This window comes from Thalassovita mediterranea (assembly GCA_019448215.1).
GTDB lineage: Bacteria > Pseudomonadota > Alphaproteobacteria > Caulobacterales > Hyphomonadaceae > Henriciella.
Genome location: CP080408.1, coordinates 397583 through 454331, shown reverse-complemented (window position 1 = coordinate 454331; position 56749 = coordinate 397583). Strand labels below are relative to the sequence as shown.

The window sequence follows — 56749 nt, the reverse complement described above, 5'->3', positions numbered from 1 at the left end:
TCGAGATAATGTTGAACAGGGCCTGCCTGAAGCCGTGAAAGATATGGTCGAAGACGGGCGGGTCGACGACGGCTTCATGCCAGCCAACGATAACTACCGAAAACCCGACCGCGAGCCAGAAATATAGCTTTGGCTGCGGGTCAGACGCGAAGGGGCGCCAGCGTCCATGCAGGATCAGCAGGGTGAGCAGGCTGAAGGGCAGGCCTGCGACGAACATGAAGAAGGTCGCCGCATAGGCCGCAGGTGTGTCGCTAAAATAGCCGAATGACGCGTCATGGGTTGAGTAGCCACCCGCCGACATCGTTGTCATCGCGTGAGCGATGGCGTCGAAGGCGCTCATGCCGCAGGCCGCATAGACGATCGCGCAGATGGCAGAAATAAGTAGGTAGACGATGCCAGTCTGCGCCGTGATCTCGGTAATGCGCGGCAGGAATTTGCCAGACATGTCTGAGCTCTCGATCTGGAAGAGCTGCATGCCGCCAACGCGCAGCATGGGCAGGATCACGATCGCGGTCACGATGATGCCGATACCGCCAATCCATTGCAGGATCGCGCGCCAGAGCAGGATACCGCGCGGCGTGGAGTCGAGGCCGGTCATGACGGTCGCGCCTGTTGTCGTCAGGCCCGATACGGCTTCGAACATGGAGTCGGTAAAGCTCATCCCGTAGCTGATGAAGGGGATGGTCGCGATCAGGGGCAGGGCGATCCAGATCACGACGGTCAGCAGGAACGCTTCGCGTGCGCCGGTCGATGGGGGCGCACCGCCCGACAGGACAGCGAGGCCCGCGCCGATCAGGATGCTGACGGCAGACGAGACCAGGAAGATCGGCCACTGGTCGGAATTGTCAGCAATATCAAGCAGGGCCGACGGGATCATCGCAGCGCCCAGCAGGGCAACCATGATGCCGATGGCAAATATGACGGCTCGAATCTGCATGCCTGACAGCCTCTAACACCGAACCGGGCCAGAGGTCGTCAAATTCTTCAGGCCATAATCGCGAAGTTGGGCAGCACCGGCCTTCCACCGAAAAACACACGCGGCGTTAAAAAAATGCATGGGGTTTCGCGCAAATTATTAACCCTTTGTAAATCAGTCACTTATTGCCCCCGAGGGGTGTCTTACTGCTCGTGAGCGCCGGGCCGTTCCGTTATATTCGGCTTATGTTCTTGTTCTGGTCGCTTGTGAAATAAGCGAATCACCATGCCTGCCCATTGGTGCCCTAGCTGACCCATGCTATCCCAAATCTGATCACAACTATCCCACCGAATGTGGGGCTGGGCTGAAGGGAAAGTGGCTGGTGTTCATTTCCACCTATGAAACTGCGCTTGATGCAAAGGGACGGGTCTCCGTCCCTGCATCCTTCCGCGCAGCTCTGGGTGGCGGTTCCCGCCTCTTTGTCTGGCCCGCGATGGATGGGTCGGGCTGCCTCGAAGGCGGCGGCGATGAGTTGATGGCCGTCTATCGCCAGACGCTCGCGCGCATGGCCCCGACGGATCCGCACCGCCGCGCTTTCATGCATGCAATCTTCACCAAGTCCGCTGACCTGAAGATGGACGATACCGGTCGCATCACGCTGCCCGCGCACCTGCTCGAGGCGGCTGGCATCGAGAAGAAGCTTGTCTTCGCGGGCGCCTTTGACCGGTTTCACATCTGGGAACCATCGCGCTTCCACGCCTTCGATGCGAAGATGGCGCAGGCCGCGCTCGACAATCAGAGCGCGCTTGATGAGCCATTCCAGAAAGCGATGGCTTCGGGCAATCTGCCAGGCATCGGTGCCACCGGGACGGGGGACGTCTGATGGGGCATGTGCCGGTTCTTCTAGATGAAGTCGTAGAAGGTCTCGCACCTGAAGACGGCGACGTCATCGTCGATGGCACGCTGGGCGGCGGCGGCTATACTCGCGCCATCCTCAAGGCGGCTAACTGCCAGGTGGTCGGGATCGACCGGGACGAGACCGCGATCGACCGCGCGAATGGGGCGAGCGACTATGATGGGCGGCTCACGCCTCTGCTGGGGTGCTTCGGTGACATGGCGACGCTACTGCCTGCTGCAGGCTATGACGCCGTCGACGGAATTACGCTCGACCTTGGCGTGTCGTCCTTTCAGCTGGATGAGGCCGATCGCGGCTTCTCCTTCATGCGCGATGGGCCGCTCGATATGCGTATGGGCGGCGATGGCCCGTCAGCTGCGGACGTGGTCAATACGATGCCTGAAAAGGCGCTTGCCGACATCATTTTCCGGCTCGGAGAAGAAAAGCAGTCCCGCCGCATCGCAAAGTCGATTTCCGCGCGCCGTCTTAAGGCTCCGTTCACCACAACACTCGATCTTGCCGGCCACATAGAAGATGCAATGGGCGGGCGCCGGGGCGCGCGGACGCATCCAGCAACCAGGTCATTCCAGGCGATCAGGATGTTCGTCAATGATGAACTGGGTGAGCTTGCAAGAGCTCTGGATGCCTGCGAGGCACTGATGAGGCCAGGAGGCCGGCTAGCCATTGTGACTTTCCACTCGTTGGAGGACAGGATGGTCAAGCAGTTCCTGAAGGAGAGGGCTGGCCAGACGGGCGGTGGCTCTCGCTACCTGCCCGCGCCAGAGGCTGGCCGCGCGCCAAGTTTTGATCTCGTAAAGAGAAAGGCAATCGAGCCGGGCGAGGCAGAAACGCAAGCCAATCCACGCGCCCGGTCTGCCAAGCTGCGTCTTGCGGTGCGCACGGATGCGCCAGCCTGGGGCGAGCCGGTCGATACCGGTCTCAATCTTCCGCGCCTTGATAGCGTGGAGGTCTCCTCATGAGCCGCCGCGCATTCATGGTCGGTCTTGGTGTCATCGCGCTCCTGATCTTCAGCCTTTACCGGGCGAAATATGGCGCTGCAGACAGCGCTGAGCGCATCGCTGGCATCGAAGCAGAGATCGAGCGCGCCATTGATGAGCGCCAGATCCTGCTGGGGGAGCTCAGCACCCTGTCGCGTGAAGACTGGGTTGAAGATTATGCCCGCAACGAGCTTGGCATGGTCACGCCGCGCGCCGAACAGTTCGTTCGCGCAGAGGACCTGCCGCACATCTTTGACGCCGTTGATGACGCCCGCGACATAAGCGTTGCTGAAGGTGGGTCGCAGGGGGTGCGTCATGACTGATCGCCTCGCTTCCAGTGAAGTCGAGGGCTCCGCCCTTCGCGCGCGCCTTGTGTCGCTTGCGCTATGCGTCGGCTTTCTGGCCGTGACGATGAAAGCCGGGTTCGTCGCGCTCGCCGGGCCGTCCGGGCAGGAGGGTGTCTCGACCGCGTTCGAAGAACCTGCACGCCGCGCCGACATCGTGGACCGCAATGGCGTGCTGCTGGCGACCTCTGTGAACGTCTATTCCCTGTTTGCAGACCCCCGCGCCATCTGGGAGCCGGAAGTCGTTGCTGCAGGTCTGGTCAGCGTCTTCCCGGAGCTGGACGTCGATACGCTGACGCGCCGCCTTTCCGATAATGAGCGTGCTTTCGTCTGGATAAAGCGGGGCCTCACGCCCCGCCAGCATAAGGCCGTGTTCGACCTCAACCTGGAAGGCTTGGGCTTTCGCGAGGAAAGCCGCCGCGTCTATCCGCGCAGGACCCTCGCGGGCCATGTGCTCGGCTATGCCGGTACGGACGGGCAGGGGCTCGCGGGTGTCGAATATGCGCTGGATGCAGAGCTCGCAGATGGCGGTGAGCCGCTTCGCCTGACCATCGATTCCAGCGTTCAGCACATGCTGGAGTCCGAGCTTTCCACTGCAGCCACCGAATATGAAATCGAAGGCGGCGCAGGCGTCGTGCTAAATGCGCGCAATGGCGAAGTGCTAGGCCTCGCAAGCTGGCCGCCCATCGACCCGAACCGCGCGCACACGCTGGCCAGCGATGACCCGGCCCGCGCCAACCGGGCCGTCAACTCCGTGTTCGAGCTTGGCTCCGTGTTCAAGCCGATCACCGTCGCAGCGGGTATCGACACGGGCGCCATCCGGCCGTCAGACACCTTCGATGTTGAAGAGCCGATCGTAATCGCCGGGCGCCGGATCGGCGATACGCACCGTATCCCGGGTCCCATTTCTCCAGCAAAGATTGTCTCCGAAAGCTCCAATATCGGCACGGTCAAGGTCGCCCTGATGCTCGGTGCACGCCGCCAGCAGGATATCCTGGAAAACCTCGGCCTTTTCGAGCGCTCACCGATTGAGCTTGCCGGAAGCGCTGATCCGATCCTGCCATCGCGCTTTGACGATATCCATGCGGCCACCGTCAGCTATGGCCATGGCATCGCAGTCTCTCCGATTGCGTTTGCGGGCGCGTTCTCGATGTTCGCAAATAGCGGGGAAGTCATTGAGCCGACCATCCTCGCGAACCGGAACACAGAGCGCGAAGTGCGCCGTGTCGTCTCTGCGCCGACAGCATCGCTAATCACGCACATGCTCCGCGAAGCGGTCGTGGACGGTACGGGCGGGCAGGCCGAAGTCGCGGGTTATCGCGTGGCGGGCAAGACTGGCACGGCGGAAAAGCCCGTCGCTGGCGGCTATGCCAACAATGCGAACATCGCCTCCTTTGCGGCGGTATTTCCCGCTGACAGTCCTGAATATGTCGTATTGATCGTGCTTGACTCCCCCAAGGCGGATGTCGGGCGCGGACGTACGGCAGCCTGGAATGCTGCACCGACGGCAGGGCGGGTCATCAACCGGATCGCCCCATCGCTTGGCGTAGAGCCCAGCTTCGATGATTACGGTCCGTATGAAAGCCCGCTCGTTCGCTCCGTCGCAGAGAGAAGGAGTACGCTGTGAATCTCGCCGCCCTGTTTCCCGGAAAGAACCTGCCCGCGACCGTAGAGGTCAGCGGGCTGACGGCTGATAGCCGCAAGGTTGCGCCGGGCTTTGTCTTCGCCGCCCTGAAAGGCGTCGCCGCGGACGGCCGCCAGTTTATCCCGCAGGCGCTCGAGAAGGGCGCCGTTGCCATCATCGGCCATGACCTGCCGGATGTCGGAAACGCCGTCGCCATTGAGGTTGATGAGCCGCGTCTCGCGCTGGCGACCGCTTCGGCGGCTTTCTATGCGCGTCAGCCCCAGCACGTTGTTGCTGTCACCGGTACGAATGGCAAAAGCTCCACCGTCGATTTCCTGCGCCAGATCTGGGAGAGCGCCGGGATCACAGCCGCCTCGATGGGGACGCTCGGTGCAATCGGCCCCAACGGGCATATCGATCTTGGGCACACCACGCCTGACCCGGTGGCGATCCATGAGACACTGGCAAAGCTCGCCGATGAAGGCGTGACGCATTGCGCGATGGAGGCGTCCTCCCACGGTCTCGTCCAGTACAGGCTGGATGCCGTCAAACTCGCGGCAGGTGCGTTCACGAATTTGACCCAGGATCATCTCGACTACCATGCGGACATGGATGAGTACCGCGCCGCAAAGATGCGGCTCTTCTCCGATCTGCTGCCAGCAGGCGCGCCTGCCGTCATTAATGCAGACAGCCCGGAGCGCGGCGCCTTCGAAGCAGGCGCGAAGGCGCGCGGCCTGAAGTCGCTTTCTGTTGGCTGGCGCGGTGATGATCTCAAGATTGCCGAGCTGATGCCAAAGGCGACGGGCCAGACGCTATTCCTGAAATGGCATGGCGAGGAAACCGAAGTCGAGCTCCCGCTGATTGGTGAGTTCCAGGCGCTCAACGCCCTGACGGCGGCTGGGCTCGCCCTGTCGCTGGGCGCGAGCCTTGCGGATGTGAAGAAGGGTCTTTCCGGTCTGAAGCCCGTGAAAGGCCGTCTCGAATTTGTCGGCGAAACCTCTGACGGCGCTGGCGTCTTCGTCGATTATGCGCACACGCCCGATGGTCTTGATACGCTGATCCGCGCCGCGCGTCCTCACACGGCGGGGCGCCTGTTCGTGATCTTTGGCTGCGGCGGTGACCGCGACCGCAAAAAGCGCCCGATCATGGGTGAAGTGGCCGTGAAGCAGGCCGATGTCGTCATCGTTACCGACGACAATCCACGCTCTGAGGATGCCGCAGAAATTCGCAAGTCGGTGCTAGCCGGTGCCAAGGGCGCGCTGGAAATCGGGGATCGGGGTGAAGCGATCCAGCATGCGGTCGCGCAGCTTCAGGCAGGTGACACGCTTCTCATCGCGGGCAAGGGCCACGAAACCGGCCAGATCATTGGCGACAAGGTTCTTCCATTCTCTGATCAGGACACCGCGCTCGCGGCGCTGGAGGCGCGCAAATGATGGCACGCCCGCTCTGGACTTCTGAGGAAATTGCCGAGGCAACTGGCGGACGCCTAACTGGCGCCATTGAGGCGAATGGCGTGTCCATCGATACGCGCTCGCTCGAGAAGGGCGACCTCTTCATCGCGCTCAAGGATGTCCGCGACGGGCACGACTTCGTTCCTGCCGCTTTTGAGGCAGGGGCAAGTGCCGCACTTGTCAGCCGCGAGGTCGAAGGCGCGTCAGGACCGCTAATCGTCGTCGACGACGTCATGGCTGCACTGGAGGCGCTCGGCCTTTATGCGCGAGAGCGGGCAAAGGACGCGGTGCGGATCGCGGTAACCGGGTCTGTCGGCAAGACCAGCGTCAAGGAAATGATCGCACGCATCCACCGGGGCGCAGGCAAGGCGCACTGGTCGGTCAAGAGTTTCAACAATCACTGGGGCGTGCCGCTGACGCTGGCGCGCATGCCAGCCGATACTGAATACGCCGTCTTCGAAATCGGCATGTCTACACCGGGCGAGATTGCGCCGCGCTCCAAGATGGTCGCCCCGCATGTCAGCGTCATCACCAAGATCGCGCCAGCACACCTTGAGGGCCTTGGTTCGATCGAGGGCGTTGCGCGCGAAAAGTCCGATATTGCTGCAGGCCTCCTCGAGCCGGACGGCATCGTCGTGCTGCCAGCCGGCGACAAGCTGCTGCCCGTCCTCGTCGAGCGGGTGCGTGAGCTGAAACCGAATGCCGCGATAGCGCTGTTTGGTCGGGACGGCGCGAGCGCGGGCCTCGACTGGATCAGCAATCGTGACGGATGGTCGTGGGTCGAGTCCTATGGCAGCGCGGGCGGCATGAGCCACATCGCGCTCGACACGCTGACCTGCAAGCTGGATGTCGAAATCCATGCGGTTGGTGAACACTGGGCAGACAATGTCGCTTGCGCCTTGCTGGCCGTCGGCCTGAACAGCTCAATTGACCTCTACAAGGCCGCGCTGGACCTGTCCGGCTATGCGCCTCCTGCTGGCCGGGGTACGGCCGAACGGCTCAAACTCCCGGGCGGCGGCGAATTTGTCCTCGTGGATGATGCCTACAATGCCAACCCGGAATCCATGCGCGCGGCCCTCTCCAGCTTTGCCTCAAGAGAAGGCAGTCGGCACCTCGTTGCGCTGGGTGAAATGCTTGAAGTTGGCGAAACGTCACAAAAAGAGCACAGCGAACTATCTAAACCAGTGGTTGATAGCGGCGCCGTCGCCGCCTTCCTCGCGGGCCGGGGAATGGTGCCCCTGCAGGCGAGCATCGAATCACAGATAGAATCGCACTGGGCAGAGAAAGCTGACGGCCTCGACGGGGTGGTGAAAAACTCTCTGCGGGACGGTGATATCCTCTTGATTAAAGGCTCGAATGCCTCCGGGATGGGGAGGCTCGCAGACAGGTTGCGCCAGTGGAGCAAGACCGCGGACGAGCAGGTGATGGATAGCGGCTCTGATGGGGCTGCAGGGGGTCGCGATGCTGTATGAGCTGCTGGCCGCAGACGACGGGTTCTTTCGTCTTTTCAACTACACGACGTTCCGCACGGGCGGCGCGATCGTTACCGCTTTCCTGTTTTCGGTGCTTACCGGGGACTGGGTGATCAGCCAGCTGCGCCAGCGTCAGGGCAAGGGCCAGCCGATCCGCGATCTTTCGCTTCAGGCACAGCTCGAAAAGCGCGGCACGCCAACCATGGGCGGCTTCCTGATCTGGATCGGCCTTCTGGTCGCAACGCTTCTCTGGGCCGATCTCAGCAATCCATACATCTGGACCGTTCTCTTCGTGACGGTCGCCTTCGCCTTTCTTGGCTTCCTCGATGACTATGCGAAAGTCACCAAGCAGACCGATGCGGGCGTGTCCGCGCAGGTCCGCCTGATGGTGGAGTTCATCGTCGCAGCGCTCGCCGGTGCCTTCATCATGGGCCTGCACGGCGCCAATACACCACTCGGCCATGCCGAATGGGGCCCGCTCAACGGCCTCGCTGAGTTCATCGCGGCCCTCGCCCCGCCGACCTCGCTGGAGCCAAACGATCAGAGCTTCTCCGGCGGCGTTGCCGTCCCATTCGTGAATGACTACTTTATCCCGCTCGGCGGCTTCTTCATTATCTTCGCGATGGTGGTCATCGTCGGCTCTGCCAATGCGGTGAACTTCACTGACGGTCTGGATGGCCTCGCCATCGTGCCGGTGATCTTTGCGGGCGGTTCTTACGCCCTGATCGCCTATCTCACAGGCAACATCATCTTTGCCGATTATCTCGGCATCCAGTTCACGCCCGGCGCGGGTGAGATGAGCGTCCTGCTTGGCGCGATGATTGGCGCTGGCATGGGCTTTCTCTGGTTCAATGCCTTCCCGGCGACCGTCTTCATGGGCGACACCGGATCGCTTGGTCTTGGCGGCCTGATCGGCGTCGTCGCCGTTGCGGTGAAGCATGAGTTTGCGCTGGCCATCATTGGCGGTCTTTTCGTCATCGAAGCGCTGTCAGTGATGATCCAGGTCGGCTGGTTCAAGATCACCAAGCGCTTCACCGGGACCGGCAAGCGCGTCTTCCTGATGGCGCCGCTGCACCACCATTTCCAGAAAGAGAACTGGCCTGAGACCAAGGTCGTCGTCCGGTTCTGGATTCTTTCTATCCTGTTCGCCCTTGCGGGCCTTGCCACGCTGAAGCTGAGGTAGCCCGCACCCTTATGATCCCGATTACCGAATATGCTGGAAGAGATGTTGCGGTGTACGGCCTTGGCCGGACTGGCCTTGCGGCTGCGCGCGCTCTGAAAGCCGGTAAGGCAAAGGTTCACGCCTGGGATGACAATGAGGCATCGCGGGCCAAGGCTGAAGCTGAGGGCATCCCGGTTTCGGACCTCAACAAGCGCGACTGGCAGAACTTCGCGGCTCTCGTGCTCTCGCCCGGAATACCGCTGACACACCCGCAGCCACACCGTCTCGTGCGCCTGGCGCAGATGACCAATGTGCCGGTGGTTGGCGATATGGAGCTTTTCGCGCGGGCAGTTCAGTCACTACCAGAGCGTGGCCGCCCGAAGATCATCGGCATTACGGGCACAAACGGAAAGTCGACCACGACCGCTCTTATCGGCCACATCCTGAAAGAATGCGGCCTCGACGTTCATGTTGGCGGTAATATCGGTACCGGCGTCCTCGACCTGCCGGCGCTGTCGGCGAATGCCTACTATGTGCTTGAGCTCTCATCCTATCAGCTCGACCTGACCAAGAGCCTGCATTGCGACGTGTCGGTCCTCCTGAACATGTCACCAGACCATCTGGACCGGCATGGCGATATGAATGGCTATGTTGCCGCCAAGAAGCGTATCTTCCGCAATCAGGGGCGTGGCGACACGGCGGTCATAGGGATTGACGACCACTACACACAAGCCATCGCCATGGGCCTTGCTGGCAGCGGCGAAATGCGTCTCGCGCGCATCTCGTCAGAGTTCGCGCTGGGGCGCGGCGTCAGCGCAGTCGATGGCAAGCTCTTCGACAGCCTCGCCAACAATGCGGTCCGCGTTGGTGACCTCGGCGACTCCGCGACGCTTCCGGGTCGCCATAACTGGCAGAATGCGGCCGCCGCCTACGCCGCATGCCGCGCGCTTGGCCTCGACCCCGGCCGTATCTTCGGCGCCATCCTGACTTTCCCTGGCCTCGCGCACCGGATGGAACAGGTCGGAGAGATCGACGGCGTGCGCTTCGTCAACGATTCCAAGGCAACCAATGCGCAGGCTGCAGAGCAGGCGCTCCGCGCTTATCCGCGCGTTTACTGGATTGCTGGTGGTCAGCCCAAGGCGGGCGGTATTGAGCCGCTGATGCCGCTCATGAACCGTGTCGCCAAAGCCTATCTCGTCGGTGAAGCCGCTGATGAATTCGCGCGCACGCTGGACGGCAAGGCCGCCCATGAAAGCTGCGGCACGCTGGACAAGGCGGTCGCCCGCGCGCTCGAGGACGCAAAGGCGTCGGGCGAGGAAAACCCGATCGTGCTGCTCTCACCGGCCTGCGCCAGCTTCGACCAGTTCAAGGATTTCGAGGCGCGCGGACAGGCCTTTCGTGAGGCGGTTGAAACACTCGGCGGGGATGCCCTCCGCCCGGTCATGCGAGAATCGGCATGACGGTCTCGGTCGGCAGCACGGTGATCGTCCCGCGCTCCGAGCGTTCGATCATCACCGAATGGCGCCTCAGCGTTGACTGGCGCATCTTGGCGGCGTCCTTCACGCTGCTTGGTCTCGGCCTGATGCTGTCACTGGCGGCGGGGCCTCCTGCCGCAGAGCGCCTCGGCTATTCAGACCCATATCATTTCGTGAAACGCCACTGCGTCTTCGCGGCTGGTGCATCGGTGGTGCTGATCGCGGCGAGCATGATGACGCGTGTCTGGGTGCGCCGGATATCAGCGCTGATCTTCGCCGGCTCGCTCATCCTGCTCGCGGCAATCATGTTGATCGGCCATGAGGCGAAGGGGGCAGAGCGCTGGGTCAATATCGCAGGTTTCACGCTGCAGCCGTCAGAGTTCGTAAAGCCTGTCCTGATCGTGTTGATCGGCTGGCTCCTCGCGCAGAGGCGTCTCTATCCTGATGGGCCATGGGCGGTTGTCGCGCTTGTCTTCTATGTCGTCGTTCTTGGCCTTTTGCTGCTCCAGCCGGATGTCGGTCAGTCGGCGCTGATTACAGCGGCCTTCATCGCGACCTTCTTCGTGTCCGGCCTGCCCTGGCGGTGGGCGGCGGCCTTCTTTGCGGGCGGCGTGACGCTCAGCGGCGCGCTCTATGCGCTGCTGCCGCACGTGCGCTACCGGGTGAACAGCTTCATCAACCCGTCCGACTATGACACCTACCAGATCGACAAGGCGTCCGAAGCGATCTCCCGCGGCGGGCTTCTCGGCGCCGGACCGGGTGAAGGGACGGTCAAATCCAGCCTGCCGGATGCCCATACCGACTTCATCTATGCGGTGCTTGGTGAAGAGTTCGGCTATGTCGCCGCGCTGCTGGTGATCGGCCTCTATGGTTATATCTGCTGGCGTGGCCTTCGCGCAGCCTCGCGCCTGCACGACCCGTATCCGCGTGCGGCTGCGTCCGGCCTCTTCACCCTGTTCGCCTTGCAGGCGGCCATCAACATCGCGGTGAATGTCAGCCTCATCCCGCCAAAGGGAATGACGCTGCCTTTCATCTCCTATGGCGGCTCCTCCATGCTGGGCATTGCGCTGACGCTTGGCCTCGCGCTTGCCTTGATCCGCCGCCAGAGCCTTGGGACGAGAGGTCGACATGGCTGACAAACCTCTCGTCATTATCGCGGCCGGTGGCACAGGTGGACACATGTTCCCGGCTGCGGCCTTTGCGGAAGAGATGCGGGCGCGCGGCTGGCAGGTCGGCCTCATCAGCGACGCGCGCGGGCTCTCTTATGCTGGCAGCTTTCCAGCCGACTGGAAGGAAGAAGTCGCCGCCGCCAGCCCGAATATCCGCAAGCCCTGGACGCTGCCTTCGGCTGTCCTGAAAATCTGGCGCGGCATCGGCCGGGCCAATCGTCTGATGAAGTCCAGAAAGCCTGCGCTTGTCGCAGGTTTCGGGGGCTATCCTGCCTTTCCGGCCCTCAGCGCCGCGCGCCGGTGCAAGGTGCCCATCATCGTCCATGAGCAGAATGCGGTCCTTGGCCGGGTGAACCGGCAATTTGCATCGAAGGCTGAGTTTGTCGCTTCAGGCTTCCCACGTCTGGACAAGCTGCCCGCAGGCGTCCGCCATGAGCCGGTCGGGAACCCTGTCCGCGCGCCAATTGCGGCCATGCGCGACGCGCCATTCCCGCCAACCAGCGGCGACCTCAATGTCTTCATCACCGGTGGCAGCCAGGGCGCCCGTATCCTCGGCCAGATCATCCCGCTCGCGATAGCGTTTCACACGCCGGCGCCGCTTCGCGCGCGCCTCAACATCGTCCAGCAGGTGCGCGAAGAACAGCTCGATGAGGTTCGCGCCATCTATGAGGAGGTCGGCCTGCGCCATGAGCTGCGCCCCTTCTTCGCCGACATGCCGGACCGCCTTGCAGCCGCGCATCTGATCATTGCGCGCTCCGGCGCGGGCACGGTCAGCGAGATTTCGGCCGTCGGCCGCCCGTCCATCCTGATCCCGCTGAAGATCGCGATGGATGACCATCAGGCCGCAAACGCTGAGGCCCTCGTCGATGTCGACGCTGCCGATGTGCTGCTTGAGGACAACCTCTATCCGAACCTCCTCGGTGAACTCATCAAGGTGCGGCTGGAGAACGGCGAAGAGCTAAAGGCGCGCGCATCACGGGCGAAGGAAGCTGGCACGATCACTGCGGCGCAGGATCTCGCAGACCTCGCTATAGAGGCAGCTAACCGCTGATCTTCCTAAAACAGATTGCCCCTAAATTGCCGTGTCGCAGCCATCTCCGCATGCTCGCGCTTGCCTAGTCTGGCCTCCACACGTTACTGCGGAGGACCCCGTTTCCATGCCCTACGAAGTCAGAACATTCATGCCAAACAAACCTTCGCCCTTTGATCTCGGTCCGGCCCACCTTGTTGGCATAGGCGGCATCGGCATGTCGGGCATTGCCGAGATCATGATCAATCTCGGCTACAAGGTCCAAGGCTCCGACGTGAAGGACAGCGCCAATGTGGAGCGTCTGCGCGCCAAGGGCGCGACCGTCCATATCGGCCACAAGCCGCAGAACGTGATCGGGGCAGGGGCCGTCATCATTTCTTCGGCCATCAAGGCAGACAATCCTGAAGTCGTCGCCGCGCGTGAGTCAGCCATTCCCGTGGTGCGCCGCGCGGACATGCTGGCAGAGATCATCCGCCTGAAATGGACGGTTGCTGTCGCAGGCACGCACGGCAAGACCACGACGACCACGATGGTCGCCGCACTTCTCGATGGTGCAGGTATCGACCCGACCGTCATCAATGGCGGCATCATCAACGCCTATGGCTCTAACGCCAAAGCCGGCAATGGCGACTGGATCGTGCTGGAGGCTGATGAGAGCGACGGCACCTTCACAAAGCTGCGCCCAACCATCGCGATCGTGACCAATATGGATCCCGAACATATGGAGCATTACGGCTCCATGGAGGCGCTGCGGTCCGCTTTCGATACCTATGTGAAGAACATCCCGTTTTACGGGTTCGGCGTTCTCTGCACTGACCATCCGGAAGTCTCCGCCATGGTGGCGCGTGTGTCTGACCGACGCATCCTGACCTATGGGTTCAACCGTCAGGCAGATGTCCGTGCGACCAATCTTGAATCCGATCCGGGCGGCGTGACTTTCGATGTCGTCCTACGTGAGCGTCTCGGCATCGGCGTGTCTTCCATTGAAGGCGTTCGTCTGCCCATGGCGGGCGACCACAACGTTTCCAACGCCCTCGCCGCCATCACCGTCGCGCTGGAGCTTGGCGCAACGCCCGACCAGATCCGCACCAGCTTCAAGAATTTCGGCGGCGTGAAGCGTCGTTTCACCCCTGCAGGTGAATGGAACGGTGTCCGCATCATCGACGATTATGGCCATCACCCGGTGGAGATCGCAGCCGTCCTGAAGGCGGCCCGCGCCATGCAGGGCGACAACCGCGTCATCGCGGTCGCCCAGCCGCACCGCTATTCGCGCCTGCACGATCTCTTCGAGGATTTCTCCGGCTGTTTCCACGACGCCGACATCGCTTTCATTGCGCCCGTTTATGCGGCCGGTGAAGACCCGATCGACGGGGCGAGCCACACCGCACTCGTCGATGCGATCAACGCGAAAGGCCATGCCGACACGCGCGCCCTCACATCTCTCGATGATCTTCCGGCGACCATCCGCGAGACTGCCCGTCCCGGTGACCTGGTCGTCTGCCTTGGCGCTGGCGATATTACCACGCATGCCAATGCGCTCGCCGGGAAGCTTGCAGAATAGATGACAGACTGGCGCGACGACCTGCCCGAAGTTCGCGGCAAGCTGCTGCTGGATCAGCCGCTGGCGCCCTACACCTGGTTCCGCGTTGGCGGGCCTGCCGATGCGCTCTTCCTGCCAAAGGATGAGGATGACCTTGCAGACTTCCTGAGAGTGCTGCCGACCGATGTGCCCGTTCACTTCATGGGTGTCGCGTCGAATTCCATCATTCGCGATGGCGGCATTGAAGGCGTCACGATCCGGCTGATGGGCGGCTATTGGGGCAATGTCGAACCGGCTGGCTCACATTCCCTTTTCGCACGTGCTGGCGCGCTTGATCTCGCTGTCGCCAAGGCATCTGCAAAGAACGGCATTGCAGGGCTGACTTTCTTCTCTGGTATCCCCGGCTCCATTGGCGGCGCGGTTCGCACCAATGCTGGCTGTTATGGCCGGGAGCTGAAAGACGTCGCCAACCAGATCGAAGGCATCACGCGTTCTGGTGAGAAAGTCCGCTTCGAAGCCGAGATCGCCCAGTATGGTGATCCGAAGATCGAGTTTTCCTACCGCCACACCAACTTTCCTGACGACGTTATCGTGACCGGCATCCTGCTGACAGGTTCGGGCGACGGCGACCCGGAAGCGCTTCAGGCCGAGATCGAAGAGCATCAGGCCCGGCGCGCCGAGACCCAGCCGATCAAGGACAAGACGGGCGGTTCCACCTTCGCCAATCCGGACCCGCCCGGCACGCCAGACCAGCGCTCCAGCTGGAAGCTGATCGATGCGGCTGGTTGCAGGGGCCTGAAGGTCGGCGGCGCGCAGGTGTCAGAAAAGCACTGCAACTTCCTCATCAATACCGATGACGCCACCGCGGCAGACATCGAGGCGCTTGGGGAACTGGTGCGCGCCCGCGTGCTGGATGTGACCGGGGTGGACCTTCGCTGGGAAATCCGCCGCATCGGCCGCATCCAGGCGAAGGCCTAGAACGTCCCCCGCAGCGATACGGTCAGGATTGGCCCGGCGCTCCAGCTCCTGTCTTCACTGAAGAGAAGGCTGCCATCGCGCCGTGGCGTATAGACCTGCCGGGTGAACTGCTCATCGCCATCGGTCACGTTGAACCACTCGACCTTCCCGGTCATGCCGAAGATGTCTTTGTGCTCGACATAGAGGAAGGTGTAGATCGGCCGTAGCTCGAACAGCTGGCGCTCATCGAGCCGCACGAAGGGCGCATTGTCATAGCGCTCCCCGCCAAAGCCCAGCGCCCAGTCGGTCTTGGGAATGTCGTAGCGAAGCTCAAAGAACCCGCCCAGCATCAGGTCGTCATTGATGCGGCGCGTCTCGCCCGTTAGCGGATCGTCCAGTTCGGACTGGCGCACTTCAAGCTCATACTCGAGCTGGAGGCCTTCAACGCCGACAGGCGCGAACTTGAACGTGCCATTGGTCGCAATGCCGTAGCGCGTGGCCTGGTCCAGATTGCCGGGGCCTTCTGCATTTGGGCCAAAGGGGACGCGGTCCACAATGTCCTCGATGGCCTCGTAATAGAACTTCATCGTGTGCGCGCCGGCAGCGCCGAAGTCCCGATCGAATGAGACCTCGCCTTTCCAGCTCTGCTGCGGGACGATGTCCGGGTTGCCCTGATTGCCATTGCCGACATTCACGTTCACCGATGAGATGAAGTCGAAGAAGTTGAGCTGACCCACTTCGCGGGCGGCTCGCGCATTGATTGTCAGGCGCTCATTCACCGTCCATGCTGCCGAGACAAAGCCCTTGGGCCGCGTGAAGCTGCGTGTCTGCGCCGACCCACCTGACTGGCTGAGCTCGGAATACTCCATGCCGAATGAAGCCTGCACCGACAGATCCTCTGAGAGCTTGCGGCCATGGGTGATGGACGCATCGAGCCGCTTCTCCTCGACCCGCGAATTGGCATTGGTCAGCGGCACACGGACAAGCGTGCCCGTGGCATCAAGCGCCTGCAGGTCGGCCTCGGCTTCAAGGAAATTGAAAGCCGCTTCGCCGGCGATCTGCCAGTCCACGGTCTCGCTTGGCGCCCAGTTATACTCACTGCGCAGGATGCTCTCGCCTTCATCGACGGTCTGCTCGAAGATGGAGCGTTCGCTCAGCGTACCATCTGTCTCAGTCGTGCGGACACTTGAGATGAAGGGGCTGTGCTCAAATCGCCAGAGCCCGATCGTCTTCAGGCGGCCGGGGCCGAGATCGAACTCATAGTCGCCGCTGATTTCGCTATTCCACTCATCTTCGGAGTTTGCGAACTGGCGGATGCTCGGCTGGCCAGTGACCGGAAACCGGTTGGACGTCTCCTCAGCATCGATCTGGAAGATATTGTACTCAGCATTGAGATTACCGACCGACCCGTTCAGCGGTGTCCATTCCAGCGCGCCAGAAACGCCTGCGCTATTTCCGATATTGGTGACGCGTTCATCGCGCGTCTCGATCAGGTTGCGATTGGCGTCGCGGACAAATTCCGGCCCCGAAGCGCCGCCCCGTATCGGCTCACTTGTCAGGCCAAGCGTCCAGCCCAGCGTGTTCTGCTGCCCGGTCACTGATACGCTGCCGCCATGATAATAGGGCGGGAGATTGTCGCGAAACCGCGCCCGCCAGTCCCATGTGCCCGAGACACCGTTCACCTTGGCCGTAATGTTGGCGACCTGCCCGGACAGGCCCGGCACGTTGAGGGTCGCGCCATCGACGATCTCGATCTTTTCCACGTTCGTGGCGGGGATGCGGGCGAGGGCATCGCGAGGCGTCAGTGACTTGCTCGAAATGCGCCGACCATTGATCAGCACATTGCCATCGGCCTGACCGAGGCCGCGCTCTGACAAGTCGCCATTTCGGATGGAGAAGCCGGGGATCCGCGTCACCATGTCGAGCGCGGTGTTTGGCGAGTACTGCTCGAAATCGGGCAGTGTGTAGGTTCGCGCTGCCTGCGCTTGCGGGTCGCTTTCCTGTGTCTGGGCGTGGCCTGAAAAGCAGGCAAGCATCATCGTTCCCGCAAGCAGGTGGAGTTTAAGTTTCATGGGGGCGTTTCCGTTATCTCTACGCTTATTATTATCGAATGTCGCGTATCAGATATTGTTTTTCGATACAACTACATTTGTAGTCATATATGGCACGCCTCAGCGCAACTTACGCATTTGTAATATGCGGCCGGCCCTCGGCTCTACCCGGTTTCGTCTTCCATTTCTTCGTGAACCTGGCCCCAGGCGAGGATTGCAAACAGGCCGGCACCGCCGATGATGTTGCCAGCAAGGGCAGGCAGCAGGTTCACGCCGATGAGCTTCAGGACACCTTGTTCGCCAGACAGCGCGACGACGAAGAGTTCAGCCGACCCCACAACCACGTGAGCGAATTCCCCAAGCGCAATGAGATAGGTGAAAAATACGATCACCCAGAACTCGCTGCCTTCAGAGCTCGGCATCATCCAGACAAGCGCAGCAATCAGGAAGCCTGCAGGAAGGGCGCGCACGAAAGTCTCTCCTGCGCCCCATCCGGCAACATGCAGGCTGAGCTCAAGGCTTATTCCATATGTCTCCTGCGAGATGGCGCCTGAATATGTCCAGAAAACCGCGGCGACGAGTGTGCCAATCATGTTGGCAAGGAAGACCGTACTCCACAGCCGCGTCGTCCCGAGAATGGTACGCCTGCAGGGATCGGCGAGTGTGGGGAGCACGGCGGTGACCGTATTTTCGGTAAATAGCTGCAGCCTGCTCAGCATGACCAGCAGGAAGCCGGCTGCATAGCCGAAATTCTCCACCAGCGGGCGCCAATCGGTGTCCGGCAAATGCTGGCGCAGGAAGGCCTCCATGATCAGCGACATGGAAATGGCGAGGCCCGCCGCAATCCCTGACCACCATATCGAGCTTTGAGGACGCGACAGCTCCGCGCGCCCTTCCTGCCTGATTATCTCATAGACGATGCGCGACTTCAGCCGGGTCAGGGTGGCTGCCTGCTCGCGCTCTTCTTCTGTGATGTGGTCTTCTTCCGCGTGCTCTTGCGCGGGCGTGTTCTGTCCGGACATGAGGTCGAAACGCGCAGGAGGGTGCAATGTTCAGGTGCTCTGGATGCAGCAAGTTCAGCTGAATGGAAGGACTGCCTTAATTTCTCGGCTGCTACGTGTTTGAGTCGCAGGTCAGGCCAGCGAGCATGCGGGCCAATTTTCTCTCTGGAGGTCAAATCATGAAGCGCGTTGCAGTCGTCTATGGGGGCTGGTCCTCTGAGCGGGAAGTGTCCCTGTCATCGGGCGAGCAGATGCTGCGCGCCGCGCAGGCGGCCGGCTACGACGCTGTCGGCATCGACGCCAGCCGCGACCTTGCAAGCCAGATCGCTGCTGAAAAGCCGGACGTGATCCTGAATGGTCTGCACGGCCCCTGGGGTGAGGATGGCTGTGTGCAGGGCCTCTTTGAGATTCTCGCCATTCCCTACACCCATTCCGGCGTGACGGCGTCGGCCATCGCGATGGACAAGCGTAAATCCAAGGCTGTCTACAAGCAGGCAGGCCTCGACGTGGCAGAAGATGTGGCTGTCACGCGCGCAGAAGCGGCCCGCGCCCACCCGATTAAGCCGCCTTACGTCATCAAACCTGTGAATGAAGGCTCGAGCTTCGGCGTCGTCTTTGTCCGGGAGGAAAATAACGGGCCTTCGCAGCTGCTGCTGTCCGAAGAATGGGCCTATGGCGACAATCTCATGGCCGAGGAATACATCCCCGGCCGCGAGCTGACCGTGGCCGTTATCGGCGACCGGGCGCTCGCCGTCACAGAGATCACGACATTAAGAGAGTTTTACGATTTTGATGCAAAATACGCAGCTGGTGGATCGCGTCATGTGGTGCCTGCAGACATTCCGGAACCGGTAACGAAAAGGGCTCTGGAAGCAGCGCTGAAAGCGCATCAGGCTCTCGGTTGCCGGGGGGTGTCGCGATCAGACTTTCGATTTGACGAGAAGAAGGACCGGCTCGTGATCCTGGAAACCAATACCCAGCCAGGCATGACACCGACCTCGCTCGTTCCCGAGCAGGCCGCCTATACGGGCATGACCTTCGAGGCGCTCGTCGCCTGGATGATCGAGGATGCTTCATGCCGAAGGTGAAAGGTCAGCCAAAGCAGGGCCAGCGCGCCCGGCCGCAGACGCGCAAACGTGCGCCTGCGCCGGTGCCTGTCGAACCTGCGCGTGCAGACCTTACCTCCGTCCTGACGGGTTTCGTCATGGTGGTCGCCCTCATCGTCGCGGGCGCGGCCCTGCTGGGCGGATCGATGTCAAAGGTTGGCGATGGTGTCGGCAATGCTTTCGATAGCGCAGCGACCGGCCTCGGCTTTTCTGTCCAGGACGTGCAGATTACAGGCCTTGGCGATGATGTTCGCCGCGCCAGCCTCGTTCAGCAGATGTCGGGCGTCGCCCCCGGCGACAACATGTTCCGCGCCGACCCGCACGAAATCCGCCGTCAGGTTCTCGCGACCGGGCAGGTGACGAGTGCGCATGTCTACCGGCTCTGGCCAAACCAGATTCTGATCAATGCCTCGCCTGCAAAGGCCAGCGCCATCTGGTTCGATGGCGAAGGCCAGCAGGTCGTCGACAGCACCGGACAGATCATGGAAGGCCTGTCGGCCAAGGATTATAGTGAGCTCGTCCTGCTCACCGGCGTCGATGCGCCCGAAGGCGTGCCAGCGCTCCTGCAGTTTCTGGCCCGCGCTGGAAGCGTGAGCGAGCGTGTGTCCTATGCAGAGCGCGTGTCGCGCCGCCGCTGGGACGTCAAGCTCCGCGACGGTCTGCTGATCCGGCTCCCGGCAGACGCCAGCGTCATGCGTGCGACCGATGAACTCATCGCGCTCGAAACCTCTACCGACCTTTCCCAACGCTCGCTTGCGCGCATCGACCTTCGGGTCGCCGGGCGCACATTTCTTGAACCTCTCGACGAACAGGGTGCGTCCGGCACCGCTGCAGAAAGCTGACCATGGCCAAGGCAGACCTCCGCTTGAAACCATCCCGCGCCGCAAAAGTCGGCCAGCCTATCGCTTCGCTGGATATTGGCAGCTCCAAGATCACCTGCCTGATCGGGCGTTTTGATCCAGAAGCGAAAGCCGGGTTTGCGTTTCTCGGCGGCGGGCGCCAGCAGGCGCGCGGTTTCAAGGATGGATCGATCACAGACATGGAGGCGCTGGAGCGGTCTGTGCGCCTCGCTGTTGAGGACGCAGAACGTCAGGCGGGCGAGCGGATTGATTCGGTCACGCTCGGCGTCACCGGTGCGCAGGTCGCCTGCGAGTTCGTTGGCGCTCTCAATGACATCGGCGGACGCGAAGTCACCGCCAAGGACCTCAAGAAGCTGCACGGTCAGGCACTTGCCAAGATCGACGCCAAGCAGCGTGAAATCCTGACCGCGCATCCGGTTCTCTACAAACTGGACGAACAGGAAGGCATCAGCGACCCGATCGGCATGATCGGCACCAAACTCTCTGTCCTCCTGTCCGTCGTCTCGGCGCCGCAGTCGCTTGTCCGCAATCTGGTTGAATGCGTTGGCCGCGCACACCTCAACGTGGACCGTCTGATCCCGTCTGCGCTTGCCAGTGCCGCCGGTACGCTGATCGACGACGAGATCGAGAATGGCGCGATCTGCATCGACATGGGCTCTGGCGTGACCACTGCCTGCGCTTTCGTGAACGGGGTGCCGGCCTGGCTCGGTGTTGTGCCTGCAGGCGGCGCCAAAGTGACGGGCGACCTTGCACAGGGCATTGGCACCACCTTCGCTGCCGCAGAGCGCATGAAGACGATTTACGGCCACGCCGATACGACCGGCACGGGTCTCACGGAAAAAGTCGAAGTGGCGCGCCTCGGCGACGATGGCCGTCTTGCTGCCCATCACATGACGCGCGGCGAGCTTACCGGTCTCATTGCACCGCGCATCGAGGAAACCTTCGAATATGCCGCCAAGCTGATCGGCAAGAGCGAGCTCGCCAAGATCATGCCGCGCCGCACTGTCCTTACAGGTGGCGGCAGCCTCCTGCCGGGTGTGCGCGATGTCGCCTCTCGCGTCCTCGGTCAGCCGGTCCGCCTCGGCAAGCCGGTCGACGCCGATGTGCTCGGCGAATCACATGCCAGCCCTGTTTTCTCGACCGCCGCCGGGCTGCTGTCATACGAATCACGCGGCTTTGCAGACGTTTCGACCGCCAGTGGCGCATCTGCACAGGGTTCAGGCCCCGCAAAACGGGGTAAAATGAACAGTTTCTTGCGTTGGCTGCATGAAAATTTTTAACAGCGAGGCAGAATCCCTTAACCCTCTCTTAGTGTGACGCAGGCAGTCTGCGCCTACAAACCTCTCTAGGTAGATTGGCAAAGGCGGATTTTTCATGACTCAAGAACTCAAGCCGCGGCTCGTCGTGTTCGGTGTGGGCGGGGCCGGCGGCAACGCAGTCGACAATATGATCGAAGCGAACCTGCAAGGTGTTGAGTTCGTCGTCGCGAATACGGATGCGCAGGCGCTTGAGCGATCGAAATGCGAAACCCGCATCCAGCTTGGTCCTGAAGTGACAGCAGGCCTTGGCGCCGGTGCAAAGCCGGAAGTCGGCGCAGCCTCCGCTGAAGAGTCGATCGAAGAGATCAGCAAGTGCCTCGAAGGCGCACACATGGTCTTCATCGCTGCTGGCCTTGGCGGCGGTACCGGTACGGGCGCAGCACCTGTCATCGCGCGCGCCGCCCATGAGCGCGGCATCCTGACGGTTGGCGTTGTTACCAAGCCGTTCAGCTTCGAAGGCAACCGCCGCATGACCATCGCCGAAGATGGTCTCAATGAAATGCGCAAGGCGATCGACACCATGATCGTCGTGCCTAACCAGAATCTTTTCCGCGTTGCCAATGAGCGCACCACCTTTGCGGACGCCTTCCGCATGGCTGACGATGTGCTCTATTCCGGTGTTCGCGGCATCACCGACCTCATGGTCATGCCTGGCCTGATCAATCTCGACTTTGCTGACGTCCGTACGATCATGAAGGGTATGGGCGCTGCGATGATGGGCATGGGCGAGAGCGAAGGCGAAGGCCGTGCCCTTGAAGCTGCCCGCGCTGCCATCGATAATCCTCTTCTCGACGATGTCTCGATGAAGGGCGCCCGCGGCGTTCTGATCAGCATCACCGGCGGCTATGACATGACGCTGTTCGAAGTCGACGAAGCAGCCAACGAAATCCGCAAGCAGGTTGACCCTGACGCGCACATCATTCTCGGCTCGACCTTCGATCCAGAGCTTGAAGGCAAGCTTCGCGTCTCCGTCGTTGCTGCTGGCATCGATTCCGAAGCCCGCATCTATGAAGAGCCAGTCCGCGAGGCGTCGTTCAACGCTGCGCCGGTTGAGCCGCAACAGATCGAGGCTGAGCCTGCCGAAGCAGAGATCGAGCTCGCTGAAAGCGATGTCAGCATCGCTGAAGAAGAAATCGAAATCGAACGCCCACGCGTCGTGATCAATGATCTCGACGAGGACGACATGATCGAAGCAGACACGCGTCCTGACTTTGTCAGCCGCAGCCTGCCAGCTGCAGAGCGCGAGAGCGTGCCGGGCCACGACCAGGTCAGCGCCGATCAGGTCTTCGGCGGCGGCAAGTCGCGCGGTCGCTCTGGCTCAGAAGGCAAGGCCGGTTTCGGCAATCTTTTCGGCTGGCCGAAACTGTCTTCGCAGAACAATGACGACCATTCCATCGACGACGTCGAGGAGGAGCCAGCAGCGCCCGCACGTGACAAGTTCACCGCGCCAGCTTCGTTCGACGATACCGACCTTGAAATCCCGGCCTTCCTCCGCCGCTCGGCAAACCGCTAGGCGTCAGGAAAGCCCAAAGGACAGGCAGAGCGCTTCCAACTGGGAGCGCTCTGTTTTTTTGTAATATTGCGACATATTCCTTGTTTTGAATCTTTGCGCCTGATCGCCTTCATAGGACCCTGAGAGATGAGGTCTTCATGAGTCGCGTTCAGTATCAGCAAACCATCAGCCATCCGGTCGTCTGTGCCGGCGTCGGTGTGCACTCAGGCGCGCGTGCGCGTATCGTGATGAAACCGGCTGCTGCGGGCACGGGTATCCGTTTCCGCCGTATGGATATTGAAGGCTGCGAAGACATCATCGCGCGCGGCGATTTTGTGACCGAAGTCCAGCTTGGCACGACGCTCACGAATGAGGCGGGCCAGTCCGTCGCAACGGTGGAGCATCTGCTAGCGGCCTGCGCCGGCGTCGGTGTCGACAACCTCATCATTGAAATCGACGGGCCTGAAGTGCCGATCATGGACGGCTCCTCATCGGTCTATTGCGAACTGATGATGGCGGCGGGCCTTCGCGAACAGCGGGCTCTCCGCCGCCGTATCCGCATCCTCGAAGAGGTTGTGGTCACTGACGGCATCAAGACCGCCCGTCTTAGCCCGTCTGCCGACAACTATCTCTCAATCCACGCCAAGATTGAATTTGAAAGCCGCGCCATCGGCACACAGCAGATGTCTCTGCGTATGCTCCCGGGCATGTTCGCGCGCGACATCGCGTTTGCCCGCACCTTCGGGTTTGCGCAGGACGTTGAGAAGCTGAAATCCATGGGCCTTGCCCGTGGTGGGTCGCTCGACAATGCGGTGGTTCTCGATGGCGACTCCATCGTCAATCCGGAAGGCCTGCGCGCAAGCGATGAGTTCGTGCGCCACAAAATCCTTGATGCGGTGGGTGACCTGATGCTGGCTGGTGCGCCGATCGCCGGCGTCTATGAGGCTCGCCAGCCTGGCCATGCACTGAACAACAAGCTCGTTCGCGCACTCATTGATGCGCCAGACGCCTGGTGCTGGGAAACCGACGAGGCCGAGGTCGAAGCCGAAACAACGACCCGCGCATCAGCCGTCCGCTAGAGCCCCGGCGGCACAATCCTGTTCGAAAAAAAAAGAAACGTCGCTCCTGTTCGGAGCCTCGTCTAGTCGGCGCGTGGACGGATATGCTCTGAAACGCCGTTTGGCTTCGTCTCGACAGCCTGCTCAGAATCGGCCAGTGCGCGCACCATATTCAGGATCGAAGCGCGAACTTTTTCGTCGCGGATACGCGTCAGGCTACGGACGCACTCGATCGCAAAGCGCGACGACGCATCAAGCTCGTCTCCGGTTTGCGCGTCGATGTCTGTCAGCCCTTCAAAAAACCAGCCCGGGGCCACGTTCAGCCGCTCGGCCAGCAAATAAAGGCGACCAGCGCTGACACGGTTTGCGCCGGTCTCATACTTCTGAATCTGCTGATACGAAACACCAAGCGCCTCGCCAAGCTGATCCTGCGTCAGTCCGGCCAATATTCGGCGTTTGCGAATGCGCTCTCCAACGAGGGAGTCGACATCCGACGCCGTGAAATCTGATAATCCTCGAGTCATAGCTTTTGCCTTTTAGGCGGCGGCACGAAATCCCTCGTACTGGCATCAACATAGGTTGATTTGTCTTGATACACCATAATAACTGGAAATTCACCTACTCGTTCCTGTAGGCAATGACTTTACAAGCCGCGCGCCAGCGGCAAAGTGCGGCAAAGTCTGTTGAGAAACCGGTATATGTTATGAAGCTTTCGCTCGTCGGCTCCGTCGCAATCATGACCCTGGCACTCGCTGCGTGCAGCTCCAACCGTCAGGCAAGAGAGCTTGCCTACGTCGAGCGTCCGGTCGAAGCGCTGTATAATGCGGCTGCGGATGAGCTGGACGATAGCGATTACATCAGCGCCATCGAGCTCTTCAACGAAGTCGAACGTCAGCACCCATATTCAGAGTGGGCTCGCCGCTCGACGCTCATGGCTGCCTATGCCTCCTATCGTTCGCGCCGTTACGATGACGCAATCAGCACCGCCCAGCGCTATCTGTCGCTGAACCCGGCAGGTGAGGGCGCGCCTTACGCCTATCACCTCATCGCGCTCAGCTATTTCCAGCAGATCGTCGACGTCGGCCGCGACCAGCGCACGACAGAACTGGCTCGCGATGCGCTCAATGACGTTGTTCGCCGTTTTCCGACCACGGACTACGCCCGCGATGCGCAGGTAAAGCTCGACATGGTCAGCGACCAGCTCGCCGGCAAGGAGATGGAAATCGGGCGTTGGTATCTGCGCCGCAACCAGCATCTGGCTGCGGTGAACCGCTTCAAGAGAGTGGTCGACGAATACGACACCACGACCCACACGCCAGAAGCCCTGCATCGCCTTGTTGAGGCTTACCTTTCGCTCGGTCTTCGCGGTGAAGCTGTCGCGGCGGCTTCCGTGCTGCAATACAACTATCCGGATAGCGACTGGTACAGCGCAAGCTATGACCTCATTGAAGGCGGTAGCGACGGCAGCACCCAGCAGGCGAGCGGCGAAAGCTGGCTCGGACGCATCACCCCCTGGTAAGAACGTAGAGAGAACATGCTTGTTCTCATTTTGTTCTGATGATATTGAGGGCGCATGATCACTGCGCTCTCGATTCGATCCTTCCTGCTCATCGAGCGTCTCGACATTGAGTCGGCCGATGGCTTCACCGCCCTGACCGGGGAAACCGGTGCGGGCAAATCCATCATCCTTGACGCGCTCGGCCTTGTGCTCGGCGGCGCGGCATCCAAGAAGCTGGTCCGCAAGGGCGCGGATCAGGCGAGCATCCTCGCGGAATTCGCGCTGGAAGCCGACAGCCCTGTCTGGCCAATTCTCTCCGAAGCTGGCGTCGAAGCATCAGCTGACGAGACGCTGACGCTGAAGCGCATCCTCTCTGCCAAGGGGCCAGCACGCGCCTTTGTGAACGACCAGCCGGTCAGTGCGGGTCTGCTTTCCCAGCTCGGGGAACTCCTCGTCGAAATTCACGGCCAGCATTCGGCCTCGACGCTGATGAAGCCAGCCAACCACCGCGCCCTGCTCGACACCTATGCGGGCAATGAAGACCTGATCGAAGCTTGCGCGCAAAGCTGGGATGACTATGAAAGCGCCCGCGATGCGCGAGAGGCCCTTGAGGCAAAGCTTGCTGAGGCCGAAGAGGAACATGCCTGGCTCGCGGAGACGGTCGAAGCGCTCGACACGCTGGCCCCTGAAAAGGGTGAGTTTGACAGGCTGAGCGCTGAACGCGGCATTCTCATGCAGTCTGAAAAGATCGCAGAATCTGCGACCGAAGCCTTCGAAGCCTTTCAGGCAGGCGACGTTGAGACTGTCCTCGCGCAGGCCAGCCGCTCGGCCGAACGCATCCTGCGTATTGATGGACTTGATGCGATGGAAAGCGATCTTTCCAAAGCCGCCCGCGCCGCCGCCGAAGCGCTCGACCGCGCGCTGATAGAGGCAGGCGAAGCGAGCGCCGCGCTGGAAAGCCTCGGTCTTGCTGCTGTGCACGACCCAGACGCGCTGGAACGGGTCGAGCAGCGTATCGTGGCGCTGCGGACAGCCTCGCGCAAATACAGCGTCGATGCCAATGAGCTGCCCGCCTTCTGGGAAGAGACCCGCCAGAAGCTGGAGCTTTGCGATGCGCCCGACGGCTCGCTCAAGAAAGCCCGCTCTGAAGAGCAGGCCGCCGCTGCCCGTTGGCGCACGGCAGCTGATCGCCTGACCAAGGCCCGCAAGGCCGCCGCCAAACGCCTCGAAACCTCGATTGCGGCGGAACTGAAGCCGCTGAAGCTCGAGCGGACGAAGGTGAAGGTGCGCTTCGATGAAATCTCTGACACCCAGTCTGGCCGCGCGGGCCGTGAGAAGGCCGAGTTCGAGGTTGAAACGAATCCGGGCGCAGGCTTTGGCCCGCTACGCCAGATTGCGTCCGGCGGCGAACTGGCGCGTTTCTCACTGGCGCTTCAGTGCGTCCTTGCTGAGAGCACGCAGGTACCCGTCCTTGTCTTCGACGAAGCTGACCAGGGCGTCGGCGGCGCCGTCGCAGCCGCCATTGGTGAGCGCCTCGCGCGCCTTGCTGACAGCCGTCAGGTTTTCGCGATCACGCATAGTCCACAGGTTGCTGCATCGGCGTCCAGCCAGTGGCTGGTGACCAAGCAGGGCGTGAAGGGGAATGGCCTTGGCGAAACCCACCTCACCGGTCTAGATGCCAGCCAGAGACATGAGGAAATCGCCCGCATGCTCTCAGGCAGCAAGGTCACCGAGGAGGCAAGGGCCGCAGCAACGAGGCTCCTTGAAGATGTATGAGTTCGCAGAAACCGGCTGGAGACCTGACTGATGCAGAAGCAAAGCGCGAGCTTGCCCGCCTCGCGATCGAGATAAAGCTCGCAGATGCGGCCTATTACAAGGAAGACGACCCGCATCTGAGCGATGCGGAATACGACGCTCTTCGCCAGCGCAATAGCGACGTCGAAGCTGCCTTCCCGCATCTGAAACGCAAGGACAGCCCGAGCGACCGGGTCGGTGCCGAAGTCTCCGAAGCCTTCAGCAAGGTCGAGCACGGTGTCCCCATGCTCTCGCTCGACAATGCGTTTTCTGATGAGGACGTCGAGGAGTTCGTTGGCCGTATCCGCCGCTTCCTGGGTCTGGATGCCGATGAAGCCCTCACCATCACGGCTGAGCCCAAGATCGATGGCCTGTCGCTGAACCTTACCTATCAGGATGGCGAGCTTGTTCGCGCGGCGACGCGCGGTAACGGGCAGGTTGGCGAGGACGTCACCGCCAATGCGCGTACCATTGATGATATCCCGGCGAAGCTAGCGGGGTCAGGCTGGCCATCCCGGATCGAGATCCGCGGTGAGGTCTATATGGAGGGTGAGGCCTTCAAGGCACTCAACGCTTCCCAGGAGGACGCGGGCAAGAAGGTTTTCGCCAATCCGCGTAATGCCGCCGCAGGTAGCCTCCGCCAGCTCGACGTCGCCATCACCCGTTCGCGTCCCTTGCGCTTCTTTGCCTATGCTTGGGGTGAGGCGTCCGAAAAGTTCGCAGACACCCAGACTGGCGCTGTCGCTATGCTGCAGGATTGGGGCTTCATCACCAATGAGCTCTTCAAACCCTATCAGGACGTCAAAGGCCTGCTCGGCGCCTATGCGAACATGGCAGAGCGCCGCGCCATGCTCGGCTATGACATTGATGGCGTCGTCTACAAGGTCGACCGGCTCGACTGGCAGGAGAGGCTCGGCTTCGTTTCGCGCTTCCCCCGCTGGGCCATTGCCCACAAATTTCCGGCAGAACGGGCGGTCACCAAACTTGAAGCGATCGAAATTCAGGTCGGCCGCACAGGTACGCTGACCCCAGTTGCGCGCCTGACGCCTGTCACGGTTGGCGGCGTCGTGGTCTCCAATGCCACCCTGCACAATGAGGACGAGATCGCCCGTCTTGATGTGCGCCCCGGCGACATGGTCGAGATTCAGAGGGCGGGGGATGTCATCCCGCAAGTCCTCGGCGTGGTCGACGCCGGCGAAGACCGGGCGCCGCCCTACAAGTTTCCCGAGACCTGCCCCGAATGTGGATCAGCTGCCGTCCGCGAGATCGACGACAAGGGCGAGGAAGACGTTCGCCGCCGCTGCACGGGTGGCCTCACTTGCCCGGCGCAGGCGGTCGAGCGGCTAAAGCATTTTGTCTCCCGCAAGGCGCTCGACATCGATGGTCTTGGCGCAAAGCAGGTCGAACTCTTCTATTCGAAAGGGGCCGTAAAAGGCCCGCAGGACATTTTCCGTCTCGCCCGTCGGCTCGAGGAAGAAGGCCTGCCACCGCTCAAGGATTGGGAAGGCTTTGGCGACACGTCTGCCCGCAACCTGTTCGATGCCATCGATGCGCGCCGCAAGCCGCCATTCCAGCGTTTCCTGAATGGCCTTGGCATCCGCCATGTTGGCGAGATCACGTCCGGCCTGCTCGCGCGCCACTATCTCGACTGGGAAAGCTTCTGGCAGGTCGTCGAGAAAGCTGCCGCTGGTGACACCTCGGCTGAGGCAGACCTTCTCTCCATCGACGGCATAGGCCAGACCGCGATCACCAGCCTCAAGGACTTCGCCGCAGAGAGCCACAATCAGGACATGCTGGCGAGCCTGCTTGCAGAAATCGAGATCGAACCGGCAGAAGCCGCGGCCAGCGACAGTGCCGTTTCCGGCAAAACCATTGTCTTCACCGGGACGCTCGAGAAAATGACCCGCGACGAAGCGAAATCGCGGGCGACCGCACTTGGCGCAAAAGTGTCCGGGTCGGTATCCGGCAAGACCGATATTCTCGTCGCCGGGCCGGGCGCGGGCTCGAAATTGAAAAAGGCCGAAGAGCTCGGTGTCCGCGTCATCACAGAGGATGACTGGCTCGAGCTCGCCGGCCTTTAATCCAAGTCCGTTGTTCAGCAGCGCCCTATGACAGGGGCGCGCACTGGGCGTTCAGCCAGTCCAGAACCTCGCCATCCACGAGCGGACCAATCCTGGCCAGCACGTCATCATGATACCGATTGACCCAGGCAAGCTCTGCCGGGCTGAGCAGGTCGAGATCGATGAGATCACGTGCCAGCGGCGCCCAGGTGAGGTTCGCAAAGCCAAGCATCTTGCGCTCGCCGCCCTCAATGTCGGCAGGCTCGGTCACGTATTGAAGGTTTTCGATCCGGATGCCGTACTGGCCTTCGCGGTAGAAGCCCGGCTCATTCGAGACAATCATGCCGGGGCGTAGTGCGACGCTGTTCCAGGGCTTCGCGATCCGCTGCGGGCCTTCATGTACGCCGAGATAAACGCCGACGCCGTGGCCGGTGCCATGGTCATAGTCGAGACCAGCCTGCCAGAGCGGATGACGCGCCAGCGCATCGAGATGCGTACCCGTCGTGCCTTCCGGAAAGCGCACATCGGCGAGCGCGATATGCCCCTTCAGAACCAGCGTATAGTGACGGCGCATGTCCGCCGACGGCTCACCAATCGGCACCGTCCGGGTCACATCGGTCGTACCGTCGAGATACTGGCCGCCGCTATCGACGAGGTAGAGCGAGCCGCGCTCCAGCTTCCGGTTCGACGCCGAAGAGACGCGGTAATGGGGCAGGGCGCCATTCGGGCCGGCGCCTGAAATCGTCTCGAAGGACAGATCGTTGAGGTCGCCCAGCTGCTCGCGGAAGCTTTCGAGCTTCAGCGCCGCATCAATCTCTGTCGCCTCGCCAGACTGTGCGTCCGTATCCAGCCAGTGGAGGAAACGCGTCAGCGCGGCGCCGTCGCGGATATGCGCAGCTTCGGTCCCGGCAATTTCCGTCGCATTCTTGCAGGCCTTAGGCAGCAGGACAGGGTCACGCTGGCGCAGGATGTTCGCGCCCGCTTTCTCCAGCTCTCCAAAGAACCAGGCAGAGGCAAGCGCCGGGTCCAGGCTGACCGTCTGGCCAGAGAGCTCCGCCAGCGCAGGCTCCACCTCTTCCATCGGGCGCAGGCGCACCTTGTTGCCAAGATGCTCACGCAGCTTGTCGCTGGTCTTGCGCGGGTCGAGGAAGAGGTCCGCCGTGCCATCGGCTTTCAGGATGGCGCGTGACAGCGGCAGCGGCGAACAGGCGACATCGCCGCCGCGAATATTGAACGCCCAGGCCACCGAAGCCGGAGACGTGATGATGGCCGCATCCGCGCCGTCCTCTTTCAGCGCCGCTGCGATCCGCTCGCGCTTGTCATCGGCCTCTTCGCCGGCATGTTTCACCGCGTGCGGCACGACCTGCTCGGTCGGCTCGGCCGGGCGATCGTCCCAGGCTTCGTCGATCGGATTGGCATCGACCGCTTTCAGCGTGACGCCAGCCTTCTTCGCGCTCTCTTCCAGAACGGCGAGGTCATTTGGCGTCATCAGGCGCGCATCATAGCCGAGCATTTCGCCCTTGCGCTTCTGGCCTGCGAGCCAGCCAAAAGGGCCGGGATCGGGCAGGCCGCTGATTTCAAGAAAGTCGCGGTCAGTCTGGTCGCGCACCTGCAGCGTGTAGCGCCCGTCAGCAAAAATGACGGCCGTGTCCTGAAACACCATGGCTGCACCGGCAGATCCGGTAAAACCGGTCGCCCAGGTCAGCCTGTCATTACAGGCCGGCAAATACTCGTTCTGGAACTCATCCTCATGCGGGATGTAGAAGCCATCGAGGCCCTGGGCTTTCATCGCAGCGCGCAGGAGCGGCAGGTTCTTGCGGCCAAGCTGTGGGCCGCCTTTCACGTCGAAATTCTGTCTCATGGACGAAATCTAGTGCGAATGCGCCTGCAGCGGAAGGTGGAGTCTGCGTCCTAGCCGGCCTTGCGGAAAACCAGGCTCGACCAGCCATCGCGGCGCACACGCTTCACCAGGGCGAGGCCGCGATTGCCATAGGCCTTGCGTACCAGCGGCTCCTGCGGCGAGAGCAGGCCCGACAGGATGATGTGGCCACCTGGCGCGGTCAGGCGCTCAATCTCTGGCGCCAGCCTGACAAGCGGACGGAACAGGATGTTCGCGAAGACGAGGTCGTAGGGCGCATCCTTGCGGATGGTTGTGTTCATGCCGCCGCCAGTTTCAAACGTCTTGAAGGCGTTGGCGACATGGTTCTTGGCCGCGTTTTCATTGGCGACGCGCACACTGTCTGTGTCGATCTCGGTGCCCCAGGCACGCTTTGAGCCGGTCTTGACCGCAGCAATGGCCAGAAGGCCGGACCCGGTCCCGATATCGAGCACTTTCTGCGGGCGCGCGGTGCGCAGCACATGCTCCAGACCGATCAGACAGCCAAGCGTCGTGCCGTGATGACCAGTGCCGAAGGCGGGGCCCGCCTCGATCAGGATCGGCGTCTTGCCGGGTGCAGATTTCGCCAGCACATGGCTGCCTGCCACGATGAAGCGGCCAGCTTCCACCGGCGGCAGACCTTCCAGCGAAAGGGTCACCCAGTCGCGGTCTTCCAGCGCTTCGATGACGACGTTGAGCTGCGGCGAGACTTCTTCGATGATGGCCTTGCAGGCATCGGCTTCCTCTGCCGTCTCGCAATAGGCGTCGAGGCGCCAGGCGTGGCGGCCATCCTCCTTGGCGTCGACGGCGCCTGCCGGTGACGGGTCGGTCCAGGCCAGGGCGTCCCAGGCAGGTTCGATGGCCTCGCGCGGGCCTTTTGCAGAAATCTGATACATGACGGCCCGCCCATAGCAGAGCGCGCAGGAACGGGGTAGGGTCGCGCTCAGCAGATTTCTGGAAAGGCTGGGCTATGGGACAATCTATGACACGCGCATTCGCGGGGCTGGCGATGATCGCCGCAGCCACAATGGGCGCAGCCAGCGCGCAGGACGTTGCGGCCGAACCTGTAGCTGAGACCGCAGAGCCGGGCTGGCGCACCATTGCCCCTGAAAACCTGATGATGATCGAAACGGGCAAGGGCCCGATCGTCATCGAGCTCAATCCGGACTTTGCGCCGCGCCACGCCGAACGCATGCGCGAGCTTGCCGCCTCCGGTGAGTATGAGGGCGAGCACTTCTACCGCGTCATCGAAGGCTTCGTGGCCCAGGGCGGCCTGTTCGACGATATGCAGATCCTGCGTTGGGGGCCGCTCGAGAATGAGAATGACCGGCCCTATGGCGGCGAAGGTTTCGTCCCGCTCGGCAATGATGACCTGTTCGCAGCAGAGGTTGGCCATATTGGCGGTTTCCCGGTTGGCCGGGATGAGGCGCTCGGACAGGAATGGCTGCTGCATTGCCCGGGGGCCGTGGCGCTCGCCCGCAACAATGACCCCAATTCAGGCGGCACCGAAATCTACATCGTCCTCGATGCGCAGCGCTATCTCGACCGCAACCTGACCGTCTTCGGGCGCGTCATCGACGGGATGGAGCACGTTCAGGCGTTCAAGCGCGGTGACCGGGCCATCTCCAATGGTGTCATTCAGGCGCCAGAGCAGGGCGAGGAAATCCTCGGCCTGACGATCGTGGCAGACCTGCCAGAAGATCAGCGCCCCGTCTGGCGCACGATGACCAGCGAAGGCGAACCTTTCGCTGAGCACAAGCGCGCCCTTCGCGTCCGCGACAGCGAGTTCTTCTACCGGAAGCCGCCTGAGGTTCTGGATATCTGCAGCTTCAACACGCCCGCAGAGCGCGTTGCCGCTGCCGACTGATCAGCGGCGATAGCCGTTCCACGGGTCTTCGCGGTCGAGGCTGAGCTCGGCTGCGTAGCCCGCGGATGGGGCCGGGTAAGCCTCGTAATAGGCGTCGCCCTCATAATAGCCGTCATCGTAATATGCATCGCCATAGGCGTAGCCGTCGCTGCTGGCATAGGCGCTACCTGAATAGCTGCTGCCCTGGCTGTAGCCGGTGACTGTGCGGGTCGTGGAATAGGTCCGCGCGCCGGTATGGCTATAGGTGTGGTGGGCATGGTCATGGCCGACATGGCTGGTCGCCGTGCAACTTGGCGGGGCAACCCGCGTATAGGTCTGCACGTAGCGGCGCACGACAGGCGCGGTCGTATAGGTCCGCACGACCTGATGGCCACAGCAGCAGCTCGTCACCGCGCAAGGCGAAGTCGTGCTCGTGTGGCTTGTCGCATAGCCATGGCTGGTCGACGGTGCGGTGTAGACATAACCGTCAGCGGCTGCAGGAAGGGCGAACAGCGCCGCGAGCGCCCCGCCAATGAAGAGTCTGGTGCGCATACGGAATCCTTCCTGCTGCAGCTTCTGTGGGTAAACAGAAGGTTAACACAGAAATGCCGCTCGCAACCCAAAATCGTAAAGCCGCGTAATTTTTGCGTGCGGCGAGGTCTGTTCAGGCGGGGCGGAAAGGCGCTAAGGACGAGGCATGACAGGAACGTTGAAACTAGCCATCGCCGGCGTCGCCGGGCGCATGGGTCGCCAGCTCGCCTCTGCAGCTGTTGAGGCAGGTCACACGCTGACAGGCGCCAGCGAAGCGCCGGGCAGTGACGCCCTCGGCGCCCCGCTCTCAAACCTCGTCCACGGCGCACCCGATGCCGTCCAGCCGCAATCTGATGTGGCGAAAGCCGCCAGCGGCGCGGACGTCTGGATCGATTTCACACGTCCCAGCGCCACGCTGGAGGCGCTCAAGCATCTCAAAGCGGCAGGTGTGAAAGCCGTCGTGATCGGCACGACGGGCTTCGACGCTGCGCAGGAAGCCGAGATCGCCGAAGCCGCTGGCGAACTCGCTATCGTAAAGGCGGGCAACTTCTCGCTCGGCGTCAATCTGCTCTGCGCGCTGACAAAGCGGGCCGCCGAAAGCCTTGGCGAAGACTGGGACATCGAGATCCTCGAAACCCATCACCGGCGTAAGGTCGACGCTCCGTCCGGCACAGCGCTCATGCTGGGTGATGCCGCCGCTGCAGGCCGGGGCGCTGACCTCAAGGCCCTGCGCCAGGCCCCCTATGATGGTCCGGATGCGGCACGTGAGGCTGGAAAGATCGGTTTCTCCGTCCGCCGCTCCGGCGGTGTCATCGGTGAGCACGAAGTCACATTCGGCTCTGAGAAGGAAGTCCTCACGCTGGCCCATTCCGCACTTGACCGGTCGGTCTTTGCGCATGGGGCTCTCGCTGCGGCGCGCTGGGCCCTCCGCCAGCCTGCAGGCCTCTATGACATGAACGACGTTCTCGGCCTCTAGACTTCCTTTCAGTCTTTGACGCTGGGGCAGAGATTGCCTTCCGTTGGCGGAAAGGGGATTAGCTTTCCCCATCCGGTCCAATTCAGCATGTTCGGGAGGAATCTTATGGCTGAAGCATACATCATCGACGCGGTCCGCACGCCGCGCGGCATTGGCAAGGTTGGCAAGGGTTCGCTCGCCCACCTTCACCCACAGCATCTCGGCGCGACCGTCCTCGGCGCGATCCGTGACCGCAACAATCTCGACACCGCCACCGTCGACGACATCATCTGGGGCACCAGCTCCCAGCGCGGCGCACAAGGCGCTGACATGGGCCGCATGGCCGCTCTCGACGCAGGCTTCGACGTCAAGGCATCCGGCGTGACCCTCGACCGCTTCTGCGGCTCGGGCATCACCACCGTCTCGCTCGCAGCAGCACAGATCATGTCCGGCATGGAAGACTGCGTCATCGCAGGCGGCTGTGAGATGATGAGCTACACTGCATCCACCGCGGACCCGAAGAACCCGCCAATGATGGACGCTGGCAACCTTCACCTTCGTGAAATGCACCCGCAGTCCCAGCAGGGCTGCTGTGCTGACGCCATCGCGACCCTTGAAGGCATCGACCGCGAAGCCGTCGACCAGCTGGCCGTCGTCTCGCAAGAGCGCGCCAAGAAGGCGATGGATGAAGGCCGTTTCGACAAGTCCGTCGTGCCTGTCTACAACCGCGATGGGTCACTGGCGCTCGACAAGGACGAATTCCCGCGTCCGGGCACCACGATGGAGAGCCTGTCTGGCCTCAAGACCGTCTTCAACATGTTCTGGGACATCCCTGTCGACGACAAGGGCACGACCTATGGCAACATGATCGAGAAGAAGTACCCGCAGATCAAAGGCAACGTGCAACACGTCCACCATGCCGGTAACTCTTCAGGTGTTGTCGATGGCGCAGCCGCTATCCTCGTCACCTCGAAAGAGTATGCCGACAAGAACGGCCTGAAGCCGCGTGCCCGCATCGTCGCAACCGCGAACATGGGCGACTGCCCGACCCTGATGCTCAACGCACCGGTCGCAGCTGCGAAAAAGGTCCTCGAAAAAGCCGGCATGACCACCGACGACATCGACGTCTACGAGATCAACGAGGCTTTCTCTGTCGTGGCAGAAAAGTTCATCCGTGACCTCAAGCTCGACCGTGAGAAGGTCAACATCAATGGCGGCGCAATGGCGCTTGGTCACCCGATCGGCGCGACTGGTTCGATCCTGATCGGCACCGCCCTCGATGAACTTGAGCGCTCCGGCGGCAAGTATGGCCTCGTCACCATGTGTGCCGCTGGCGGTATGGCTCCTGCCATTATCATCGAGCGTCTCGACGCCTAAATCTTCGGGCGAGACTTCGCCTTGAAAAATCGAAGACCCCGCCGCGGCTTGGCCGGGCGGGGTTTTTATTTGTTTGAAATTTGAAACATCGACTGAACCATAACCTCACACCTGTGTGCCATATCGGGCCGTAGCAAAATGACCCAACAGAGGTCGAACAGGCTTTCAGGAGTGATGTGACATGGCGAAGACGGTTCTGGTCATCGATGACGATCCAACCCAGCGCAGGCTGATCCAGGCTGCGGTGGAAAAGGCTGGCTTTGCCTGCCGGACCGCCCCGGATGGCGAAACCGGTTTCACGACCGCGACCGAAGCTGGCGCAGATGTCATTCTTCTCGACCTGACCATGCCTGGCCTTTCGGGGATGGAAACGCTGGAACGCCTTGGTGAGCGTATTCCCGATGTGCCGGTCATCATGCTGACCGCAACCTCCGGCATCGACACCATCGTGACCGCCATGCGCGCAGGTGCCGTCGACTTCGTCGTCAAACCTGCCAATCCTGAACGCGTCGTCGTCTCGATCCGCAACGCCCTCAAAATGTCCTCGCTGACCGGCGAAGTGAAACGCCTCACCCGCAAGTCAGAAGGCGGGATGAGCTTTGACGACATGATCGCGGCCGCCCCGGCCATGCGCCAGGTCGTTCGCCTCGGCCAGCGTGCGGCAAGCTCTGATATTCCGGTCCTGATCCTCGGTGAAAGTGGTGTCGGTAAGGAAGTTATCGCCCGCTGCATCCAGGGCGCGTCCGACCGGGCCGGCAAGCCATTCGTCACCGTCAACTGCGGCGCCATTCCTGAAAACCTCGTCGAAAGTATCCTTTTCGGCCATGAGAAGGGCGCGTTTACGGGCGCGGTCTCCAAATCCCTCGGCAAGTTCGTCGAGGCAGATGGCGGCACGCTTTTCCTCGATGAGATTGGCGAACTGCCGCTCGACATGCAGGTCAAACTTCTGCGCGCCCTTCAGGAAGGTGAGGTCGATGCTGTCGGCTCGCGCCGTCCGACCAAGGTAGACGTGCGCATCGTCTCGGCGACCAACCGCGACCTTGCCGAACAGGTTAAGGCCGGCAACTTCCGCGAAGACCTCTATTACCGTCTCAACGTGTTCCCGGTCGATGTCCCGTCGCTGCGAGAGCGCCGCGAGGATATTCCAGCTCTCGTCAGCCACTTCATCTCGCGCTTCAACGCGTCTGAGAACCGTGACGTGGAAACCGCCAGCGAGGAAACGCTGCAGATGCTCTGCGCCTTCGACTGGCCGGGTAATGTCCGCCAGCTCGAGAACGCCGTCTTCCGCGCTGTTATCCTCTGTGAAGGTGACACGCTGCAGCCGCACGACTTCCCGCAGATCTCCGGCGTCATGCCTGAGATGGTAGACCTGCCGCCCGTGCCAAAACGTGTTCCGCCGGCGAATGACCTGCCAGCAGTCGAAAACGAACCGGTTGCTGAGATGATGGCCGCGCCATCGAGCCCCGTCACGATCAAGGATGAGGAAGGCGAGCTTCGCCCGCTGACCGATATCGAACGCGACATCATCGAATACGCGATCGATTTCTATCAGGGCCATATGTCCGAAGTCAGCCGCCGCCTCGGCATCGGCCGCTCGACCCTCTATCGCAAGATCCGCGAGTATGAGCTCGACGGCGAAGAGAACCGCAAGGCGGGCTAGCGCGGGGCCGCGCACCCAAATTCGATCAGGGCCTCGCCAGTGGCGGGGCCTTTTTCATGTGGGGCGCGGGTGATGCGCAAGAAACGGGTGGCAGCGGCCCGCCGGGCGCGGCAAACTCTGCCCATGACGAACACTGCTTCCTCGCTTTCCGAACGCTCGGTCGCCTATGGCCGCATGGCCGACGCGCTCTCGCACCTCGGTGACACCTGGCGCGACTGGCCGGACCTCGCTGAGTGCGCGCGGGCCGTCGGTCTCTCGCCACACCACTTCCAGCGCGAATTCACCCGCTGGGCCGGTATCAGTCCCAAGCAGTATCAGGCCGCTCTTGCTCATGCTGAGGCAGGCGACCTCCTGCGTCAGGGTGCGAGCCTGCTGGACGCATCGTATGAGACGGGCCTCTCGGGCCCATCCCGCCTGCATGACCTGTTCATCGCGCATGAGGGCCTCACGCCCGGCGAAGCAAAGACAGGCGGGCAGGGCGCGGACCTTGTCATGGGAGAGGCCGAAACGCCTTTCGGAACAGCCATCCTCGTCATTTCGCCGCGCGGCCTTTGCGGGCTTGGCTTTGCCGATGACGGGGCGGATGCGAAATCCGGTTTTGAGCATCCGGGCTACGGCAAGCGGGCTGTAAAAGAGGACTTCGCCAGCCGCTACCCCAATGCCTCCATCCGCGAAGACAATGGCGAGGCGGCCCGCTGGGCGACGCGCATCTTCGAGGGCACAGAGCCTGTGCCCGTCGCGCTCTATGGCACACCCTTCCGCCGTCAAATCTGGCGGGCGCTTCTCGATATCCCACCGGGCGAGACACGCACCTATGGCGAGGTCGCCGCTGCCGCAGGCCAGCCAAAGGCAGCGCGGGCTGCGGGAACTGCAATCGGGGCGAACACAATATCGTGGCTTATTCCCTGCCATCGCGCCCTTGCGTCAGATGGGCGGTTACATAATTACCATTGGGGTGTGGCGCGAAAGCGCGCCATGCTGACATTTGAGCGCGCACACGCCGCCTGAGGCCTCCTCACTGGTCTCGCGGCAGGCAAGGCGCCCGGCCAATGGAAGAGACATGGGATACCTTACATTTTACGCGATGATGTTCGTCGCACTCGGGCTGTGGGGAATCTGGATTCTGATGAAGTGGCGTGAGCTGCCGACTTTCTCGAAAGCGGTCTACGACTCGATGCGCGAGAAGAAGCTACTTTCCGACCGCGTTTCCCAAGAAGATTTCAAGGAAATCTTCATCCGCAGCGAAGCACCGCTGGCCGCCTCCTATCGCTGGGGCGCAGCACTGGTCAGCCTTCTCGCGCTGCCGCTCCTCATCATGGGGTTCAACAGTCTGTGGGACTTCATGTGGCGCCTTGGCGGCTCCGTCCCCGGCCCCATGGAACGGGGCTATATGTTCAACGTGTTCATGACCTTCATGTTCGTCATGGGCGCGGTCGTCCTGTTTCTCTACGCGGTGACCTCGCACTATTACCGCAATGCCCCGCCTTCATTGAAATCTGAAATCCGCCGCCTCGAAGGAAAAGACGAATGAGTGTTGAATACCTCCACACCATGATCCGGATCAGCGACGTTGACGCGGCGCTGAAATTCTTCTGCGACGGCCTCGGCCTGAAGGAAATCCGCCGGGTCGACAATGAAGCGGGCCGTTTCACGCTCGTCTTCCTTGCTTCGCCAGAAGACATTGCCCGTCACAAGCCGGACCCGAACGAGACGGGTCTGCCGCCCGGTCTTCCTATGATCGAACTGACCCACAACTGGGACCCTGAAGAATTGGAAGGCGGCCGCAATTTCGGTCATCTCGCCTATAAGGTCGATGACATCTACGCCGCCACTGAGCGCTTTCAGAACCTTGGCGTGACGATCAACCGCCCGCCCCGCGACGGCCGCATGTGCTTTGTGCGCTCGCCGGACGGTATCTCGGTCGAGCTTCTGCAGAAGGGCGATCCCCTTCCGCCGAAAGAGCCATGGGCCAGCGCCGAGAACATCGGCACTTGGTAGGCAAAGCGCCGCATCTGGCGGCGTTGCTTGCACCAGCCTCCGGCTTAAATGCCTGCGCATGGCAGACGATAAAGACAAAGAGCGTAACAGGTTCAGCGCCCGGCTGAGGCGGACCGCGCAGGTCGGCTCCAACCTGTCTGGCGCTGGCGTCGCCTTTGCGGCGAACCGTTTCTTTGGCGGCGATGAAGGCGATGAGCGCACCGCCCGCGCACTCGCCTCCGCCCTTGGCAAGACCAAGGGACCGCTGATGAAGGTCGCGCAGATCCTGTCGACCATTCCTGATTTCCTGCCGCAGGAATACGCAGATGAGCTGTCGCAGCTTCAGGCGCAGGCCCCGCCCATGGGCTGGGCTTTCGTAAAGCGCCGCATGCGCGCCGAGCTCGGGCCCGACTGGCAGGACAAGTTTGCAAGCTTCGGTCAGGAAGCGGCCCATGCGGCCTCGCTGGGGCAGGTGCACCGCGCGACATTGCCGGACGGCCGCGAGGTCGCCTGCAAACTTCAATACCCGGACATGGCGAGCGCGGTTGAAAGCGATGTCGGCCAACTAAAAAGTCTGCTCGGCATGTTCCGCCGCCTCGATGGCTCCATCGATCCTGAGGAGATCGTCGTCGAAATCTCTGATCGCCTCCGCGAAGAGCTCGATTACAAGCGAGAGCGCAAGGCGATGAACCTCTATCGCCACATGCTTGAGGAGAAAGATTTCGTCCACATCCCCCAGCCCGTGGATGAGCTATCTACTGACCGCCTCCTTACCATGGAGTGGGTGACCGGCGATCCGCTGACTGCTTGGCAGGATGCGCCGCAAGAGGTGCGCAATGGCATCGCCAAGCGCCTCTACTGGACGTGGTGGCTGCCCATGCTGCGCTATGCCGTCATCCACGGCGACCCGCATCTTGGCAACTACCAGGTCACTGATGGCGGCGAGGGGCTCAATCTGCTCGACTTTGGCTGCATCCGTATCTTCCCGCCAAACTTCGTTGGCGGCGTTGTCGACCTCTACCGCGCCATCCGGGCGGATGATTTTGACGCGACCTATGCGGCCTATGAAAAGTGGGGCTTCAAGAACCTCAACAAGGACCTCGTCGAGATACTGAACATCTGGGCAAAGTTCATCTACGGCCCGCTTCTGGAAGACCGGGTGCGCAGTGTCGCTGACGGCGTCGCACCCGGCGAGTATGGCCGCAAGCAGGCCTTCGAAGTTCGTAAGCGCCTGAAAGAGGCTGGCCCTGTCACCATCCCGCGTGAGTTCGTCTTCATGGACCGTGCCGCGATCGGGCTTGGCGCGGCCTATATCCGGCTTGGCGCTGAGGTGAACTACCACCGCCTGTTCGAGGAAAGCCTCGAAGGGTTCAGCGAAGACGCGGTCGCTGCCCGCCAGTCCGAAGCGCTTTCCAAGGCAGGCCTTACGGTCTAGTCCGGGCTGATGGAATCGAAGCCCTACAACACGCCCGAAGCGCTGGGCCGTGAGCCGTTCACGGCTGCGTTCTGGACGCTGTGTGCGCCCTTCCTGTTCCCCGTGCTCGGCGCCTTCCTGATCGGCCTTGCCTGGCCGGGCTTCAATCAGGTCATCAACGGGACCGATAGAACCACTGAAGCCATCGGCCTTCTCTGGACAGCGCTTGCGGCGATCCATCTCGTCCATTTTGCGATCCTGAGCATCTGGAGTGAGCGTATGGGCGCAGGGGCCTTCGCTGGCTCCATGCGCGCTTCGCAGAACTGGATCGTCGCCTCCATCCTTCTCGGCCCGGTCATCCTGATCGCACCGAACCTGATCGCGGCCCTCATCGCAGGCGGTGAGCAGGGCTGGGAGTATTCACGTGACGTCGATACCAGCTTCTTCGCGCGCGAGAACTGGGGCATCGCCTACCTCATCTTCGCGCTCGTACTGGCCCCCATCCTTGAGGAAGTGACCTTTCGCGGCGTTGCGCTGGGCGCGCTCGTTGTCCGGGGCGTGCCTCCCATCATGGCAATGGCGCTGTCCTCTGCCGCCTTCACCTTCCTGCACCTTCAATACAGCATCCCGGCCCTCATCGTTGTCTTCGTTGCGGGGATGGGGTTTGCGTGGCTGCGACTGAAGAGCGGGTCCATGCTCGTGCCGATCCTCGCGCATATCGCGGCCAACAGCATGATCACCTTTCTCGCCAGCCTCGCGCCTCCCGCTGGGTGAGGACTTGTTGGCCCCGGCGGCTTACGGCACACCGCATTCGAAATGACAGACGATCTAGACCGTTCCCAGACATTCGATCTTCCTGAAGGCTACCAGCTCCTGCCATGGCACAGGGGCTTTGGTCGCCAGATCGGCCCGCTCTTCGAAAAGCGCGGACCAGATGGCATCACCTGCGCCTTCCGGGTCGAGGAGCATCACACCAATGGCATGATGAACGCCCATGGCGGCATGCTGATGACCTTCGCTGACATGGCCTGGGGCGCAGCGGTCGAAAGCGACGAGGATAGCTGGTGGGTCACCATCCGTCTTCTTTGTGACTTCCTGTCCGGCGCCAAGCATGGCGAGTTCGTCGAGGGCAAGGCCAGCATCGTGGCCGAGGAAGCGAACGTCTATACCGTCGAAGGCCGCATCTGGACCGGAGAGCGCACGCTTCTCACCGGCAGCGGTATCTTCAAGGTCATAGAGCGGCGCGGATAGGCAGGAGACAGCTCATGAGTGACGGCAACCTGCCGAACAAGGCGCCAGACGTACATCCCGCGCCCAAGGAAGAAGACATGACGCTCGCCCGCTATGGCGGCGAGAAGCCAGCCGCGCCGGATTGGTTCAACTGGGCCATCGCGCAGGAGGCCCGCGAGGCCAGCGTCGAAGTCGATGGCGCCAGGATCGCCTATCGAAGCTGGGGTGACCCGTCCAAGCCCGGCCTGCTACTCGCCCACGGAAATGGTGCGCATGCCCGCTGGTGGGACTTTATCGCGCCCTTCCTCGCGGCCGACTATCACGTCGTTGCCCCAACTTTCTCAGGCATGGGCGATAGCGACTGGCGCAAGGCTTACAGCTTCCCGCTGTTCAGCCGCGAACAGCATGCCGTCTGCGAACATGCAGGCCTGTTCGACCATGCCGAGAAGCCGATCATCGTCTCGCACAGCTTTGGCGGGATCATCTCGCTTTATACCACGATCAGCGAAGGCGGGGACAGATTTGCCGGCGCGGTCATCGTCGATAGCCATATCGAGCCGCCGGGCGAGGAACGTCCACGTCCGCCCCGCCGCACGCGGGCAAACCGCATCTATCCAAGCTTCAATGAGGCACTGGCGCGCTTCCGTCTCGCCCCGCCGCAGCCTTGTGAAAACGATTACATCGTCGACTATATCGCCCGTCACAGCATCAAGGAGATGACGGGTGAGGATGGCGAGGAAGGCTATTCCTGGAAGTTCGATCCCTTCATCTTCAACTCGCTGATGGATGAGTGGAATGATGTCGACCTGACCGCGATGGAAACGCGCTGTCCCATCGTCTTCATGCGAGGCGGGCTGTCAGACCTCGTGCCGGACCGGGTCGCGAATTATATGAGCTCGCTTCAGGACCCGCCCGTGCCGATGATCACGGTGCCGGAGGCCTATCACCATGTGATGCTCGACCAGCCGCTCGCCTTCGTCTCATCGATCCGCGGGCTGCTTGCTGGCTGGCCGGGGCATCGCTGATTTGGCGTTTGCAAGCTCTGGCCGCGCGCCCTACACAGCCGCGAAATGATAGAGATCCTCCCTGAGACGCCCGCCCAGCATGCCGAGGCGATAGAAGACCTGTTCGACCGCACCTTCGGGCCTGGCCACTTCGCCAAGACCGCAGAGCGGCTGCGCGAATATTCGTGGACGCTGCCAGAGATCAACCGCGTGGCCGTGGTCGACCGCGACACGGTCGTTGGCGTCTGCCGTGTCTGGCCGCTCAAGGTTGGCGCGCGGGGCGACAAGGCGTTGTTCTACGGACCTGTTGCTGTCTCGCCAGCCTGGCGAGGCTCAGAACTTGGCCTTCAGCTGACGGAAGCGGCGCTTGAAGCTGGCAAGGCAGCTGGCTGGCCCGCAGCCGTGCTGATCGGTGCGCCGGCCTATTTTGGACGGATCGGTTTCGAAGTGACCCCGCGCGGGCGCCTCACCTTTCCGGGGCCACAAGACCAGTCCCGCGTCATGGTGCGGGATCTTGCAGGCGATGCCAGCCTGCTCGAAGGGCTTGTGACGGCAGCCTAGTCTTCTCTGTCGCGATCAGCATCCATCCAGGCGCGAAGCTCTGACAAGGGACCAATCAGGCCTTCCGCCTTTTCGCGGCTCATCGCCTCGCGCGTCCGGTTAAGAAGCGGCGCGGCTTGCTTGAGCCCCTCTTCACGCGCCTGCCTCCCGCTCTCTGTCAGAAAGACGCGTTTCGAGCGGCCATCTGTCTCGCTTGGTTCAACACGGATGAAACCTTTCTGCTCCAGCCGCGCGAGGGTCGACGTCATCGTTCCGCGCGTGACCTGAAAGGCCTCTGCAAGCTGGGCAGGTGTCTTGTCGTCGCCGAGCCGCACACAATGGTTCAGTATGTTGAACTGCGCCTGGGTGAGCCCGTATGGGAGGATTTTCTCAAACGCGCTCGTTGCCAGCTGCTGGATGATGCCTATTTCGTTGAACAGGCGGAAAAACACGGCCTCATCGGGCAGGGCGGCGAGCTGTTCGGGCGGGGTGTCAGACAAGGTGGGCGTTCAATCCTCTTCTCGGAGTCGCGATCACTTCGGGACCATACCCAACCCGGACCAGCATCTGTAGTCTTTTTCCTTCACCGATGAGGGCGTGCACCTCTTCATACAGCTCCGCCATCTCCGGATATTCCTGCAGGGACTGGCTCCAGGGATGAATGCCGAGGCCAAGCTCGGTCGCTTTCAGATTGAGACGGACATACGCACGCCCGGCATTGATCTGTTCTTGGCGCGAAGTGTCATCATTGCTCAGCCAGAGAAAGCCGCGCGCTGACATAGCCATGGCTTCATACATGGCAAGCCCCTGCTGGAAACCTGCAGACGTCGGATCGGCGAGGCTGTCGCGGTTGACCATGCCGAGGAGCTTGCCAGCGGCAATCATCGGGCCTTCAAGCTCAATGCCATCGGGGTTCTCGCGCACTTCGCGGGCGCCGATCCGCATGAGGTCGACTGATTCCTGATTGGTGTAGTCTGTCGTGACTTCCAGCTTGTGGGCCTGCCAGGTGAGCTCGCGCAGTTTGGCCGTAAGCGCTGTATTGCCGGTCGCCCCGACCCGTTGGCCATAGGTGGTGCCCGCCTGCACAAGCGCGCCCAGCTTCTCCGGCTCAACGTCTTTTTGCGCATAGACCTCCTTGTTGGAGCGTCTCTTGAGCACCTGTGCAAATAGCGGGTCGGGGGTCGCCTGTCCGGGGAGGAAACGGACATGGGCAATCGGCGCGCTGGCGAGCGAGGACATGTCGCTGCCTTCGGGAAAGAGGTCGATTTCGGCGGCGTAGCCCTCTTCAGCGGCGGCGAGGCGGAGGAGTTCGAGGAAAGCGCCGCACCCGATGGTGATCTGGCGATCGAACGGGTCGGTCGCGGGCAGTCTGCGCTCAGGATCTGGATAGAAAGTGAGGGCATCATCGCCGACCAGCGCGACCTTCCAGGGCTGGAGATTGTGCGGGTTGGGCGCCAGCAAGGCGTAGGACAGCGTGCGCTTGCGGAAATCGTCATACCGCCCGGCTTCACGCCAGGGACGCCGCGCCTCACTGGACGGCCCGTTGGCCAGGACGAAGCCGCCCACGCTTCCGGCGGCGAGAACGGTGCCACCCCCAATCAGCATCAGAACATTCCGGCGCGTAACCATCCCCGTCTCCATTTAGTTTGATGCCATACAAGTATAGTATGGCGTCAAACTAGTCAAGACGTTCGGGAGATCAGGCGCGCGTCAGGAGGTTTGCGCGCGTTCTACCTGAGGCACGACATCAATGCCGTCGACATCCTCCAGAGCGCGGATCTGCTTTTCATTCGCGCCTTTGGCGACGACGCTGAAGGACGCGTTCGTCTCGAGGATAACCCACTGGACCTGGTCAGGATCGACAAGGCCGTTCTGGCGGATGGCGGACATGACTTCGCGCTTGGTGACCCGCTCCTTGCGCATGGCGTCTTCGCGGAAGACGCCATTGCCAAGCAGGACAACCGGCTTCGCCTTGACCAGTTTCGACAGGAATTTGCTGTGCAGCACAGACTTGGTCAGCACCCATTGCAGGATCAGGAGCATCACGATGGCGGCGACTGATTCCAGTACGGTCACGCCCTTGAGAACGATGCCGGAACCGACCAGAGAACCGATCGCCACGGTCACGATCCAGTCGAAGTTATTCATCTGCGAGGTTGCCCGCTTTCCTGAAAGCCGGATCGCGAGAACGATGGTGAGATACATGATCGGTGCAGAGATGAGCACGCGGACGAGGTCGCTCTGCTGATCGAGAAGGATGGGGTCCATGGGGCTGCTCCGGCTGGCTAAGTCTGCAATTTCAATGAACCGGGCGGTCGTGTGTTCCAACAGGCGTACAATTTACGCGTGTATATTCAGTGCGTGGCGAGAAGAGACCGAACGCATCAGGGGCAGGACCAGCAACAGCAGCTAGGCATGATGGGCATTATGCACGCGCCGACAGGGAGGGGGACGGATAAAACTGTTCCTCTGACCTCACGCGCGCCCGGCGACGGTCCGGTCGCGGCGAAGCTTGAGAACCTCTCCCGGCCGCCGCTGCCCCGAAAGGAGGCGCTCTGTAAGGCGCTCATAGTGCTGGATGAAGCGTTCGACCCATCGGGTCTCTGCCTCACTCAGTGTGCCGGGCGCCTTGCCGAGGTTGTCTGCCTCCTGCTGCAGGCGCCAGCCGAGGACCGTCTCGAAGCCGGGCGCGTCGAGGTAGATAAAGCTATCGGCCATATCCCAGAGGCGGGCATAGGGGCCGGCGAGTTGCGCCTCCTGATATTGCCGCCATGCGCCAGAGGGGTCTTCGTCCTCGATGCTATTGAGCGGCGCATCCGATGGGGCTGACGGATCAGTCGCGACGCCTATGAGCCAGCCTTCGAGGATGATGAGGCTGGGGCGGTCCTCTAGCGTGAGCACAACTGGCTCGACGCGGTCATCATCCCGCTTGGAGAATCGGGGCAGGGATATCTTGGTGCCGGGCTGGGCGGCCTTGAGCGCGGTGAGCGTCTCCATGAGGAGCGGGAGGTCATGCGTGCCGGGAGGGCCGCGCGTGGCGAACAGCGGGTGGACCTCAGCAGCGAGCCGCGCGCGCTCAGCCTTTGGCAGATAGAAGTCGTCAATGCCGAGGCCGATGGCGCGGGGGCCGAGCACCTCGAGCGCAGAACGTAGCGCCGTCGACTTGCCGATCCCCTGCGCGCCGGAGATGAAGACGAGGCGCGGCGCGGGCCCTTCGGAGAGCTGTGCCTCGAGGAGCGGCAGGAGGGCGTCGGCAAGCTCGGTCATGACGCGCAGTTTGAGCAAGGCCGGACAGGGATCAAGGGCGTTCTTGCGAGCGGCCTGCCTTATCGATCCACCGAAGCCCGATTGACGCGCTTCCATATTTCAACGATTGTGGAAATATGGAAACCAAGACTGCTCTGCTCGCATTCTCGGCCCTCTCTCAGGAGGGGCGGCTGGAGGTGTTCCGGCTGCTGGTTAAGGCAGGGCCGGACGGGCTGGCCGCTGGCCTCATCGCAGAACGTGCGGGCCGCGCGCCCAATACGCTGTCGGCGCAGCTGAACCTGCTTCAGCAGGCGGGCCTGATCGAGAGCCGGCGTGAGGGGCGCTCCATCATCTATTCTGCCTGTTTCGACAAAGTCAGCGACCTCATCGTCTACCTGATGGAAGATTGCTGCGCCGGTGAGCCATGCGTTGCGAGCAGTGTTCAGGCGGCGGCCGAGCGTGCGCTTTGCTGTGCGCCGTCTTCCCCAGTGAACTCATAATACGCCAGCCGACAAAGACGGGGAAACTCCATGGGTACTTTTGAGCGATATCTGTCGGTCTGGGTCGCGCTTGCCATCGTGGTCGGGATCGGGCTTGGCCAGTTGCTGCCGGGGGTCTTCGGCGCGCTGGCGGGGTTTGAATATGCCAATGTGAACTTCGCGGTCGCTATCCTGATCTGGGCGATGGTCTGGCCCATGATGATCGGGGTGGACTTCTCATCGCTCGCCCGCGTGGGGGAGAAGCCGAAGGGCCTTCTCATTACGCTGGTGGTGAACTGGCTGATCAAGCCTTTCACCATGGCGGCGCTGGGCGTTCTCTTCTTTCGTTATGTGTTCGCTGGCTTCATCCCGGAGGCGGATGCTGCAGGGTATATCGCAGGGCTGATCCTGCTCGGCGCGGCGCCCTGTACGGCGATGGTCTTCATCTGGTCACAGCTGACGCGCGGAGAGCCGAACTACACCCTCGTCCAGGTCAGCGTGAATGACGCGATCATGGTCGTCGCCTTCGCGCCGATTGTGGCGTTCCTTCTGGGCATTACCGACATCATCGTGCCGTGGGAGACGCTGCTGCTGTCAGTCGCGCTCTATGTCGTCGTGCCGCTGGTGGCGGGGATCACGGTGCGCCAGATGCTGAAGGCGCGAGGTGGTGAGGCTGCCGTCAATGGTTTCATCGAGCGGGTGAAGCCTGCCTCGGTGCTAGGCCTTTTGCTGACCGTGGTTCTCCTTTTCGGGTTTCAGGGGGAGGTGATCCTCTCCCAGCCGCTGGTCATTGCCCTCATTGCCGTGCCGATCCTGATCCAGTCCTATGGCATGTTCGCGGTGGCCTATGGCGCGGCCTATGCGCTGAAAGTCCCGCACAATGTCGCCGCGCCCTGCGCGCTGATCGGGACGTCGAACTTCTTTGAGCTGGCGGTCGCTGTGGCGATCTCTCTGTTTGGGCTTAACTCCGGCGCGGCGCTCGCGACCGTGGTGGGTGTGCTGGTGGAAGTGCCGGTGATGCTGTCTCTCGTTGCGTTCGCGAACCGGACGCGGGGGGCTTTTGTGGAAGAGGGCTGATGCCTTCTCCCTTCTCCCTTGGGAGAAGGGTCGGGGATGAGGGGGAGCGGCCTCTCGTCAGGCGGCGCGGCTTGCAGTGATGAAACATGAGCATCGCTGCCGCTTCAGTTCCTGATACGGCTTCTGCTTCCCCTCACCCCTGGCCCCTCTCCCCAAGGAGAGGGGAATGAGTTTGCGCATCCAGCCAGCACCAACGCCCGCAGGCTCCCTTGGGCGGAGTGCGGGTGTCAGGATTTGTTGCACGAGATCCCGGCCTTCGCCGGGATGAGCGGATATTGGTGGATCGGCGGGGCGCGGGCGGTGGTTTTGGTGGGGTGTCGCTCTGGTGTGAGGGCGGTGTGCCCCTGGTGCAGCGGCGGTGTAGGCGCGGTGCATAGGGTGAGCGCGGTCCAGGCAGGCTCAAGCTGCAAGGCGGGGCGTGTCCAGGGGGTTGGGGTAGAGGCGGCGGGCAGCGCGGCGCGCTGGGTCTCGGCTTCTGTCAGTTCCCATGCCGAGACCCAGATGACGCCATCCTCGCGCACATGCCAGTTTACCCAGCTGCGGCCGTCGGCCCTCGCTTCGTCAAAAGTGGCGCTCAGCCGGCCCAGATAATGAAACAGCGTCCGCCAGTGCCGCACCGGCACCCGCATCAGACAGCTCCATATGATCGCCCAGCTCAGCTCCATGCGGGAGCGTTATAGACGGGCGCGTGGGGAGGGGGATGGATTGTTCGAGAAGGAGTTACTAAGGGGGCGACACCATTAGCCAGATTGCTAGAATGGAATCTCCTCCTCAAAGTCAGAAGCTAATTGGCAAGAGTCGTCCAAATTTATTTCTGAACTAGGGAGCACTACATCCAAAATGGCTTCGCTTTGGGCCAACAAATGATCGTATGTCATTACTTTAATACTTCTAAGTCGTTGATTGAGGCCATGAAGACACCTCGTTTTTTCATCGTTCCAATCGAGTGAGCGACCAATTATTATTGTAGCTCGAGGGTGATAAGCTACGATCTCGGGATGATCACGTAATCCTTGAGCAGCTGCCTCATGTAATACGTCAAGATATCGATGGCATTGTCCAATCGCTTTCGAAGTATCCGAAGAGAAATAGTAGTTCCGGTGCGAGCCATCGTACTTCAGAACATCCATATCGGGGCGCTTCAACTCCACTATGTCGGACAGCCCGGAAGATATATCGGGCAGAAGCTTATCCACCTGATCAGATATCGATATGCTGCGTGTGATATCTGTTATTCGTTTTGCGGGACCCAGTGCCCAAAAGTGATCATCGCACCACCGTTGATAAGCATTTTCAGCGACTTCGCCTTCCGAAAGCATGGTCCGCAGTTTTTCGACTGCTGTTTCAATTTCTCGAACACGAATGGCGCTTCTGAAGGCATCGCATAATTCGGAGGAAAGTTCGGCGTCCCTCAAATGAGCTACAATTTCCGGCTGCCCAAGTACGTTGGTAATCGCCGCAGCAACTGTCTTTGGATCATGTCCACCAAGTTCGGTCTCGATCGTCTGTCCACTTACTTTTATTAAAATATAATCGCCTTCGACTTCCGGGCTCTCTGAAATAGCAAGATGTGCCTTCAGTGCTTTAAGCAAGCTGAGCGTTTCTTGCCCTGAGAGCGACACGGACTTTTCCTCAATGAGCTTTGGTCCGACTTTCTGTTTACGCCACGTGACTATTTTTCCAGCCAGTTCTTGGTGATCTGAATGTGGAATAAAGAAGGGAACGAACGTAACTTTAGACCGCGAGTTGTCCTTCAGAACGACTGGATCGCCATAGTAGGAAGTACCCGATTTGGCGCGCCTCGCTCTGATATAATCGCTGCTATCGATTTTAGACATTAGGATTGTAACTCAAGTCTGCATGAAGTTAAGATGTACATTATATTGGAGTACACAAGCGTGAGGTCGAAAATTGATTGCGGTGTGGCACATTATTTCAACGGCCAGACGTTCTGGGAAACGTTGATCTTGTAATGCTTGAGAAGCATCGAGGTCTGTACGTTGCGGCTTTAATATTTGTTGCTGCCGGTCAGCTGGCGCAGGCGCAAGAACGCTTAGATCAATCCGAGCAGCTAGCTGATGATGAGCAAGCCGCCGCCGAGCAGCCTAAAGTGCCGGTTCCCGTTATTATTTTGGAATCTGAGGAAGCCGTAGAGTCCCGCCAAAGAGCACAAGAAGAGTCCGCACAACGCGAAAAAGCTGATCTTGCTGCTCAGCAAGGCATGAATCTCGCAACGGAAAAGATGGCAGACTATGCCCTCTTTCAAACAGCGCTCGTGCTAGTTGGTACTATAGCTCTTTTATGGACGCTTCTCTTGACTCGGCAGGCCAACCGTGCGGCTCGCGATGCTGTTTCAGTTACTCGTGAAATGGGGGAGGCGCAAACGCGAGCGTACCTCGATTTTAGATTTTTGAGCGCTACTTACTTGCGGGGGCGCAATGGGGGCGATGGACTTCGGATCAGCGGAATATTGCACGTTGTAGGGCACTCTCCGGCCAAGTACGTTCGATCTGGTTTGTGGGTCGGCGACCAAATGCATCAGGGCGAAGAGCCTCCCCTCGGGATGGAGTTGCAGCAATTTGGCACTTACGTCGCGCCCGCTTCGGTAATGAATGATGTTTCGGTTCAGGTGCCGTTCAATACGGTAAATTTCAATGTTGGGAGCGCCAACCAAGTCTGGTGTTGCATTTTCGTTCAATGGGAAGATATTTTCAATAAAACGCAAACGGCCAAATACCAATTTGCGTTGATCGATACCTCTACCGGAACTCACCTTACAGGCGCGCAACTACAATTGGGCTGCCAAAATAATACCGTTGGCACCTCTTCAAGCTAGGTTGGGATCGGCATTTAATCGCAAACGAAAATCACTCTAAATGCAAGCACCTAAATTCGCTCGGGCCATATGATAGAGCACAGTGAATAATGTCGCGTTCGTCGTGAAATCTCAAATTTATTTACTTGCTGGCTTTAGCTGCGATTGCGGGGGGGGGGCTCGCATCTCTGAAACTACGGAACAATTTGTCAGCGTTGCTTCCCATCACCCCTAGCCCCTCTCCCGGGGGAGAGGGGAATGGGTCAGGTTATTGCCCCTCGCGCCGCCACGCCAAAATCAGGAAAACCAGAATAAGCGCCACGGCCAATAGCCCCGGCAGGAGCGGCAGGCTGGTGGAGCTGCGGACGGCGTAGGCGCCGCGTTCCTTGAGGCCCAGCCAGTTGCCGCCGGCGGCGTTGGCGTTTTGTCCGACGCGGCGGATGTCCGGCAGGCTGGCGCCGGGGCGGGTGAGTTCATAGACGCCTCCGCCTGTGGCCGCCGAGAGCGGGGCGAGGACGTCGCCGGTGGCTTCGAGGGAGGCGTATTCCTTTGGGTTGGCGGGGCCGTTCAAGGCCACCGCTTCGAGGCCGCCTGCCTCAGCGCGGAAGAGGCCGAGCTGGTCTATGGCAAGCTCTGCGGTGAATTCGCCGGGGCCGGTCTGGGTCCAGCGGGGGGTGAGGGTTTCGCCGTCCGGGGTCTCGACGCTCAGGGTGGGTGCGGTGTCTGACAGGGTGCGAAGGCGTGCGCGCATCGTGTCGCCCTGCGCTTCGAGGAGGAGCTGGCGCTCTTCAAGCTCTGGCTCTTTCATCAGCCAGTGGACGGTGCGGCGGATCAGCTCTGCGAAGGGGCCGCCGCCATCATAGCCGCGCGCCCAGAGGAAGATCTGGCCGGACAGGATCTGCGCGACGCGGCCTTCGCCGACGCGGTCGACCACCAGAAGCGGGTCGCCATTGCGGGCGGTCATCAGGACATCGCCAACTTCGGGCACAGCCTCGATATAGCGCACCCAGTCGCCCCATGACTGGCCGGTGAGGGTTTCTGTGATGGTGTGGCGCGCGCCGGTCTCAGAGATTTGCGGGTTGAACTTTCCGACCTGGATGGTGCCGGTGGGCAGGGCAGGCAGGACGGCAGAAAGCGGCGTATTGGCGAGGGAGGCGGGGCCTGCGAAATCCTCACCCGCCGCGATCAGCAGGGCGCCGCCATCGGCCACATAGCGGGCCATATTGGCGAGGTAGGACATGGTGATGACGGTGCGCCGCTCATACTGGTCGAAGATGATGAGGTCGAACTCATTCAGCTTGCCTTCGAACAGCTCCTCTGTCGGGAAGGCGATGAGGGCCATTTCCTCCAGCGGGGTCACGTCCTGCTTGTAGGGCGGGCGCAGGATGGTGAAGTGGACAAGGTCGACCGAGGGGTCTGATTTCAGGAGGTCGCGCCAGACGCGGCCTGCGGCGTTCGGCTTGCCGGTGATGAGAAGGACGCGGAGGCGATCGCGCACGCCGGACAGGGTGGCGGCGGTGCGGTTGTTTGCAAGCGTCAGCTCCTGCTCGCCTGCCGGGGTTTCGACGACGAGGATATTGTCGCCGCGCCGCTCAATCTCCACCGGGAGGGGGGTGTCGGTGCCGGTCTGGACGGTGATTTCTTCGGGCTCTCCGCCATTCATGGAATAGGTGACGGTGGCCTGCGCGCTGACAGGGTCATCGACGCGCACGACGAAGGCGGCGTCCTCGCCGACAATACCGAAGTCTGGTGAGCGGACCAGCGAGATACGCCGGTCGCCGCTGTCCGGGTCGCCCGTGATGAGGCTGTGAATGGGGCCGAGCGCGTCGAGGCGGGCGGCGTCTTCGGGCACGTCATGGACCTGCCCGTCGGTGACGAGGACGGTGCCGGCGATCCGGTCGCGCGGGACGTCTGCCATCAGGCCTTCGAGGGACGCGATGAGGTTGGTGCCGTCGGCGCTGGAGCCTGTCTCGACGAAGCGGACCTCCAGCGAGGTGTCGGCGTCCATGTCGGCGCGCAGCTTTTCGAGGGCGGCGTCGGCAATGGCTTCGCGGTCACCGAAGCTCATACTCTCTGAGCGATCGACGACGATGGCGGCGACGGAGGGGAGGGGGTCTCGTTCCTCGCGGACATAGGCGGGGTTGGCGAGGGCGGCAGCGAGCGCGGTGAGGACGGCGGCGCGCATCAGCCAGGCGCGGCCACGCCAGCGGATATAGGCGCCATAGGCGAGCAGGCAGAGCGCGAGCAGCGCCCAGAGCAGCGGCCAGCCGAGAAGCGGGTCGAGTGAGATGCGGCCAGCTTCGGTCATTCAGGCGTGCCTTCCTGCTGGCGGCGGAGCATGTCTTCGAGCTGGACCGGGCCCTGGTCTTCATCGCCGCTGCCGGGAAGGCGCGGCGGTATCTGGCGTTCGATACCGGTCGGGGCGGGCTCTGTGCCGTCTTCGCCTTCGCCGAGGCGTTCCAGCAGGGCAGGAATGTGGACCTGGTCTTCCTTATAATTGCCGGTCAGCACGTACATCATGAGGTTCACGCCAAAGCGGCGCGCCATCTCGCGCTCCCGGTCGCCGCCATCGACGCTGAGCAGGGGGCGGCCGCTCTCATCAATGGCCCAGGCGGCGAGATAGTCTGCGTCCCCGATGATGAGGCCGGAGACGCCGTCGCCACGGCGCGCCGACGCGTCTGCGGCGCCTGCCGAAGACTCGATCCAGAGCTGGCGGTCCTGATAGCGCCCGGCGAACCCGTCGATCAGGTAGAAGCTGCGCGTCATCACATGGTCCTGGCTGACGGGCTGGAGCGGCGGGGTGTCGAGGCCGGGCAGGACGCGGTCGAGGTCGGCGAAGCTGTTATTGCTGGCGACGTTGCCGCCCCGCCGCGTGTCGATGAAGAGCGCGCCGCCATTGCGCAGATAGGCGTTGAGGCGCTCCACCGCACGGGAGCTGAGCGGGGTGGCATTATCCGGCAGGGCGAGCACGATCATCGGGTAGACGTCGAGCTCATCGGTTTCAGGGTCGACAGTGTGCGGCTCTGCTGGCTCGACCGAGGTGCGGCGGAAGAGGGTGAGCGAGAGGCCGCGAAGGCCCGCGCGGGTGACGGCGTCAACCTCGCTGTCGCCGGTCTCGATATAGGCAAGGCGCATCTCGAGCAGGGCTTCCATTGCCTTGTCGATCTCGCCGGTCTGCTCGATCTCCGTGCCGCGATAGCCGGGCGAGATGGCATAGCTGTAGGGGTTGGGGCTGATATCGTCGAACTGCGCATGGGCGGGCGGCTGGGCGAGGGGGACGAGCGTCGCCGCACCAGCGATGAGGACGGCCGCATGGGCGCCGCGGCGCAGCGACGGGAAGCGTCCGGCGAGTGCGAGGGCGACGAGAAGATCGATCGCGATCAGCAGGCCTGCGAGCCCCAGAAGAAGACCGCCGAGGCGGATGGTCTGTGCTTCGGCGTCACCGAGCAGCGTGGCGCTGGTCGGCCAGTTGGTGACGAGGGCGGGGACGCCTGCGGCTGCGGTGTTGATGGCACGGGTGCCGCCGGGCCCGCGATAGAGGCCGGGTGGGTGCGATTCAGATGGGACGGCGTCTGTAAGGTCTGCTGCCGCTATGGGTGAGGCGTTCGGGCCGGGGCTGACAAGGCGGCCATAGCCGTTCACCGTCACCTCTGGCGTATAGGTGCCTTCTTCGTCCTGCATGGTTTCGCCGCGGCCAGCGGCAATGGCGCGTCTCAGCATCTCGACGAAGGTGCCTGAATAGGAAAGGTCGGACCAGTCGGGGCCCGCAGTGACATGGAAGAGGACGAGCGTGCCCTGTCCGCGGCTCGCGCCTGTCACCAGCGGTGAGCCGTCCTGAAGGCGGGCCCATGTGCGGCTGGCAAGCTCCGGATCGGGCCTCGCGAGGACCTGCTGGCGGATCTTGATGTCGGCAGGGGAGGCAAGGCCCGCAAAGGGTGAGGTCTCAGGGTAGCTGCCGATGCTTTGCGGTTCTTCCCAGGTCAGCGCGCCGCCAATGGCGCGCGAGGAGCGGCGCAGCGGTGTCGGCACGAGGCTGTCGGAATGCGCAGCAAGGCGCGGGCCTGCGAAACGGATGAGCGCGCCGCCGCCTTCGACCCATTCGGCCATGCGATCTTCAAGCTCAGGCGCAAGCTGGCCGATATCGGTCATGATGATGGCGTCAGGGTCGGCGGCAATCAGCTCTTCGATGGAGCCGTCCGTGATATGGGCGAAGGGCTCCAGCGCCTGACGGACATAGTGCATGTCGGAGAGAAGCGGCTGAGCGGTCGAGTCGCCAGAGACCAGACCGACACGGCGCGAGCGGTCAGCCGAATCCCAGAGCCACACGCTGCCTGCGCCCTGCACGCCGGTGATCGCGAAGCGTTCCACGCGGGCGAGGGCGGCTGCGGGAACGTCAAAGCGGGCGATGGCTTCTGCCTCACCGGCGGCGAAGTCTGCCTCTGCCGTGGCGAGGGCTGCGCCATCGAGGGTGAGGGCCGAGACATAGGTTTGCGCGCTGTTGGAGGTATCGACCCGGCGGACCGTGACGGCGGCCCCGTCAGCGGCGGAGGACAGGCCGGTAATTGCGAACGGTCCGCGCGGGGCGGCGGCATAGATGCTGAGTGGGGCGATCTCGCCGAGGGCGTCTGCGAAGGCGCGGGCACCCTCGCTGCCAAGCCCGTCACTGGCCCAGAGGATGCGGGCCGGCTGGACGCCGGAGGCTTCGAGACGTTCCAGCGCATCTTCGCGGTCTGTGCCCCAGGAGACGGGGTCGAGCGATCCGATACGGGCAGAAAGGTCTGTCCGTGTCAGGCGGTCGGCCGGGTCTACGTTGAGCGTGCGTGGGGCGGTGAGAAGGAGGTGGCCTGCAGTATCGCGGCTAGCGCCATCGAGGGCGCTGGAGGCGGCAGATTGCAGCTCACCCCAGCGCGGGGTGCTGGTCCAGCCATTGTCGATAACGATGAGGACCGGGCCTGCGTCCTCGCTGCCGACCTGCGCGCCCGGTGCATAGACGGGGTTCGAGAGGCCAAGGATGGCAGCGGCAGCGGCCAGAAGGCGCAGGAGGAGAATCCACCAGGGCGTGCGGGCCGGGGTTTCGTCTTCGGGCTCAACATCATCGAGCAGGCGGAGCGAGGGAAGGGCTGCTTCCTGCGGGGCGGGCGGCGTCGCGCGCAGGATGTACCAGATGACGGGCAAGGCGATGAGGCCGAGCAGCGCCAGCGGTGCGCCAAAGAGAAACGGACCAAGGCTCATAGGCGCGCCCCGAAGGCTTCGAAGGCCTGTTTCAGGTCTGCCGCGCCATAAGTGATGTCGTCACCGGTCGAATGGCGGACATATTGCCAGCCAAAGCTCGCCGCGAGGTTTTCGATGGCGGCGGCATGGGCGGCGAAGCGTTCGAGGTACTGATCGCGGATCGTTTCGGCGCGGCCAAACAGACGGAAGAGCGGGGTGCCCGGGCGGCTGAACCGGAC

51 protein-coding genes (2 of these 51 cut by a window edge) are annotated in these 56749 nt (G+C 62.0%); 35 read left to right on the top strand and 16 right to left on the bottom strand.

Features of this window, described 5'->3' with window-relative positions; translation table 11 throughout:
- On the bottom strand, positions 1-937 hold the 5' portion of the coding sequence (locus tag KUV46_02195; protein ID QYJ01216.1) for a TrkH family potassium uptake protein. Its footprint begins 518 nt before the window's first position; the window shows 937 of its 1455 coding nt (coding positions 1-937); it begins with the start codon at positions 935-937; its stop codon lies off the left edge, out of view.
- A 361-nt stretch (positions 938-1298) separates the two neighbouring features.
- On the opposite strand from KUV46_02195, the gene KUV46_02190 reads away from it, so the two are divergent.
- The 12 genes from KUV46_02190 (at position 1299) to murB (ending at position 15054) form a co-directional block, all read left to right on the top strand.
- Entirely contained in the window at positions 1299-1799 is a 501-nt protein-coding gene (locus KUV46_02190; GenBank protein QYJ01215.1) for a hypothetical protein, read from the top strand.
- Entirely contained in the window at positions 1799-2791 is a 993-nt protein-coding gene (gene rsmH, locus KUV46_02185) for a 16S rRNA (cytosine(1402)-N(4))-methyltransferase RsmH (GenBank protein QYJ01214.1), read from the top strand. Before KUV46_02190 ends, rsmH begins: the two co-directional genes overlap by 1 nt.
- Positions 2788-3132, top strand: a complete 345-nt coding sequence (locus tag KUV46_02180; protein QYJ01213.1) for a septum formation initiator family protein — start codon at positions 2788-2790, stop codon at positions 3130-3132. The genes rsmH and KUV46_02180 overlap by 4 nt, the downstream gene beginning before the upstream one ends.
- On the top strand, positions 3125-4780 hold the full coding sequence (locus KUV46_02175; protein QYJ01212.1) for a penicillin-binding protein 2: 1656 nt from the start codon (positions 3125-3127) through the stop codon (positions 4778-4780). The genes KUV46_02180 and KUV46_02175 overlap by 8 nt, the downstream gene beginning before the upstream one ends.
- Positions 4777-6210, top strand: a complete 1434-nt coding sequence (locus KUV46_02170) for a UDP-N-acetylmuramoyl-L-alanyl-D-glutamate--2,6-diaminopimelate ligase (protein QYJ01211.1) — start codon at positions 4777-4779, stop codon at positions 6208-6210. Before KUV46_02175 ends, KUV46_02170 begins: the two co-directional genes overlap by 4 nt.
- Entirely contained in the window at positions 6207-7700 is a 1494-nt protein-coding gene (locus tag KUV46_02165) for a UDP-N-acetylmuramoyl-tripeptide--D-alanyl-D-alanine ligase (GenBank protein QYJ01210.1), read from the top strand. The genes KUV46_02170 and KUV46_02165 overlap by 4 nt, the downstream gene beginning before the upstream one ends.
- Positions 7690-8883 carry a phospho-N-acetylmuramoyl-pentapeptide-transferase gene (gene mraY, locus KUV46_02160; GenBank protein ID QYJ01209.1) on the top strand — a complete coding sequence of 398 codons (1194 nt, stop codon included), beginning with the start codon at positions 7690-7692 and terminating at the stop codon, positions 8881-8883. The genes KUV46_02165 and mraY overlap by 11 nt, the downstream gene beginning before the upstream one ends.
- 11 nt (positions 8884-8894) lie before the next feature.
- Positions 8895-10322, top strand: coding sequence for a UDP-N-acetylmuramoyl-L-alanine--D-glutamate ligase (gene murD, locus KUV46_02155; protein ID QYJ01208.1), 1428 nt, complete (start codon positions 8895-8897; stop codon positions 10320-10322).
- Positions 10319-11473, top strand: coding sequence for a putative lipid II flippase FtsW (locus KUV46_02150; GenBank protein ID QYJ01207.1), 1155 nt, complete (start codon positions 10319-10321; stop codon positions 11471-11473). Before murD ends, KUV46_02150 begins: the two co-directional genes overlap by 4 nt.
- Positions 11466-12557, top strand: coding sequence for an undecaprenyldiphospho-muramoylpentapeptide beta-N-acetylglucosaminyltransferase (gene murG, locus KUV46_02145; protein ID QYJ01206.1), 1092 nt, complete (start codon positions 11466-11468; stop codon positions 12555-12557). Before KUV46_02150 ends, murG begins: the two co-directional genes overlap by 8 nt.
- Before the next feature lie 130 nt (positions 12558-12687).
- Positions 12688-14097, top strand: coding sequence for a UDP-N-acetylmuramate--L-alanine ligase (gene murC, locus KUV46_02140; protein ID QYJ01205.1), 1410 nt, complete (start codon positions 12688-12690; stop codon positions 14095-14097).
- Positions 14098-15054 (top strand): UDP-N-acetylmuramate dehydrogenase, encoded by a 957-nt coding sequence (murB, locus tag KUV46_02135; GenBank protein ID QYJ01204.1) that lies wholly within the window; start codon positions 14098-14100, stop codon positions 15052-15054.
- On the opposite strand, the gene KUV46_02130 is transcribed toward murB, so the two are convergent.
- Entirely contained in the window at positions 15051-17105 is a 2055-nt protein-coding gene (locus KUV46_02130) for a TonB-dependent receptor plug domain-containing protein (protein QYJ01203.1), read from the bottom strand. The two genes, murB and KUV46_02130, sit on opposite strands and share 4 nt — an antisense overlap.
- A 143-nt stretch (positions 17106-17248) precedes the next feature.
- On the bottom strand, positions 17249-18106 hold the full coding sequence (locus KUV46_02125; protein QYJ01202.1) for a formate/nitrite transporter family protein: 858 nt from the start codon (positions 18104-18106) through the stop codon (positions 17249-17251).
- A gap of 125 nt (positions 18107-18231) precedes the next feature.
- Here KUV46_02125 and KUV46_02120 point away from each other — a divergent pair, with 125 nt between their 5' ends.
- From KUV46_02120 to lpxC, 5 genes are all read left to right on the top strand, one after another.
- The gene (locus KUV46_02120; GenBank protein QYJ01201.1) at positions 18232-19173 is read left to right on the top strand and encodes a D-alanine--D-alanine ligase; all 942 of its coding nucleotides are present in this window, start codon (positions 18232-18234) and stop codon (positions 19171-19173) included.
- Entirely contained in the window at positions 19161-20033 is an 873-nt protein-coding gene (locus tag KUV46_02115) for a cell division protein FtsQ/DivIB (protein ID QYJ01200.1), read from the top strand. The genes KUV46_02120 and KUV46_02115 overlap by 13 nt, the downstream gene beginning before the upstream one ends.
- Before the next feature lie 2 nt (positions 20034-20035).
- Positions 20036-21331: a cell division protein FtsA gene (gene ftsA / locus KUV46_02110; GenBank protein ID QYJ01199.1), complete on the top strand. Its 1296-nt coding sequence runs from the start codon at positions 20036-20038 to the stop codon at positions 21329-21331.
- Positions 21332-21425: 94 nt separating this feature from the next.
- Entirely contained in the window at positions 21426-22883 is a 1458-nt protein-coding gene (gene ftsZ / locus KUV46_02105) for a cell division protein FtsZ (protein ID QYJ01198.1), read from the top strand.
- 137 nt (positions 22884-23020) lie between these two features.
- Positions 23021-23941 (top strand): UDP-3-O-acyl-N-acetylglucosamine deacetylase, encoded by a 921-nt coding sequence (gene lpxC, locus KUV46_02100; GenBank protein QYJ01197.1) that lies wholly within the window; start codon positions 23021-23023, stop codon positions 23939-23941.
- A gap of 62 nt (positions 23942-24003) precedes the next feature.
- On the opposite strand, the gene KUV46_02095 is transcribed toward lpxC, so the two are convergent.
- Positions 24004-24444, bottom strand: coding sequence for a helix-turn-helix domain-containing protein (locus KUV46_02095; protein ID QYJ01196.1), 441 nt, complete (start codon positions 24442-24444; stop codon positions 24004-24006).
- A gap of 179 nt (positions 24445-24623) precedes the next feature.
- On the opposite strand from KUV46_02095, the gene KUV46_02090 reads away from it, so the two are divergent.
- From KUV46_02090 to ligA, 3 genes are read left to right on the top strand one after another with little or no spacing between them, the layout of a single operon-like run.
- Positions 24624-25439, top strand: a complete 816-nt coding sequence (locus tag KUV46_02090) for an outer membrane protein assembly factor BamD (protein QYJ01195.1) — start codon at positions 24624-24626, stop codon at positions 25437-25439.
- 54 nt (positions 25440-25493) lie between these two features.
- Positions 25494-27194, top strand: coding sequence for a DNA repair protein RecN (gene recN, locus KUV46_02085; protein QYJ01194.1), 1701 nt, complete (start codon positions 25494-25496; stop codon positions 27192-27194).
- Positions 27191-29293: an NAD-dependent DNA ligase LigA gene (gene ligA, locus KUV46_02080; GenBank protein ID QYJ01193.1), complete on the top strand. Its 2103-nt coding sequence runs from the start codon at positions 27191-27193 to the stop codon at positions 29291-29293. Before recN ends, ligA begins: the two co-directional genes overlap by 4 nt.
- 25 nt (positions 29294-29318) lie before the next feature.
- On the opposite strand, the gene KUV46_02075 is transcribed toward ligA, so the two are convergent.
- Together KUV46_02075 and KUV46_02070 are read right to left on the bottom strand one after the other, a co-directional pair.
- Positions 29319-31133 (bottom strand): aminopeptidase P family protein, encoded by a 1815-nt coding sequence (locus KUV46_02075; GenBank protein ID QYJ01192.1) that lies wholly within the window; start codon positions 31131-31133, stop codon positions 29319-29321.
- Between the two features lie 50 nt (positions 31134-31183).
- Complete coding sequence (locus KUV46_02070; protein QYJ01191.1) at positions 31184-32044, bottom strand: 50S ribosomal protein L11 methyltransferase; 861 nt, start codon at positions 32042-32044, stop codon at positions 31184-31186.
- 86 nt (positions 32045-32130) lie between these two features.
- On the opposite strand from KUV46_02070, the gene KUV46_02065 reads away from it, so the two are divergent.
- Positions 32131-33015 (top strand): peptidylprolyl isomerase, encoded by an 885-nt coding sequence (locus KUV46_02065; GenBank protein QYJ01190.1) that lies wholly within the window; start codon positions 32131-32133, stop codon positions 33013-33015.
- Here KUV46_02065 and KUV46_02060 read toward each other — a convergent pair whose 3' ends face one another.
- Entirely contained in the window at positions 33016-33546 is a 531-nt protein-coding gene (locus KUV46_02060; GenBank protein ID QYJ01189.1) for a hypothetical protein, read from the bottom strand.
- 145 nt (positions 33547-33691) lie between these two features.
- Between KUV46_02060 and dapB the strand changes: the two genes are divergently transcribed.
- From dapB to KUV46_02005, 11 genes are all read left to right on the top strand, one after another.
- Positions 33692-34501 (top strand): 4-hydroxy-tetrahydrodipicolinate reductase, encoded by an 810-nt coding sequence (gene dapB / locus KUV46_02055; protein QYJ01188.1) that lies wholly within the window; start codon positions 33692-33694, stop codon positions 34499-34501.
- A gap of 105 nt (positions 34502-34606) precedes the next feature.
- Complete coding sequence (locus KUV46_02050) at positions 34607-35857, top strand: acetyl-CoA C-acetyltransferase (GenBank protein ID QYJ01187.1); 1251 nt, start codon at positions 34607-34609, stop codon at positions 35855-35857.
- A gap of 181 nt (positions 35858-36038) precedes the next feature.
- Positions 36039-37517 carry a sigma-54 dependent transcriptional regulator gene (locus tag KUV46_02045; GenBank protein ID QYJ01186.1) on the top strand — a complete coding sequence of 493 codons (1479 nt, stop codon included), beginning with the start codon at positions 36039-36041 and terminating at the stop codon, positions 37515-37517.
- Between the two features lie 123 nt (positions 37518-37640).
- Complete coding sequence (locus KUV46_02040; protein QYJ01185.1) at positions 37641-38525, top strand: bifunctional helix-turn-helix domain-containing protein/methylated-DNA--[protein]-cysteine S-methyltransferase; 885 nt, start codon at positions 37641-37643, stop codon at positions 38523-38525.
- 52 nt (positions 38526-38577) lie between these two features.
- Positions 38578-39048, top strand: coding sequence for a hypothetical protein (locus KUV46_02035; GenBank protein QYJ01184.1), 471 nt, complete (start codon positions 38578-38580; stop codon positions 39046-39048).
- On the top strand, positions 39045-39515 hold the full coding sequence (locus KUV46_02030) for a VOC family protein (protein QYJ01183.1): 471 nt from the start codon (positions 39045-39047) through the stop codon (positions 39513-39515). The genes KUV46_02035 and KUV46_02030 overlap by 4 nt, the downstream gene beginning before the upstream one ends.
- Positions 39516-39573: 58 nt before the next feature.
- Positions 39574-40929, top strand: coding sequence for an AarF/ABC1/UbiB kinase family protein (locus tag KUV46_02025; protein ID QYJ01182.1), 1356 nt, complete (start codon positions 39574-39576; stop codon positions 40927-40929).
- Positions 40930-40938: 9 nt separating this feature from the next.
- Positions 40939-41682, top strand: a complete 744-nt coding sequence (locus KUV46_02020; protein ID QYJ01181.1) for a CPBP family intramembrane metalloprotease — start codon at positions 40939-40941, stop codon at positions 41680-41682.
- A gap of 42 nt (positions 41683-41724) precedes the next feature.
- Entirely contained in the window at positions 41725-42159 is a 435-nt protein-coding gene (locus tag KUV46_02015; protein QYJ01180.1) for a PaaI family thioesterase, read from the top strand.
- 14 nt (positions 42160-42173) lie between these two features.
- Positions 42174-43163, top strand: a complete 990-nt coding sequence (locus KUV46_02010) for an alpha/beta hydrolase (GenBank protein QYJ01179.1) — start codon at positions 42174-42176, stop codon at positions 43161-43163.
- A gap of 45 nt (positions 43164-43208) precedes the next feature.
- A complete protein-coding gene (locus KUV46_02005) occupies positions 43209-43703 on the top strand; it encodes an N-acetyltransferase (protein ID QYJ01178.1) in 495 nt (164 codons plus the stop codon).
- Here the strand turns inward: KUV46_02005 and KUV46_02000 are convergent.
- From KUV46_02000 to KUV46_01985, 4 genes are all read right to left on the bottom strand, one after another.
- Positions 43700-44182: a MarR family transcriptional regulator gene (locus KUV46_02000; GenBank protein ID QYJ01177.1), complete on the bottom strand. Its 483-nt coding sequence runs from the start codon at positions 44180-44182 to the stop codon at positions 43700-43702. The two genes, KUV46_02005 and KUV46_02000, sit on opposite strands and share 4 nt — an antisense overlap.
- On the bottom strand, positions 44175-45311 hold the full coding sequence (locus KUV46_01995; protein QYJ01176.1) for a twin-arginine translocation pathway signal protein: 1137 nt from the start codon (positions 45309-45311) through the stop codon (positions 44175-44177). The genes KUV46_02000 and KUV46_01995 overlap by 8 nt, the downstream gene beginning before the upstream one ends.
- 81 nt (positions 45312-45392) lie before the next feature.
- The gene (locus KUV46_01990; GenBank protein ID QYJ01175.1) at positions 45393-45950 is read right to left on the bottom strand and encodes a DUF421 domain-containing protein; all 558 of its coding nucleotides are present in this window, start codon (positions 45948-45950) and stop codon (positions 45393-45395) included.
- Between the two features lie 207 nt (positions 45951-46157).
- Positions 46158-46949, bottom strand: coding sequence for a hypothetical protein (locus KUV46_01985; protein ID QYJ01174.1), 792 nt, complete (start codon positions 46947-46949; stop codon positions 46158-46160).
- Between the two features lie 116 nt (positions 46950-47065).
- Here KUV46_01985 and KUV46_01980 point away from each other — a divergent pair, with 116 nt between their 5' ends.
- Together KUV46_01980 and arsB are read left to right on the top strand one after the other, a co-directional pair.
- Positions 47066-47428, top strand: a complete 363-nt coding sequence (locus KUV46_01980; GenBank protein ID QYJ01173.1) for a metalloregulator ArsR/SmtB family transcription factor — start codon at positions 47066-47068, stop codon at positions 47426-47428.
- A gap of 30 nt (positions 47429-47458) precedes the next feature.
- Positions 47459-48484: an ACR3 family arsenite efflux transporter gene (gene arsB, locus KUV46_01975; protein QYJ01172.1), complete on the top strand. Its 1026-nt coding sequence runs from the start codon at positions 47459-47461 to the stop codon at positions 48482-48484.
- Positions 48485-48711: 227 nt separating this feature from the next.
- Here the strand turns inward: arsB and KUV46_01970 are convergent, their stop codons facing one another.
- Both KUV46_01970 and KUV46_01965 read right to left on the bottom strand, forming a co-directional pair.
- The gene (locus KUV46_01970; GenBank protein ID QYJ01171.1) at positions 48712-49113 is read right to left on the bottom strand and encodes a hypothetical protein; all 402 of its coding nucleotides are present in this window, start codon (positions 49111-49113) and stop codon (positions 48712-48714) included.
- 123 nt (positions 49114-49236) lie between these two features.
- A complete protein-coding gene (locus tag KUV46_01965; protein ID QYJ01170.1) occupies positions 49237-50322 on the bottom strand; it encodes a DUF4263 domain-containing protein in 1086 nt (361 codons plus the stop codon).
- Between the two features lie 134 nt (positions 50323-50456).
- On the opposite strand from KUV46_01965, the gene KUV46_01960 reads away from it, so the two are divergent.
- Positions 50457-51320, top strand: coding sequence for a hypothetical protein (locus KUV46_01960; GenBank protein ID QYJ01169.1), 864 nt, complete (start codon positions 50457-50459; stop codon positions 51318-51320).
- Positions 51321-51567: 247 nt separating this feature from the next.
- Here the strand turns inward: KUV46_01960 and KUV46_01955 are convergent, their stop codons facing one another.
- The 3 genes in view from KUV46_01955 to KUV46_01945 are tightly spaced (each overlapping or abutting the next) and all read right to left on the bottom strand, a layout consistent with a single transcriptional unit that may run on beyond the window.
- Positions 51568-53607, bottom strand: coding sequence for a hypothetical protein (locus KUV46_01955; GenBank protein ID QYJ01168.1), 2040 nt, complete (start codon positions 53605-53607; stop codon positions 51568-51570).
- Entirely contained in the window at positions 53604-56531 is a 2928-nt protein-coding gene (locus KUV46_01950) for a DUF4159 domain-containing protein (protein QYJ01167.1), read from the bottom strand. The genes KUV46_01955 and KUV46_01950 overlap by 4 nt, the downstream gene beginning before the upstream one ends.
- Positions 56528-56749: the final stretch of a DUF58 domain-containing protein gene (locus tag KUV46_01945; protein QYJ01166.1), read on the bottom strand. The gene runs 642 nt beyond the window's last position; the window shows 222 of its 864 coding nt (coding positions 643-864); its start codon lies off the right edge, out of view; the stop codon is at positions 56528-56530. The genes KUV46_01950 and KUV46_01945 overlap by 4 nt, the downstream gene beginning before the upstream one ends.

Bases quoted from the DNA above. Each gene is read 5' to 3' on its own strand.
- arsB (QYJ01172.1), top strand. From the start codon at position 47,459: ATGGGTACTTTTGAGCGATATCTGTCGGTCTGGGTCGCGCTTGCCATC.
- ftsA (QYJ01199.1), top strand. From the start codon at position 20,036: ATGGCCAAGGCAGACCTCCGCTTGAAACCATCCCGCGCCGCAAAAGTC.
- KUV46_01960 (QYJ01169.1), top strand. From the start codon at position 50,457: ATGCTTGAGAAGCATCGAGGTCTGTACGTTGCGGCTTTAATATTTGTT.
- KUV46_01965 (QYJ01170.1), bottom strand. From the start codon at position 50,322: ATGTCTAAAATCGATAGCAGCGATTATATCAGAGCGAGGCGCGCCAAA.
- KUV46_02005 (QYJ01178.1), top strand. From the start codon at position 43,209: ATGATAGAGATCCTCCCTGAGACGCCCGCCCAGCATGCCGAGGCGATA.
- KUV46_02025 (QYJ01182.1), top strand. From the start codon at position 39,574: ATGGCAGACGATAAAGACAAAGAGCGTAACAGGTTCAGCGCCCGGCTG.
- KUV46_01970 (QYJ01171.1), bottom strand. From the start codon at position 49,113: ATGCGGGTGCCGGTGCGGCACTGGCGGACGCTGTTTCATTATCTGGGC.
- KUV46_02010 (QYJ01179.1), top strand. From the start codon at position 42,174: ATGAGTGACGGCAACCTGCCGAACAAGGCGCCAGACGTACATCCCGCG.
- KUV46_02020 (QYJ01181.1), top strand. From the start codon at position 40,939: ATGGAATCGAAGCCCTACAACACGCCCGAAGCGCTGGGCCGTGAGCCG.
- KUV46_02065 (QYJ01190.1), top strand. From the start codon at position 32,131: ATGACACGCGCATTCGCGGGGCTGGCGATGATCGCCGCAGCCACAATG.
- KUV46_01985 (QYJ01174.1), bottom strand. From the start codon at position 46,949: ATGACCGAGCTTGCCGACGCCCTCCTGCCGCTCCTCGAGGCACAGCTC.
- KUV46_02095 (QYJ01196.1), bottom strand. From the start codon at position 24,444: ATGACTCGAGGATTATCAGATTTCACGGCGTCGGATGTCGACTCCCTC.
- KUV46_02050 (QYJ01187.1), top strand. From the start codon at position 34,607: ATGGCTGAAGCATACATCATCGACGCGGTCCGCACGCCGCGCGGCATT.
- KUV46_02040 (QYJ01185.1), top strand. From the start codon at position 37,641: ATGACGAACACTGCTTCCTCGCTTTCCGAACGCTCGGTCGCCTATGGC.
- KUV46_02090 (QYJ01195.1), top strand. From the start codon at position 24,624: ATGAAGCTTTCGCTCGTCGGCTCCGTCGCAATCATGACCCTGGCACTC.
- murB (QYJ01204.1), top strand. From the start codon at position 14,098: ATGACAGACTGGCGCGACGACCTGCCCGAAGTTCGCGGCAAGCTGCTG.
- ftsZ (QYJ01198.1), top strand. From the start codon at position 21,426: ATGACTCAAGAACTCAAGCCGCGGCTCGTCGTGTTCGGTGTGGGCGGG.
- murD (QYJ01208.1), top strand. From the start codon at position 8,895: ATGATCCCGATTACCGAATATGCTGGAAGAGATGTTGCGGTGTACGGC.
- mraY (QYJ01209.1), top strand. From the start codon at position 7,690: ATGCTGTATGAGCTGCTGGCCGCAGACGACGGGTTCTTTCGTCTTTTC.
- KUV46_01995 (QYJ01176.1), bottom strand. From the start codon at position 45,311: ATGGTTACGCGCCGGAATGTTCTGATGCTGATTGGGGGTGGCACCGTT.
- KUV46_02165 (QYJ01210.1), top strand. From the start codon at position 6,207: ATGATGGCACGCCCGCTCTGGACTTCTGAGGAAATTGCCGAGGCAACT.
- KUV46_02015 (QYJ01180.1), top strand. From the start codon at position 41,725: ATGACAGACGATCTAGACCGTTCCCAGACATTCGATCTTCCTGAAGGC.
- dapB (QYJ01188.1), top strand. From the start codon at position 33,692: ATGACAGGAACGTTGAAACTAGCCATCGCCGGCGTCGCCGGGCGCATG.
- ligA (QYJ01193.1), top strand. From the start codon at position 27,191: ATGAGTTCGCAGAAACCGGCTGGAGACCTGACTGATGCAGAAGCAAAG.
- KUV46_02070 (QYJ01191.1), bottom strand. From the start codon at position 32,044: ATGTATCAGATTTCTGCAAAAGGCCCGCGCGAGGCCATCGAACCTGCC.
- KUV46_02060 (QYJ01189.1), bottom strand. From the start codon at position 33,546: ATGCGCACCAGACTCTTCATTGGCGGGGCGCTCGCGGCGCTGTTCGCC.
- murC (QYJ01205.1), top strand. From the start codon at position 12,688: ATGCCAAACAAACCTTCGCCCTTTGATCTCGGTCCGGCCCACCTTGTT.
- KUV46_01950 (QYJ01167.1), bottom strand. From the start codon at position 56,531: ATGAGCCTTGGTCCGTTTCTCTTTGGCGCACCGCTGGCGCTGCTCGGC.
- KUV46_02180 (QYJ01213.1), top strand. From the start codon at position 2,788: ATGAGCCGCCGCGCATTCATGGTCGGTCTTGGTGTCATCGCGCTCCTG.
- KUV46_02130 (QYJ01203.1), bottom strand. From the start codon at position 17,105: ATGAAACTTAAACTCCACCTGCTTGCGGGAACGATGATGCTTGCCTGC.
- KUV46_02045 (QYJ01186.1), top strand. From the start codon at position 36,039: ATGGCGAAGACGGTTCTGGTCATCGATGACGATCCAACCCAGCGCAGG.
- murG (QYJ01206.1), top strand. From the start codon at position 11,466: ATGGCTGACAAACCTCTCGTCATTATCGCGGCCGGTGGCACAGGTGGA.
- rsmH (QYJ01214.1), top strand. From the start codon at position 1,799: ATGGGGCATGTGCCGGTTCTTCTAGATGAAGTCGTAGAAGGTCTCGCA.
- KUV46_02030 (QYJ01183.1), top strand. From the start codon at position 39,045: ATGAGTGTTGAATACCTCCACACCATGATCCGGATCAGCGACGTTGAC.
- KUV46_02075 (QYJ01192.1), bottom strand. From the start codon at position 31,133: ATGAGACAGAATTTCGACGTGAAAGGCGGCCCACAGCTTGGCCGCAAG.
- recN (QYJ01194.1), top strand. From the start codon at position 25,494: ATGATCACTGCGCTCTCGATTCGATCCTTCCTGCTCATCGAGCGTCTC.
- KUV46_01990 (QYJ01175.1), bottom strand. From the start codon at position 45,950: ATGGACCCCATCCTTCTCGATCAGCAGAGCGACCTCGTCCGCGTGCTC.
- KUV46_02035 (QYJ01184.1), top strand. From the start codon at position 38,578: ATGGGATACCTTACATTTTACGCGATGATGTTCGTCGCACTCGGGCTG.
- KUV46_01955 (QYJ01168.1), bottom strand. From the start codon at position 53,607: ATGACCGAAGCTGGCCGCATCTCACTCGACCCGCTTCTCGGCTGGCCG.
- KUV46_02125 (QYJ01202.1), bottom strand. From the start codon at position 18,106: ATGTCCGGACAGAACACGCCCGCGCAAGAGCACGCGGAAGAAGACCAC.
- KUV46_02120 (QYJ01201.1), top strand. From the start codon at position 18,232: ATGCGGGCCAATTTTCTCTCTGGAGGTCAAATCATGAAGCGCGTTGCA.
- KUV46_02115 (QYJ01200.1), top strand. From the start codon at position 19,161: ATGCCGAAGGTGAAAGGTCAGCCAAAGCAGGGCCAGCGCGCCCGGCCG.
- KUV46_02150 (QYJ01207.1), top strand. From the start codon at position 10,319: ATGACGGTCTCGGTCGGCAGCACGGTGATCGTCCCGCGCTCCGAGCGT.
- KUV46_02175 (QYJ01212.1), top strand. From the start codon at position 3,125: ATGACTGATCGCCTCGCTTCCAGTGAAGTCGAGGGCTCCGCCCTTCGC.
- lpxC (QYJ01197.1), top strand. From the start codon at position 23,021: ATGAGTCGCGTTCAGTATCAGCAAACCATCAGCCATCCGGTCGTCTGT.
- KUV46_01980 (QYJ01173.1), top strand. From the start codon at position 47,066: ATGGAAACCAAGACTGCTCTGCTCGCATTCTCGGCCCTCTCTCAGGAG.